Raw genomic sequence first — 47,269 nt, 5'->3', positions numbered from 1 at the left:
GGCTCTTTGTCAAGTGTTGGGGTGCGAGGTGCGTTGCACCCGCACCAATACTGGATAGAGAGCTGTTTTTATGTTTTGTTCTATAGTATCTATTTCAGAGCATGCAAAAAAAGCCAAGTGCCAGTCTGTTAAATTATGTTAGTTGCTATGCAAGATTCTAGTACGGAATCTTTTGAAATTGCGTATTCCATAAGATGTACGTTTTATTACTTTGATTTTGTTATTAAAACCTTCCGTAGGTCCATTGGTGATTCTATATTTAAACGCATTTAGTATTCCTTCGGACCAATGTCTATAAGTAGCAGCACACTTTTCAAATTCAGGAATGTCGCACTTTTCAGCCATCTTAATCCAATCCCAAAAGTCAAGTCTTTGCTTTTTGTACTGATTGCATTGGCAAATGTCATAAAAATCTTCTTTTAGTCGATGAGCTAAACGTAAGTCATCACTGTATTGAAGCATTAAGTCACATGCTTTTTTACTTTCATCCTTTAATGTATAATATCTAGCAAGAATCAACTTATGGCTACGTTTGTAGTATTTACGTAGAGATGGAATCATTGATGTCTGTAATCTCTTTCTTACATTCTCAATTGCCCAAGTAACCTGTCTGATAAAATGATATTTATCAATAATAACCTTAGCATTCGGAAAATATGTATGCGCGATATCTACATAAGGTTGCCACATATCACATACAAAATATTTTACACGATAACGTTCTGAACGATTTATTTTTCTGAAGTATTCTGAAAGGTGAGGCTGCGTACGATCAGGAAGAATATCAAGGATAGTTCGTTTCTTAGGATTTACAAGAATACATTGATATTTACCTGTTTCAGCGTTACCTTTGAATTCATCAATTGAAATAGAATCACCTAATTTGGGGCAATCATAGCCTATGGTATCAAGTATACGAATCACAGTATTGATTGATAAATTTGTGATTTCAGCAACTTTTTTGATAGAAACGGTATTTCTAAGTAAATCAACAGTTTTCATAGTGAGTCTTCTGGTTCTTTGCTGGTATCTGGACAAGAATGAATACGATTCAAAAAAGCGTTTCCCACAAGAACAAATATACCTGCGTTTTCTTAAAACAAGATAGCAATCCTTCAACTGAAAAGGTAAATCCTTTATTTTTTGCATACGGTAGTCGTGAATTCGTTTTGTCTCGTTTCCACAAGCGGGGCATGTGTGTAAAGTAGGTTTTGTTTCAATGTGAATTTCAATAAAATGATCTGCTTGGGTAATTTTTTTTACTTTAACATCTTTTAAATCTAGTAATTTATTGATATAATTAGATAGCATTTATATGCACCTCCGAGTGATTGTTGGCTAGACTGGCACTTGGAGGTCTTTTTTATTATAAAATAAAATATTGGAGTTTACGAGTCTAAATCGTATACCCCAACATTTATTATAGAGCCGTTGAGATATTCGAAAGGAGTTAAGGAATATATGTTACAGATTAAGAATTTAACAATGACACATAAAAAGGATTTAAGAACGATTTTAGCTGATTTTTCTTTGACCTTGAATGATGGAGATAAGGCGGCGATTATAGGGGAAGAGGGAAATGGAAAATCCACATTAATTAAGCTGATTTATAATCCAGATAGGATTCAGGACTATATTGAATATACTGCAGAGAGGATTAATCGAGAAAACCATGTAGGATATCTAGCACAAGAATTACCGACTGTGGATATGGAGAAGACAATATATGAGTATTGTTTAGAAGAAGAGACATTCTCTGAATTAACACCGAAAGAACTAACGGACATTGCACGCCAAGTTGGTTTTTTAATGGAGCGTTTCTACTCGGATCAAACAGTAGGTACGATGTCTGGCGGTGAGAAGGTTAAGTTACAATTAGCAAGATTATTAATGAAACAACCAGATTTATTATTACTAGATGAGCCGTCTAATGACTTAGATATTGATACATTAAAATGGCTAGAAACATTTATAATCAAATGCCAGAAGCCAGTATTGTATATATCCCATGATGAAACCTTATTAGAGAATACCGCTAATATGATTATTCATCTAGAACAAGTAAGAAGAAAGACTGTTCCAAAGCATGTAGTTATTAAGATGGGGTATGCCGAGTATTATGATACGAGAATTCGTGGGCTTGAGCATCAAGAACAAGTAGCAAGAAAGCAAAGAAGTGAGTATCAAAAACAAATGGATCGCTATATGCAGATTCAGCAAAAGGTAGAACATCAACAGAATACAATAACAAGACAGGATCCAGCTGGTGGACGATTATTAAAGAAGAAGATGCATTCCGTTAAGGCGATGGGAAGGCGATTTGAGAGAGAGAAAGAGGGATTTCTTGATATTCCAGATACAGAAGATGCGATGTTTATAAGGTTTACGAATAATGCAGCGATACCAAATGGTAAGGTAGTACTGGATTATTCATTAGATGAGTTATGTATAGAAGACCGCGTTTTATCAAAGGATATCCATCTTCGCATCGAAGGTCCGAGGAAGGTAGGTATTATCGGTAAGAATGGTTGCGGTAAGACAACTTTGATGAAACAAATAGTTACACAGATGTTAGCAAGGACAGATGTTAAAGTGGCATACATGCCTCAGAATTATACTGACCTACTTGATATGAATCAAACGCCGGTGGAGTTCCTAACAAGAACGGGAGATAGAGAAGAGAACGTAAGAATCTGTACCTATCTAGGAAGTATGAAGTATACAGCAGATGAGATGAATCATAAAATAGAAGATTTATCTGGCGGTCAGAAAGCTAAACTGATTCTTTTGAAGATGAGTATAGAGGGTTATAATGTATTAGTATTAGATGAGCCAACGCGTAATTTTTCACCACTATCGAATCCCGTTATTAGAAGAACGTTGTCAGATTATACTGGTGCTATTATCAGTATATCCCATGATAGAAAATATTTGAATGAGGTATGTGATACTATATATGAGTTGACGGAGAACGGGTTGAGGCTCTGCGAAGAGTAGGTATACAATATAAGAAGAAATCGGAGGAAAGTAAGATGATGCAATATAGATACGTTACAAAGTATAAAGATAATGATTCAATAAGAGCAGCACTAAATCAACTAACAAGAGAAACCTTTGGTTTTGATTTTGAATCATGGTATCAGAATGGGTATTGGAAAGAAGATATGTACATGCCACATTCCTTGATGGATGGGGATCGTATGGTTGCCAATGTATCAGCAAATCGTATGGAGTTCGTGATTGGTGGCGAGAGTAAACACTACATTCAGATTGGAACCGTAATGACTGCGAAGGAATACCTTGGTCAGGGCTTAGGAAGATATCTTATGGAAAAAGTGATCGATACTTATAGAGATGAGTGTGATGGAATCTATCTTTTTGGAAACGATAGTGTGCTTGACTATTATCCCAAATATGGATTTCAAGTTAGTAAGGAATACATCTACAAAAAGGAGTTGCCAGTAGATGAAGTGAAAGAAGAATCGCTAGAGCTCAATAAATTTGGGAAGTTTATTAAGATAGAGAATCCATCGAATGAGGATAGAATAAAATTCTTTGACTATGTTAAGCAGGCAGTTTCAAATGATGGTATGACAATGAGAAACGTTGGCTTGATGGGATTTTATTTGCATGATCTAGAGGACGTGTACTATAGTGAAAGTTTAGATACGTATGTAGTAGCCGATATAAAGAATCAGGCATTGTATCTTAGTTGTATTATAGCAAAGAAAAAGGTAGAGCTAAAGGATATTCTTGATTCTTTCTCAGAAGTGGCAGATGAGGTTGTACTTGATTTCACTCCTAGCAATATAGATGGTTTTGAAGTGGAAGAGTTCCAAGAAGAAGACTGTACATTATTCTATATAGGAGAAGATCTTAAGAGAATAGAAAGAGAGCACCTACATTTTCCTGTAATAAGCCATGCTTAGTGCACCAATATGCCTACAAGCCCTATAACTACGAGAGAAGTGAGTTTTGTTTTATACTACGATAGCTATTAAGTTGTCTAAAAGTGAATAGTTAAATATATACCACCAGCAAGTTGCTAATTTTAAATTCAATTTGCTGGTTTTTTGTGTAGAAAACAGGTTGCGAATACTGATTTGACAGATACTTAATATGTAGAATGTATGGAACGAACCAATATTACAGATACTACAGTAAGTAATGTATTCGTATCATATTCTTCGGAAAACTGCTAAAATTAGCAATTTATGAGCTAATGTGGTATACTAGCTTCTAAAGGATGGTGATTACATGGACAGTGACGGTCGAAGTCATAGGCGGAGTAGAATAGAATATTGCAGGATGATCGATCGACAATGTGCATGTTGATCGATTAGTTTGTATCCTATTTACTCCCTTGCATTGTACGAATGGAAAAGGAGGTATATAGAATGCATATCAAAAAAAGAAAGAAGGAAACCGTGTTACAAGAACTGATTGCGATTATTACTAGTAACGCATCAGATCAAGAAATTAGGGAAAAGTTAGATGATTATCATGAGAATGATATTGCAGAAGCGTTAGAGAATCTTGGTGAAGTAGAGAGAAAAAGGCTGTATCACATAATTGGAATTGAGAAGGTTTCAGAAATCTTCACCTTCCTAGATGATGTTGGTATGTATCTTGAAGAATTAGGTCCACAGAAAGCAGCAGGCATTATTGAAAACATGGATGCTGATGATGCGGTTGATGCTCTTGATGAAGTGGATTCTGTTATGAGAGATCAATTGATTCAATATATGACGAAAGAAGCAAAAGAAGATATTGAATTAATACGTTCTTATGATGAAAACGAGATTGGTAGTCAAATGACTACCAATTATATTGAAATTGGACGGGATTTATCAATTAGACAGGCAATGAAAACTCTAATTGAGCAAGCAGAAGAGAATGATAATATCTCTACTATCTACGTCAAAGACGATAGCGACAAATTCTATGGTGCAATTGATCTGAAAGATTTAATATGTGCAAGAGATTACGTTGAACTGGAGTCTTTAATTAGTACATCATATCCTTACGTTAGAGCACACGAGAAGATTGATGATTGTATTGAACGTTTGAAGGATTATGCGGAAGATTCGATTCCTGTACTTGATGACGCAGACACATTACTAGGTGTAATTACCTCACAAAATATCGTGGAAGTTGTAGACGATGAGATGGGGGAGGACTACGCCAAATTAGCAGGTTTAACTGCTGAGGAAGATTTGAATGAGACACTTCTTGAAAGTATGAAAAAGCGTTTACCTTGGTTAGTGGCTTTACTTGCACTTGGAATGTTTGTATCATCAGTGGTTGGAATGTTTGAAAGTGTAGTATCCCAAATTGCTCTGATTGTTTCGTTTCAGTCATTGATTCTTGATATGGCTGGTAATGTTGGAACACAGTCGTTGGCTGTTACAATTCGTGTACTAATGGATGAACGATTAACTATGAAAGATAAGGTAGAATTAGTCTGGAAAGAAATCAGAGTTGGTTTCACTAACGGTTTTATACTAGGCATTTTATCGTTTTTATGCGTCGGAGTATATATATATTTACTAAAGGGAAAAACACCAATCTATGCGTTCTCAATATCAGGTTGTGTTGCAGTTGCCCTCATTGTTGCAATGACGATATCAAGTTTTGTAGGAACTATAATACCAATGTTCTTCCACAAGATTAAGATTGATCCTGCTGTTGCTTCAGGTCCATTAATTACAACAGTGAATGACCTTGTTGCAGTAATTACTTATTATGGAGTTGCCTGGTTGTTATTGATTAATGTATTACAATTAACATAGAGAGTTAAAATACAACAATAAGATAAGATATTTTGTGTTACACTAACTATTAAGTAAAAACCTAAGAGATATTCTTTTGAAAGTTCTCTTAGGTTTTTATTGTTTGGAGCTCCCTATACTATTGTCTTCATTGGTTTGTTCGATGAATATTGTACTTGACTCTCCCGTAACTGGAGCTATTATGATAATATAATAGCTCCAGTTAATGTATGTTAAAGAGGGTCTACGTATCATTGTATGGGTAAATAGGTAGCCTTAAAATGGTGAAAAGTTTCGTAATTACCTAATAAAATTCGGGTGTCAAAAGCATCCCGTAAAACTTGCCTTCGTCAATTTGCACATATAGCACTAGACTAATGTTATGTCGAACGTAGTTGTTGAGCAACTGTATGAAGTCGTTGGTACTTTGGCTCTGTATTTTAGAGCCTTATGTACCACTACGAACTTCATCCAAGCGAGAGCGTGTTGCGAGTGAACTACGTTTGGCATAACTTATTCACACATAAATTTGTGCAAATTGACGAGATAAAAAAACAAACTGGATTTTGACACTGGAATCCTAACAAGTATTAAACAGAGAGAGGAGATCGTTGCCACTATGTATCGAATAGGTGAATTTTCTAAGATGAGTAAGGTTTCAATTAAAACGCTTCGCTATTATGATGAAATCGATTTGCTAAAGCCGGAATGGATAGACAATGAAACGAACTACCGCTTCTATACGACGAATCAACTGGTACAGATTCATCAGATTCAATCCTATCGTCAAATAGGATTGTCAATTGATGAGATTCGTCTTATCCTTATGGGAAAGAATGAAGAGCTAATACTATCGAAGCGACAAAAGGAAATAGAAGAAGCAATAGTACTTATGCAAGAACAGTTAACAAGAATTGAATTTATGAAGGAAGAAAAAGGTGAAGAAGCCTATATGAGTTATCATGCTGTTGTGAAAGAGATACCAGAGTATATTGTATACTCAGCAAAGTTGGAATTAAGAGACTATAAGGATTACTTCACGGTACTACCACCGTTAGGAGCTAAAGTAATGGAAATGAATCCAGAGATAAAGTGCGTAACTCCAGAGTATTGTTTTATCTCTAATATGGATATGGAGTATCGAGAAAAAGATATTCATATTGAGTTTTGTGAGGCGGTCGACCGATTTGGTGTAGCGCCAGAAGGGGTTGAGTTTAAGAAAATTGAATCAACAACCGTGGTGTCTGTAATGCATAGGGGACGTTACCAAGACTTTGGGCTTGCATATGCGTATGCATTTGACTGGATTGAGAAGAATGGATATATTGTTACAGATAATCCAAGAGAATCTTATATTGATGGAATCTGGAATAAAGAAGATGAGAAGGATTGGTTAACAGAGATTCAGATACCAGTAATTAAGAGACAGTAATAATGTATATGTGGAGCGCATAGGAGGACAAGAGTATATGGAAGAGATTAAAATTAAGGGATTAGCACAGAATAACCTAAAGAACCTATCATTCAAATTACCCAAAAGGAAGATTATCGTATTCACAGGAGTATCGGGTTCTGGAAAATCGAGTATTGTATTCGATACTATAGCGGCAGAGTCACAAAGGCAAATTAATGAAACATATAGTGCCTTCGTAAGAGGCCGTTTACCAAAGCATGAAAAGCCACTAGTTGAGTTAATAGAGAACTTAACTGCGTCTGTCATAGTTGATCAATCACAATTAGGAGGGAATATACGTTCAACCGTTGGTACCATATCCGATTTATATGCAACGTTGCGACTTTTGTTTTCGAGAATAGGAGAACCATATATTGGCACAGCATCATATTTTTCCTTTAATGACCCTAATGGAATGTGCAAGGAATGTGCAGGAATAGGCAAAGTTACGAAAGTAGATTTAATATCAATATTAGATAAGACAAAATCTTGGAATGAGGGACCTTTAGAGGATAAAATGTTTAAGCCGGGTTCTTGGTATTGGCAACAGTATACGGATTCTGGTTTGTTTGATGTTGACAAGAAGATAGAAGAGTATTCACAGGATGAATTTAATTTACTATGGTATGGTTCAAGGAGCGGTCCAGACGGTGAGAAAGAACATCCAAAAGTAGAGGGATTACAAAAACAGTATGAGAGACTGTATCTAAAAAGAGATATTAGTAGTATGAGCTCACATACACAGAAGAAATCGGAGGACCTATTAATAGAGAAGGAATGCCCTGTCTGCAAAGGCAAACGATTGAATCAAAGAGCTTTAGAGAGTAAGATTCTTGGTTACTCTATTGCAGATTTATGTGAGATGGAATTCACGGAACTACGAGAGGTTTTGTTACAGATCTCAGATCAAAGAGCAAAGACCATGGTGCATTCATTAGTTGCCTCTTTGAATCGTATGATTGATATTGGTTTGTCCTATCTGCATATGAACCGGGAGTCTTCTACTATGTCAGGTGGAGAAGCGCAACGTCTTAAGTTAGTTCGCTATATGGGAAGTTCTCTTAGTGACATGACGTATATCTTTGATGAGCCAAGTACTGGATTACATCCAAGAGATGTTCATCGTATGAATGAATTATTAATTAGCTTACGAGATAAGGGAAATACGGTATTAGTGGTAGAACATGATGAAGATGTTATCTCTATAGCAGATATGGTGGTAGATGTAGGTCCCTTAGCAGGGAAAAAAGGTGGAGAGATTGTATTCCAAGGAACGTATCCTGAACTATTGAAATCGGACACTTTAACAGGACGATATCTAACCAAGCGTGCCGATATTAAGACAAAGGTAAGAAAACCTAAGGGGCATATGCCGATTAGAAATGCAACGCTACACAACCTGAAAAATATTGATGTTGACATACCTCTTAACATACTTACTGTAGTAACTGGTGTTGCTGGGTCTGGTAAGAGTACCTTAATCAGTGAAGTATTTGCTAAGGAATATGAAGATCAAGTTGTTATTGTGAACCAGAGTCCGATTACGGCAAGTAGTCGATCCATGCCGGCAACGTACCTTGGATTCTTTGATGAGATACGAAAGTTGTTTGCCGGAGAAAATCAAGTAGATGCTGGAATATTCAGTTTTAATTCAAAAGGGGCGTGTCCAGTCTGTCAGGGAAAAGGTGTAATCGTGACAGAATTAGTATTCATGGATCCAGTGATTACGGAATGCGAGGCTTGTAGTGGTAGTCGTTATAGTGAAGAGGCACTTTCGTATCAATACCTTGGTAAGAATATTACAAAAGTCCTAGAGTTGACAGTAGATGAAGCCATTGAATTCTTTTCTACTGCTCAAATTTCATTGAATGCACAGAATCGCAAGCCAGCTTTTGATAAACATGAGAGCAAGATTGTTAAGATTTTGCGAGCCATGAAAGAAGTCGGACTTTCTTATATGACTTTGGGGCAACCACTTAGTACATTATCAGGTGGAGAATTGCAAAGAATTAAATTAGCCAAATACTTGGATAAGAAGGGGAATATTTATATTCTTGATGAGCCAACAACAGGTTTACACGTATCAGATGTAGATAAGTTGATGGGATTATTCAATAAGATGGTGGATAAGGGAAATACCATTATTATCATAGAACATAACGTAAATGTTATGAGACAAGCCGACTGGATTATTGATGTTGGTCCCGAAGGGGGCAAGAATGGAGGCCGAATTGTATTCGAAGGTACTCCGATGAAGATGTGTCAGGAAGGGCAAACAATTACTGCAAATTACATTAGTAAAGGTGACAATATCTTAGTATAAAATGTGAGAATATTGTTAGAAACCGTAAAACTCTTATGGTAATATGAAGTAGGATGACGGTATCGCCTTAAGAAGACTCCTATTGATGCTGTTGATCTAATTAATAAGATGATGTAGGGAGATATTAACTATGGAGAGTTTAACAAAGAATAAGCAAGATAGGAAAGTAATCGAACAGATGGTTTTAAGAGCTTTTCCTACTATAACATGTAGAGAAATCATTGAGTTAAAAGAAGGCTATTTTAATGTTGCTTATCTAATTATATTAGATAACGATGAGAAGGCAATCCTTAAGATAGCGCCTCATCCAGATTCAAAAATCATGTCATATGAAAAGAATATTATGTTTAGTGAAGTGGATTCCCTTCGATTAGTGAAGAAGGAGACAGATGTGCCTGTACCTGATATTATCTACTATGACAATAGTTATGAGTTTTGCTCCTTTGAGTACTATTTCATGAGTGTTATTGAAGGAGAAACACTTAACGTTATTAGAGATTCCCTCTCAGAAGAGGAAAAGAAAGCAATACAAAAAGAAGTTGGAAGATATAATCGTTCCATTAATCAGATTATGGGATCAAGATTTGGATATTATGGTCAGCTAGGATTACAAAGTACGAATTGGTTTGAAGCATTTCGTAACATGATACAATTAGCATACCATGACGCCAATGCAGCTAATATTCCAGTACCGATTAATGAAGAAGAATTACTATCGTTGCTTGATAGAGATAAATCGTATTTTGATGATGTAACCGTACCGACATTGGTGCATTGGGATATATGGGATGGCAATGTCTTTATCAAGGATAAGAAAATCTCGGGAATCATTGATTTCGAACGCTGTATCTGGGGAGATCCCCTTATGGAGGTTGGATTTCGTAGTTATGAAAGGAACGCGGATTTCTTTGAAGGATATGGAGTTTTAAGTTTGACAAAAGAAGAGGACCGTCGTGCAAGATGGTATGATGTCTACCAGTTCTTATTGATGGTCTTAGAAAGCGAGTATCGGAAGTACGAGACAGATGATTTGTATAATTGGTCAAAAGATATGATTGTACAATGTGTAAAAGCAATTTCTTAGAGGATTTTTGTTGATTACCTCAAACATGATTAGAAAAGAGAATAAGGTAGTTATAAGGTTCCACATGAATTACACTTATAGTATATGAGAGGAGAGTGTTAATTGTATGTGTGAACCTTTTTATTTTGCATAGCAAAGGCTATTGCAAATTTGATTAATAATAGAGAATAGCCTTTGCAGAATCCATATTAATATAATAAGGAGATGCAAAATGAGCTATCATTTAACAAAAGAAGTTACAATCAAACCAACACAAGGACAACAAATCATTCGAAACTGTTCAAAGTGTGGAGGAAAATCAACATATATCAATACGGAGAATTTTCGAGTGAATGCCAATGGCAATGCTATTGATATATGGCTAATCTATCAATGTGAGAAATGTAAGACGACCTATAATCTAAGCATACATGAACGCATTCGTCCTAAGTCATTACCCCTAGAGGAATATGAAAAATACCTTTCTAATAACCAAGAGTTAGCATGGCATGTTAGTTATGATGGGGCGGTATTGAAGAGAAATCATGTAGAGATTGATATGGAGAAAGAGTGCTACTCCATGGAAGTAATAGAAAGTTCTGAGGCGAACATAGTAGAGAAGAATAACGATTCCGATACGAATATAATAGGGATAGATAATGATACAGATACGAATAGGATTGAACAGAAGTATCAACAAATAATACAGATTCAGAATCCATATCATATACGTTTTCGTATGGATCGTATCCTTGCAGACTTACTAGGACGATCAAGAACAGAGATTAAAAGATGGTTTGATGATGGGAAGATTGTAAGTCAACCGGATTGCAAAGTGAATAAAGCGTGTATGCAGGGGAATATTAAAGTGCATATCTTGTAGAGACTGTGAGAAACAGTCTCTTTTTTCGTTATGGAAGAGGTGGAAAGGACTAGATTTTGTTACGTTCATTTGGAAATATAATATCCAAAAAAATGATCAATCAAGTAGTATCCGTTAGCGAATAGGTCACTAAAAAGTTACCAATACTGGAAAATATAGAAGCATATGTGTATAATATAACTTATCGGAAGGAAATTAAGCATGAGCGTAGCGAGTATTTGATTTCTCCCGATAGGTGAGCTCTAGAGCTCACCTAATCTTTAGTATAAGTAATCGAAAGGAACGATAGCATGAAGGAGAGTACAGCATTAGTATTGGAAGGTGGATCCTTGCGTTGCTTATTCACAGCAGGAGTTTTGGATACCTTTATAGCAAATGGAATTGAATTTCCTTGTGTAGGCGGTGTATCTGCTGGTTCGCTCAGTGGACTAAACTATGTCTCAAAGCAAATGGGAAGAACGGCTAAAGTTAATATGGACTATGTAAAAGATAAACGATTAATGGGAATTCGTAGCTTGATTCGTAACCGTTCTATCTTTAACTTTGATTTTCTATTTGATGATATAGGAAAAGAGTTAATACCGTTTGATGAAGAAACATTTTATAATTCACCACAGCGTTATGTTGCATTTGCTACAGATTGCAAGACTGGAAAATTGGTAAGCTTTGAAAAAGGAAAGACCAAAGATATGATGATGGCATGTCGTAGTTCCTGTAGTATGCCATTGCTTTCCCCAATTGTCCATGTGGAAGGGATGGAATGCCTTGATGGAGGAATAGCAAATCCGATTCCTGTTGATTGGGCCATGAATGAAGGGTATGAGAAGATTGTAGTTGTCCTAACTAGACAAGAAGGATATAGGAAACAGCCTGTATCAAGTGCAATGATGCGAGCATATGAAAGAAGCTATAGAGACTATCCACGTTTGCTTAGGAAATTGAAGCAGATACCAAAGCATTATAATGAGATACAAGAAGACATTGCTAGGTTAGAGAAAGAGGGAAGAATCTTTGTGATTCGACCAGAGGAGCCTGTACTAGTATCTCGTGTGGAAAAAGATGTTCAGAAACTGCGTGACTTGTATGAGATAGGCAAAACAATTGCAGATAAACGAATGGAGGATATGCTTGCATATCTGAATGAATAATATAACTACACACTAAGAAAGACAATCTTCATAGTTTAAATGTGGATTCGTGGATTACAGATCTACTCCTCAAACAAACCAGATGAAAGATTGTTTTTTTCATTTCATAATATTATATAACTGGTTAGAGTGTCATTTGGAGTAGGTAATTAATTATTTATAAGACTAACCATCTGCACACGTCAGTACGTTCATCCACAATAATAGAATTAAAAAGCATAATAGTAATATAAGAGGTAAGGAAAGTGATTGTTACCTTGGTGGCAACATGATAAAATAAAGATATTGCAAAATGTAGTATAACAATGGAGGAAATAGAATGTTTGGCAAATTATTAAATCACCAAGTTAAGAATCAAGAAATTATAGTAGAATTCGAGAAAAAGCAAAGCAAGATACATATTATTACGGATGAGATATGGAATATATTTGCTTCTTTTGATAGTGAAGAGGAACCATCAGCGGCCATTGAAGGGAATAAACAAAGGGATACCGAGTTTACAGTTGTTAAGAAGGACGAGTATCTTCAGATAGCAACTAAAAGTGTTATAGCTAAGATATATGATGATTTTAAAATAGATTTTTATAATGCAGAAGGAAAATTAGTCTGTGAAGATTATAGAGGAAAACGAGTAGTACGGAAAGGTGTAAGTGAAGAATTCATACAAATGGCTCTACTAGAAGGACATCAAGTTGAACAGAAGAAGGAACACTATAAGATTGAAGTCCTAAAGAAGATGCAGGGTGATGAAGCTTTTTACGGATTAGGTGATAAAACAGGTTTTCTTAATAAGCGTGGCTATGAATATGAGATGTGGAATTCAGATATTCCAGATCCACAAGTAGATTCTTTTAAGGCATTATATAAATCAATCCCTTTCTATATTGCACTAAGAAAGGAAAGTGTATATGGTTTGTTCTATGATAACACATATCGCAGTTATTTTGATATGGGTAAAGAAAGTGATGAGTATTATTTATTCGGTGCAGAGCAAGGAAATCTTAATTATTATTACGTAGCTGGTGATAGTATCAAAACAATAATTAAGAATTATACCTATCTGACAGGACGTACTCATGTGCCTCAAATCTGGACCTTAGGATATCAACAATCAAGATGGGGATACGAATCGGAGAATCAAGTAAGGGAAATTGCAACAAACCTACGTAAATATGATCTTCCATGTGATGTTATACATCTTGATATTGATTATATGGAACGGTTCAAGGTATTTACGTGGAACAAGGAACACTATGATGATCCAAAGAAATTAATTAAAGATCTTAAAGAGGATGGATTTAAGATTGTAACCATCATTGATCCAGGAGTTAAGGTAGAAGAAGGATATTCTGTATATGAAGAAGGCGTGAAGAATGGATATTTTGCTACTGATAAAGATGGTGATATCTACGTGAATTCTGTATGGCCAGGAAAATCCGTATTCCCTGATTTCGGGAATGAAGAGGCACGAACTTGGTGGGGGAATAATCATTCCTTTTTATTGGAACAAGGGGTTCGTGGTATCTGGAATGATATGAATGAACCTGCTAGTTTTGAAGGACAACTTCCAGATGATGTTGTATTCTCTGATGGAGTAAAGAAAGCAAACCATGCAAAAGTCCACAATATCTATGGACATATGATGGCAAAAGCAACCTACGAAGGTTTAAAACGATTAGATGGAAGAAGACCATATGTAATTACAAGAGCTTGTTATGCAGGAAGTCAGAAGTATTCTACAGCTTGGACAGGAGACAATCATAGTATCTGGGCGCATCTGAAGATGGCAGTTCCACAACTTTGTAATCTTTCGCTAAGTGGTATGGCTTTCGTTGGTACCGATATCGGTGGATTTGGATCAGATACTACCAAAGAATTATTATGTAGATGGGTACAAGTTGGTTGCTTCTCACCATTATTCCGTAACCATGCAGCGAAGGGAACAAGATTTCAAGAACCTTGGCAATTCGATGAAGAAACCCTTAATATTAATCGTAAATACATTAATTTACGTTACCAGTTACTTCCTTACTTCTACGATTTGTTTTATCAGACAGAAAGAGAAGGATTACCAGTTATTCGTCCATTAATTATGCAGTATGAGAAAGATGAAGTTGCTAAGAACATGAATGAGGAATTCTTAGTTGGAGAAAATCTATTGGTTGCTCCTGTGCTAGACCAAGGACAAACTTGCAAAATGGTGTATCTTCCAGAAGGTACTTGGTACGATTACTGGACTAAGGAGTTAGTAGAGGGCGGAAGATATATCTTACGTGATGCTCCATTAGATGTTTGTCCGATTTATGTGAAAGCAGGTACAATTCTTCCTAATTATACGAAACAAAGCTATGTTGGAGAGAAAGAGCAAGATACATTAATTCTTGATGTTTATCCTGGAGAAGGAAGCTATACACATTATCAAGACAATGGTGAAGATTTTGCTTACCAAGCTGGAGAATTTAATGAATTCCATATCAAAGTGAATAAGGATAATACTTGTACCATCAATCTTGTACAGGAAGGTTATGATAAGGTCTATAAGATGATTCGTGTGAATTGTTTAGATCATGTAGTAGAGTTCCAAGTAAATGATATGGAAAGTGTTAATGGTGGACGAGTTATAAAGGTTACGTTATAAGAATAGTCTCACTGTGATGGGGGAAGGAGATTCGTTAACAAGTATGAAAGAAACAATCTTAATAATTGAAGATGACATAGATTTATCTAATGTAATGAAAGATTTCATTGCCAATGATGGCTATGATGTTAGACAAGCATTTACAGGGACAGAAGGTCTGAGAATGCTTGAAGATTGTGAACCTGCTCTTGTTGTACTAGATATTATGTTACCTGGAATTGACGGAATTGCTGTATGCAAGAAGATTAGGGAGGAGAAACTCCTCCCAATCATTATTATCTCAGCTAAGAACTCTGACTATGATAAGGTATTAGCACTTGGGGTAGGTGCGGATGATTATATGACAAAACCATTTTCTCAAATCGAGTTAGTTGCTAGAATAAAGTCTCACCTAAGAAGAGTAACACAGTTTCTTCCTGTTCAAGGGAGGAATAAGAGAAAAGAAAAATGTTTTGGTAACCTAAAGATATATAGTGATTCCTATGAAGTTACGATAGCTGGGAAGGCAATTGAGTTTTCGCCAAAAGAATTTCAGGTGCTTGATTTCTTATCTGATTATCCTTCGAGGGTGTTTACCAAGGACCAGATTATCAGTCAAGTCTGGGGGTATTCAGATTTTATAGATGATAATACAATTGCAGTTTATATTGGTAGAATAAGAGAAAAGTTAGTAAAAGAAGAGGCGTGTTATATAAAAACCGTGTGGGGAGTCGGTTACAAATGGGAAGGTTAACGATCAAACAGAAAATTATTGCATATTCTGGCACAATTATAGTAGGAGTGATCATACTTTGTGGGCTAATTATCTATCTGGTTAATAAAAACCAGGACGTATTGATTCATAATCGGGCGCGTGTATTGATGAGTAACAGTATCTATGAAGCGAATCAAGGAGATTATAGATCCTTGGAGGAATATTCCTACCTTGTCATTAACCTTAGTGGAGATGTGATTCATTCAAATCAAAAAAAGGATTTGGAGCAAAGTCCCATTGATATGAAGACAATAACAGGAAATTCCTATGGGAGCCAGAAGAATGAGAATTATGTCTATAGTGCACCCGTACTTGAGAATGAGTTACAGACAGGGACAATTTTTGTTCAGATTCCGTATGAGAAACTTATTGAGAAGCCATATTACCTCATAGGAATTATGCTGGCGGTAGGCATGATTTTATTAATTACAATATTGCACTTTATTCGGTTCTTAAATCAAGATATCTTGGTACCGATTCATCAAGTACACCTTTCTACGAAGAAGATTCGTCAAGGTAATTTACTAGAAAGAGTACAGTATGACTATGATGGTGAAATCGGTACGTTATGTCACGACTTTGAGGGTCTAAGAGATGAACTAGCCTATTCTATTCAAAACGAAAAGCGTTTGAAGGAGAAGGAAAAGTTATTATTAGCTTATATATCTCATGACCTCCGAACTCCCATTGCTACGATATCTGGTTATGTGGAAGGAATTCATACCGGTCTTGTAAAAGGAGAACGAGTGCAAGAATATACATCTATTATTCTAAAGAAAGTTATCATGTTGAATGGTTTGATTGATGATATACTAGAGCATTCGAAAGCACAATTATATGAATTCGATATACAGAAGGTAGAATGTTATTCAAAAGAGTTCTTCACTAGTATCGTAGAGGAATCAAGGGAAGATGTGAGGAAGAAAGGGCTAGAATTTAAATGCACGGAGATTCCTAATGTTCTTCTTAGTATTGATCAGAAACGAATTCGTCAAGTCTTACAAAATCTAGTTGGAAACGCAATGAAATTCACGAATAAAGGAACCATCACCATACTATTTCGTTACGAAGATGGTAAGCTAATCATAGCTGTTCACGATACAGGAATAGGAATACCTGCTACAGATCAAGCAATGATTTTTGAAGCATTCTATCGTGGTGAAAAGGCAAGAACCCTCAATGTTTCTGGCTCAGGCCTAGGGCTTAGTATTGCCAAATATATCGTGTCACAACACGGTGGTAGAATCTTCTGCGACAGTATTCTGAATGAAGGTACAACCCTAGAGTTTTATATTCCAGTTGCATAGATGTTGAAACACGCCGGGTGTTGCATAATTTATATCTTCGCATTTTTTTAAACGGAATGTTTTCACACACCAGTAAAAAAACAAACTTCACGAATCATCTATCAAGAGGTAGACAATTTGTTGAAGTTTGTTTTTTGATGTTGCTTTTCAATGCATTTGGAATATTGTTACAGTAGATAGTTTATATAAATCCCCTCAGATGTATATCCTACCAACCTTGCTCCTTTAAGAAATCGTATACAATGGATTTGCGCTCTTTTTCCTTATCAGCCGTATACGTCCCAAGGTTTAATTCTGCATATATATGGCCATCTGCCATATATAAGAGACGAGTTGCACGAGTTGCCGCCTTTAGGTCATGGGTAACCATAACAATGGATTGGCCTTGTTCATTTAGTTGCGTCAGACTGTCGAGAACTTGCTTGCCAGTAGATGAGTTAAGTGATCCGGTCGGTTCGTCACCGAATATAATCTTAGAACCACCAATTAAGGCACGACCGATGGCAACACGCTGTTGCTGACCACCAGACAGTTCACTTGGATACTTATCTTTTTCCTCTAATAGCCCAAATTGATCTAATAAGGATAGTGCTTTCTTGTTGATTTTCTCTTTCGTGTCTGTTCCATATCCAATATATGTGATGTTTTCAAGTGTAGTTAAATCATGAAGTAAATTCATACTCTGAAAGATGAAAGATACCTCCATTTTACGAAACTTGCTTAATTCCTTTTCTGACATATTCATAATATCTTTACCAAGGATATTAACAATACCACTTGTTGGGCGATCCATAGAGCTTATGGAATAAAGTAATGTAGATTTCCCACTTCCGCTACTACCCATAATAACAGTGAAATCACCTTCATAGATATTTAGGTCAATATTTTTAAGAACATTCAATCCCGTTTTTCCTAAGATATAGGTTTTACATAATTGTTTTGTTTCTATTATTATATTTTTCATATTCATATTCATATTCCTTTCATACTTTGTGTATCAAAGACTAAAAGCAAAACTCTTAAAATGTAAACTTACTTCTTGCCTAATTCACTATGACTAAAAAACGGTAGTGTAGCACTTAGGTGTGTAACGTGTTTTGTGTCATAGTGCATTAGGCAAGAAGTTGTGATAAATAAAGTTTGAGTTTTGCAGTAACAATTAAACCTCTATTCCTCCATTAGCTTCTTAGGTGAGATGTGACGAATCATCAAACTAAGGAGAATTGATATAATAGTAATCACTATAAGTCCGATTCCCACAAACATGCCTGTTGGTATAAGTTTAGTTTGGTAAGCATCCACGGTAAGAATGGATTGAAAGATACGAGCATTAAACAATTGATTTAATAGAAGTGCGAATAAGACTCCTACTATACTTAAAATTAAGATACGAAATACATTTCTTCTAATAATATAAGAATTAGTAAATCCAAAGGCTTTCATAATACCAAAATTCTTCTGCTGCTCATTATTGTTCATGATTATTAGATTAATAATATTTAGCAATGTGAAGCTACAGAAGATACCGATGATAATCATAGTAACTGGCGTCATAATTGACATTATGGATTGTTTTATATTATCTACGATGTCCTTCATAGTACCATAACGATAATCAGGAAAGGTATTTTTAAAATCGTCTTCGAACACTTTGGAATCAGCAGGGTTCTTTAAGTTAATTCCAATGGAGGTATTATAATTTTCTGCAGGGAATTCCGCTAAAGCATCCGTAACGAAAGCAAGACAATGTGGCATCATGGAATGAAATATACCAGTGATTAAGTAAGTATCGGTGGAATTATCGATGGTAAGTGATATGTTGTCTCCAATTGTATAATTACTATCTTTTAATGTGGTAGAATCAAGGGCAACTTCATTCTTATTCTCTGGTGCGCGTCCTTTTGCGTATTTGATTCCAGTAAGTTCGTAATCATACGTGTTCAGGGCTAGGATATTAGCATATTTAACATTAATACTTGGATCCTCGCATGAGACTTGCAGATCAGCATACGTAGCTCCGGTACCAGTGATATAGCTATCTACATAGGGACTATTCTTAACATAATTCAGCAAATCTTCTGGGATTGCCGAGTTATCTTTACTTAAGAAACAATTACTTTTTGGTTGTGCAACCCATGCAGTGGCATTATCCTCCATATGATCGAATGCATTGCACATATTTATTAGCATCGTTCCAATATAGAAAGAAAATGTAACGACGATAATAACGAGTAAGGAGCGATTGCGGTATTTGAAGATATCGTTAATTGCCATACTGAATGAGGAATGTGCATTCTTGATTATGGATTTCTTAAGTTTAGCTCTGGTTGACGTTATTCCAACATGGAAGGCATCTACCGGAGATATTTTACCAATTCTTCTTAAGGCAAGATAAATGCTGGCTAGTAGCAAAAGCGTGGTAAAGACAATAACGAATATAACGCGAGATATAGAGGCGGTGCTTAGATGATAAGAACCCATATATTCCATAACAATATTACCGATGAAGATGGATACCGGAAGACCTAGGAGTGCACCAATAATAATGGAGAGTATTCCTACTGCCGAATACGCTTTCATATAAAACCCCATTATCTCAGTAGTAGAGAATCCAACGGATTTGTAAGTTCCAATTGCTCCATATTCATTCAAGATAGTATTACGTATGAAGAAAAGTACGATAATGATAGTAATAAGAAACATGAATAGGGAGGTTAATGTTCCTAATTTGGAAACTAAGGAAGTCATTAAAGTTGCTTTAATTTTCAGATCATTCAATGTAGATTTTATCATGGCATAATGATCTTCCGTATAATGATCTTCAACCCATTGACTTAGCGTATCTATGTCTTGGTCAGATATTATACTTATGAATTCCATAGGCTGCCTACTCTCAAATATGCTATTATCCGATTTATTGAAGTAGATGAATGCTCCAGTGCTCATGGATACAGGCTTGGTGTTATCATTCACAAGGGCAGATACCGTGAGTTTGTGAGAAGTCCCCTTTATTGTAAATGTGTCCCCTACTTTAATGTCATGATTATCGGCTACTATTTTTTGAACCCATACTTCACCCGGAGCAGGAGAATTTGCAGTCGTGTTACTTGAGACAACCTCCATACGATAAGGCATACTATTGGTATCTTCTAGTTCTAGTGCAAAGAGTGGGGTGATGTAATCACTCACCAAAGTTTCTTTGTGATACATCGGTAGAGAATTAATAACGTAACCATTGTAGGTTGTTAAAGTAGCGGTAGAATCCTGTTCCTTTAATAGAGGACGAATATAATCGCTCGTTCCACCTGTTGCATAGAGAAATAAATCAGAATTATATTCTCTGGAAAATTGTTCTTTAGTATATTGTTCTACTTCAATGCTAAAGCTTAGGCAAGCGGACAATAACATGGCAGCAAAAGCAAGAATAAGACCAAGAACAATAAATTGAATCTTCTTTTTCTTTAATTTCTTAATCCACATAACAAGTATTCCTTTCGTTTGATTTACTTATATAAGATTTGAGGGCCAAAAGGTCGATTGATGATACACAAGTACTGGAAATCGTTGAATAAATATTATCTAGCATTCATCTTCAACATGGATTATGACCTTTTGTTTCTCAAGTCTTATATACTTACTTATATTTTAAAAAGAAATCCTATAACGCTTATGACAAAATTCTAAATAAATTCTTACAGTTAACTTATGTATGATAATTCCTATTTTATAGAGAGATGATAGTATTATATTGGCTAATTATGTATAATGAAAGTATAACACATTACGAAGGGGAGGTCTCCATGAGATACAAGTGTTTAATCGTAGATGATGAGGTTGAGTTAGCACAGAGTACAGCGGAGTATTTTAATTTGTTTGATATTTTAACTACATATGTAACGAATTATGAGGATTGTATAACATTTTTTAAGGATCATAGTGCAGATGTTATCTTACTCGATATTAATCTTGCAGATGCATCTGGTTTCAATCTCTGTAAGAGGTTGCGTGAGACGATTGATGTACCGATTCTGTTTGTTAGTGCAAGGACCAGTGATGATGATATTCTAATTGCCTTGAATATAGGCGGGGATGATTATATAACAAAACCATATACACTAAGCGTATTATTAGCAAAAGTAAAGGCCATTATAAAACGATATTCTTCAGCGCTTGATCAAAAAGAAGTAGAAGAAACGTGTTATACGAATGGAACGCTCACTATTAATTATCAGTTAGGGAAAGTGTATCTTGATGGTAGGGAAGTTCCTTTTAAGGCAATGGAATATCGTTTGTTATGCTATCTAATTCGCAATAGAGGTAGAATTATTAGTAAAGAAGAATTATTTCGTGAGGTTTGGGGAGATGCCATAACGGGTGATGGAACATTGAATGTACATATACGATATCTTAGGGAAAAGATTGAGGAAAATCCCAATGAACCAAGTCATATAAAGACTGTTTGGGGAAGAGGCTATATATATGAAGAGTAAGAGACTCATTCTACTTATATTTGCAATCTATGTAATCTTTAGTGGAATCTTATTATTACAAAACAATAAAGTAGTGGATAACCACTTTAAAGTAATTGATGTGAATGATTTGGTTCGCACTATTGAGGAGAGTTGGGATAAAGCAGGGATTGGTGATGCGGAGAGTAGACACATTACTGAATTAGCTGTTACCTATAACATGGGAGTAGCAGTATTAGATTTATCAGGTATGTGTTTATATAAAACGAAGGGGATGAAACAAAGTTCTATAAAAGAGGCCATTGAACATGGTGATACGATAATGGATTTGTGCAACGATGGAAGTATAGAAGGCAAGATAATATTATCTAATCTAAATATGGAAAGTCAGATGCAGCAGACATATATTAGTAGAATGATTATATACAGTACAACTTTGGTTGGTATATGCCTAATTCTATATATGCTGTACCTTGACCGTAAAGTGATTGCACCGTTTCAGAAATTAAATCGGTTCGCAAGGAATGTGGCAGCAGGAAACCTAGACACCCCGTTAGAGATGGATCGTGAGAATATATTCGGAGCTTTCACAGAGAGCTTTGATATTATGCGAGAACAACTATATCAAGCAAGAGAAAAAGAAAGAGAAGCGAATGAGAGTAAGAAAGAATTAGTTGCCTCTCTTAGCCATGATATTAAGACACCATTAGCATCTATACGTGCGATGTCGGAGCTGTTGGAGATCACACTTCATGAATCAAAACAACTTGAGAAAGTACAAGCAATACAAAAGAAAGCGATCCAAATTGAACAACTAACAAACAATCTTTTTCATTCTACCTTAGAGGAATTACAGACACTTAAAGTTAATGTAAAAGAAGAGGAGAGCTTAATACTAGATGATATTATTAGTACGACAGATTATCGACACTTAGTAGCGAATAAGCATATATGTGAGTGTATTATCTGTTGTGACAGATTAAGGCTTGAACAGGTTTTTGATAATGTTATTGCGAATTCATATAAGTACGCCAATACTAAGATTGATATAGTAAGCAGAGTCACAGAGTATACCTTAGAGATCAGGGTTAGAGATTATGGACAGGGAGTATCAACTGATGATGTACCACTACTCACCAGGAAGTTTTACCGAGGGAAGAATGCAGAAGGTAAGATGGGAGCAGGAATTGGATTATATATGTCTCATTATTTTATGGAACAGATGGGAGGGAGTCTAATTGCCAATAATTATGAAGTGGGATTTGAGGTTGTAATTGAGATTCCTCTTACAATGATAAGGTAGATGGAGTGAAGCGTTTATTTAGAATGGTTATATAGAACTATAATATAGACGGTATAAGGATAACTTAAAACACGATATCCTTTGACGAGCATGGTCAAGGGAAAGTGTACAGTAAGTTGTCCTTATTTTCTTGAGTAGTCTCTCTGTGGGTTCAGATTGGTATTATCAAACCAATTAAGAAATAATTAAGGTATACATAAAGACTGTTAAGTATTGCATCTGCTAAGATAAGGGAGTAGAAACAGAAAACTTGCAGCTAATTAGCAGGAAGAGAGGATTATAAATAATGAATAAGGTGATTGAAACTAAGAAATTATGTAAGACATTTTCTAATGGGGGCATACAACAACATATCTTGAAGAACGTAGATGTCCAGATCTACGAAGGAGATTTCACTGTAATCATGGGGGCGTCTGGTGCAGGTAAATCTACCTTGCTCTATGCATTGTCTGGAATGGATAAACCAACGCTTGGAGAGATTCATTTTTGTGGAGAAGAGATTAGTAAATACACAGATGATAAGTTAGCAGTGTTCCGAAGAAAAAACTGTGGCTTTATCTTTCAGCAAATCTACATGATGGATAAGATGAGCTTATTAGACAATGTGTTAGCTAGTGGGTTATTGGCTACTAAGAATAAGAAAGAAGTTACCAAAAGAGCGGTTGAGTTATTCCACAAAGTTAATATTGATGAAATAACGTATCGAAAATTTGCCTCCCAGATTTCAGGTGGAGAAGCACAAAGAGCTGGAATTGTTCGAGGATTAATTAATAAACCAAGTGTATTGTTTGCAGATGAACCAACAGGAGCATTGAACTCTTCAAATTCTACAGCGGTATTAGATGTATTCACTGACTTTAATAAAGAAGGACAGAGTATTGTTATGGTAACACATGACCTTCGCTGCGCTTTACGTGGAAATCGAATTATCTATCTTAAGGACGGTCAAGTTGCTGGAGAATGCTTGCTAGATCCATATAAACCTAAAGATGCAGCCCGCCGTACGAAGTTAGATGACTTCTTAAAAGAGATGGGTTACTAAGAGGGGGATAGTGTGAAAGAGGAAACTTTCACACGCAAATATGCGCCTGCAGCCCAAAGTTTGCAGGTTATGGAAAGGTATGGTTATCAATATGAATAAATTTAGAATTATTACTGCTGCCAAGTTTCGAAAGAACAAGGGACAGTATATTACATTTGCAATTATCTTATTTATAGCAGCGGCAATGTTAAATCTAGGTTTGGTTATTCAGATGAATTTTAAACAATCCTTTACAGACAAATGGATTGAATATAATACAGCGGATGTTACTACTATAATGATGGAACAGGATTATTCAGAGGACTACTATAATAAAATTAAGAATATTAAGGGAATAGATTCTATTGAGAAACGTGACTGTATCTTAATGGAAGGCTCGTATAGATTAAATGGATCTGAATTTAGTATGCCTAATGTATTCTATAATTTTGATGATACAATTAACATATCAAAATTAGGAATCATTGAACAAAAAGACATTACTAGCGACATGCCTGCTTATGTTTCATACTATCTTAAACATTCCGGTTATAAAATAGGTGATGCGTATGTATTTAACTCAAATAATACGGAGTATAGGTTTACCATAGTTGGATTTGTTGAAGATATGATATTTGGAACACAGAGTCTTTATAAACTTGGGATATATCTTCCAAATGAGTCATTTAAACAGTTAAAAGATTCGATAGATTCCTCAAATTATGCAGTTTCCATAGGAACAACACTTACCGATCGTAGTCAGAGTAAAGAAGTAGCATCTAGAATAACCGATATGTTAACAGGCAAGATGACTGCGACATACTCTTGTAGTTATTTTGATTATTGTAAACAGGTTCGTACAATGACAGCAAGTGTAGGTGGAATGATTTTTATCGCTTTCTCATGTATTATTGTTATTGTAAGTATATTGATTAGTCAATTCCGTATTAATAATGACATCGAGGAAGAGATGCAGAATATGGGGGTTATGAAGGCTCTTGGATATAAAGGAAACCAGATCATATTCTCTACGATATTTGCTTATGTTGTAATCGCAGGTTTGGCGTCTATGATAGGTGTCGGCTTGTCTTATGTAGCATTACCAGTTTTACAACAAGGATTTGATGCGCAAACAGGATTTGAATGGATTCAAAGTTTTGATTTTATCGCAGCGCTAATTACGGTTGTAATAATTACATTCCTAATTATCCTTGCATCCTATCTTACCGCTAGAAAGATACGTAAATTACAGGCAATTGTGGCTCTTCGCGGAGGTGTGAAGACACATAATTTTAGAAGAAATTATTTTCCTATGGATCATTCGAGGGGAAACGTTAATTATCTATTGGCGATTAAGGATTTATTCGCCAATGGTAAGAAGAATTTCTTATTATTAGTAGTAATTATGGCGACTGCATTCACAGCTATATTCGCTGGAACAATGTACTATAATATTGCAATTAAACCACAAGCTTTTATTGAAGCAATATGTGAAACAGTGCCTTCTGTAAGTTTCTTTGTGGCTGATTCCGAGGATACTTCACTCTTTGATGAAATTAGTAAGGATAAGAATGTGAAATCAGTACTTTACTATGATTCTGCCAAAGTGATCATTAATCAAGAAGAGATTAGAGCATTCATAACAGATGATTATTCCAAGATGGATTATTCCATTTGCTATGAAGGTAGAGAACCGGCTCATAATAATGAGATTGCTATTGGGAATTTTATCGCTGACTCAGGTAAATACAAGATAGGCGACAGTATTTCAGTCGGGTACGGATCGAATAAGGAAGACTTTATAATTACAGGCTTCATGCAGTCTGTTAATGAGCAAGGAAACTGTATCGAGTTAACAACGGATGGTATTATGAGGTTGAATGATCAGTTTAAAAAGACCGAATTAAACGTCTATCTTAATGATGAATCGGATACAGAAGGATATATTAAAGATATGCAGTCAAAATATCCGAATCAGATTCTTTCATTTGTTGACGTAGTAGAAACGACGGAAGGTGCGATGCAAGTTTTTGTAAATATTGCATCAATTATGGCAATTATTATTATCATTATCACAATTCTATTAATTGCTCTTATCTTATTCATTCTTATTAAGACAGTTATTCATAACAATAAAATGAATCTTGGAATATTAAAGGCTGTCGGCTATACAACAAGACAATTACGGTTACAAACCTCGTGGAGTTTGATGCCAGTTGTGGGTATTGGAGTTATAATAGGGGCAATCTTAAGTTATATAACAATGAACAACGTTATTGTTATATTATTCCGTGTTTTAGGAGTGATGAAGCTTGGTTTTCTTATACCAATACCAATGGTTATTATTACAGCAATAGTAATGATGGTTATTTCGTTCTTAATCGCGTTTGGTTTATGTGGTAGAATACGTAAGATATCTGCTTATGAGCTGATAAGTGAATAGAATAAGTGAATAAAGGGAAAAATCCTATTTTTACTAGCTGTTTAATAAGTTTAATGGAAGAATTTTCTTGACATTTAAAAATGCGCCTAATATAATTTAATATAAGTATATTTTAATTTATATAAGAACTATATGTGCTTAAGGGGTCCCAAATTTATAAGATATAACTTCTTCGAGGGGGAAGTTTAACAGCCAAAAGGGGGATAATTGTGGCGCAGAAAAAAGGATTAATCTTGAATGAATTTGATGGTCATTCGATTGTAGATGCACTTAGTAATGCATTTGAGATTAAAAAAGAAGATACAGACCAGCCATATCAATTTTTAGAAGCATCTGGCTCTTTAGTAATAAAGCAGAGTTTAGCAGAAGAAAAAGAAGAGACTAAGGCTGTAGAAGAAGAAACGTTATCGATGTTAGAAAAGTTACTTCGATAATAGTTAATACTATATCATGATGAGATAAGTATGGTATAGGAATCTTGCACAGGAGAGGGAGAGGTTTATGTTTAACTTATTAAAGAATTATTCGTATTATGATGATTATTCTTATTATTATCGAGATATGCTTTATAATACAGATTCGGCAGCAGTGGGTTTAGCTTTTATCGTAGCATTAGTAGTATCTATTATTATTTATTTTACGTTTTTATCAAAACGGAACGAAGGCCGATTCACTGGATTTACAGGCTGGCTTTACGAAGTATTGAGTTTTGGTAAACTTATAATTGAAGCTTTACTGAAGATTTGTTATATGTTTATTACGATATTTATATCGATTATTTCAATAGTACATATGAAGTATTCCTTTATTGAGGGATTACTACTGTTAATCGTACTTAATTTATTAATCCGTGTTGGTTATGAGTGTTTATTAATGATTGTTATGATTTGCAAGAATATCAAGGAAATTAACAGTAAGTTAAAAGGCCAAAATAACGATAACAATCTTATGAATAGTGGAAGAAGCAGCTATAATATGCCACCTCAACAACCATATGGACAATCCACTTACGGTCAACAGCAATCCTATGCACAACCAACAATGAATCATCAACCAATGGGAATGCAACAATCGGCAGGAATGCAACAACCAGCAGGAATGCAACAACCAGCAAGTATGCAACAATCGATGGGAAATCAGTATCAAGGATCAAATAGCTCAACGGGACCAATTAGTCAGTCTGTGGATCAAAATCAAGCAAGACCGCAAGATACTAGTATGCAAGAAGAGCTACCAAAAGTTCAGAATGTGAAACAATGTTTAAAGTGTGGATGTGTTGTTGAACATAATGATGTATTCTGTCCAAACTGTGGAACAAAAGTAGTAGAATAGAAAAAGTGCTATTGTAAAATAGTTCTTTAGAAGTAAAAGACAATCTTAGTAATTTTTATGTGGCTTCACGGATATTTTATATCTGTGTTTTTCACTAAAAATTATGAAAGATTGTCTTTTTTATGTTGCATTTAATGCAGTTATAATCTGGTCAATTGAAGAATTAATTTTGATATACAGTAACTTCTTTTAATCAGTCACCTTTGCTACATAATGGATTACTTCTTTCCTCAAAGAAAGCATTATTGTCTGGATTAACTGACGAACGAATGAAATCTTTCATTCTGGAATCTACTTGATTATTCCCAGTATTGTTTTTGGAAGTAGAATTAGTTGTTTTATTACTGGTAGTCTTATTACTGGTAGTCTTTTTTTTCTGATCCATATCACACGTTTCCTTTCTTGGTTGACTATTTACAACAATATGCATATAGATTAAATCGGAACGTTCAATCTTGTATCATTCTTAGTTTTCTCTTTCTAATCAAAAATATTCACACATATAATAAATCTCGTTGAATTCCTTTATTAAATTGCACAAATATTGTTTGTAGTTGACAAGACAGCTAACTTGACAAAAAGATAATAATGTGCAACAATACGTGTTAAAGAAATAAAAAGTATCAATAGAAGTAAGGTTGAAAGTATTTAAATATTATGAAGGGAGCCATGCGTTACTTTCTTTCAACCTATTTATATTAGCAGTATTACAAACAAGCTAGTTATATGCATGGAAGTAAGTATGGAAGAGTTAGTAAAACAGTTAATAGAATTAAAAAAAGAGAGAGATGCAGTTATATTGGCACATTATTATGTTAGTGATGAGGTCCAAGCTGTTGCAGATTATATAGGTGATTCCTACTATCTTAGTAAGATCGCTACTACAGTAAAAGAAAAAACGATTTGTTTTTGTGGCGTGCAATTCATGGGGGAAAGTGCCAAATTATTAAATCCTGAGAAGACTGTTGTTATACCTGATAAGAATGCAGATTGTCCAATGGCACATATGGTTGATATAGACCGAATTAAGAAAGTAAGAGAAGAATATGAAGATGTAGCGGTAGTTTGCTATATTAATTCCACAGCAGAATTAAAACAATATGCGGATGTATGTGTAACATCAGCCAATGCAATGAAGATAGTTCGTTCCTTGCCAAATAAAAATATTTTTTTCATTCCCGATGAACATCTTGGAAGATATATAGCTAGTAAATTACCAGAGAAGAATTTTATCTTTAATGATGGTTTCTGTCATGTACATACAAGTATTACTGCAGAGAATGTGAAAAAGGCGAAAGAAGCAAGACCAAATGCGAAAGTCCTTGTGCATCCAGAATGTAAATTAGAAGTACTTGAATTAGCGGATTATATCGGCAGTACATCAGGGATTATTGATTATGCTACAAATAGCGAGGAGAAAGAGTTCCTTATCTGTACAGAGATGGGAGTGTTCTATGAGTTGAACAAGAAGAATCCAGACAAACGATTCTATTCTGTTGGGCATAGACAATTCTGTCCTAACATGAAATTAATTACATTAGATAAGGTAGTTCGTTGCCTAAGGGAAATGTCACCTGTGATTGAACTTGATGCCGAAAAAGCGGATAAAGCAAAAGCTCCACTTGACAGGATGCTCGAGTTATCGTAAAAGGTAATCGCAATCAATTAAGCAGAGTCAAAAGGTCTTAACAACGTTGAAGATGAATAGTAGAGAATAATTATTTATCCAATGACTAACGTGCGGAAGGAGTATGATTGTAATATGTTGCAGAATAAATATCAAGTAATAGTTGTTGGAACTGGTGCGGCAGGGCTGTATGCTGCGCTTTCTTTGCCAGAAGATACACAGATTTTGATGATAACAAAAGATGCTATACAAAATAGTGATTCATACTTGGCACAAGGTGGAATATCAGTATTAAAAGATGAGGCAGATTATGCATCTTATTTTGAAGATACTATGCGTGCGGGGCACTATGAGAATAATAAAGAATCCGTTCATGTGATGATCGAATCATCAAGAGCAATTATTAACAAGTTATTAGGTTATGGTGTAGAATTCGATTGTTATGAAGATGGTAGTTTTGCATATACAAGAGAAGGAGCACATTCGACGTATCGAATCCTTCGGCATGATGATATGACTGGGAAGGAGATTACTAGCAAGTTAATTATACAAGTTAAGAAACGCCGCAATATAGAAGTAATGGAGTACACTACAATGATTGATTTGATTACGAATAGTAAAATTCCATCGGTTTGCGAAGGAATTGTAATTGAGGAATCTAGCGGTGAGATTAAGAATGTGTATGCCGATGCTGTAATATTGGCCACAGGGGGGATTGGTGGATTGTTCCAGAACTCCACGAATTACTCACATATTACAGGAGACAGCTTTGCTATTGCTCTTCGCCATAATGTAGAATTACAGGATATACACTATATACAGATTCATCCAACTGCATTGTATACGAAGAAAAAGGGACGCAAATTCTTGATATCGGAATCCTTACGTGGGGAAGGTGGAGTTCTACTGAATAGTAAAGGTGAGCGTTTCGTTAACGAATTATTACCTCGAGATGTAGTAACGGCTGCGATTAAAGAGGAAATGGAAAAAGAGGGGACTGACCACGTTTATCTGAACATTTCTCATCTACCAGCAGATATCATTATTAAGAGATTTCCAAATATCTATCAGAGATGTATAGAGGAAGGATATGATTTAACGAAAGAGTCAATTCCGGTTGCACCAGCGCAACATTATCTTATGGGAGGTATTAAGGTTGATACAGAAGGTGCAACCACATTAATGAATCTATATGCGGTTGGGGAAACAGCTTGTAATGGTGTTCATGGGGCAAATCGTTTGGCAAGTAACTCTTTATTAGAGAGCCTTGTGTTTGCAGAGAGAGCAGCGGGGAAGATCATTAAGGAACAGCAAAGGGAGTACTGTAGACAGATGCAGTTTGTGCATGAACTTACAGCTACTCAAGCCGTGCAATTACCGACGGAAAAAAATACAGGGACTCAATCAAAAGAAATAAAGAATATGGTAGAGACTCAGGTGTTAGATGATTATAAACGATATGAATTATTCAGACAACTAATCTGGAAAGAAATTAAACGAGAGGATGAGACGTTCTATGTTAGATGGTGTAACAATGCAAGTTAATATAGATGAATATTTAAAGAATGCCTTGAAAGAAGATATAACAAGTGAAGATGTAACAACGAATTCCGTTATGAGGACATATAAAAAGGGGAGTGCTCAGTTAATCTGCAAAGAAGATGGAGTAATATGTGGCCTTTCGGTATTCGCTAGAGTGTTTGAATTGCTTGATAGTAGAGTAATCTTTGAAACCACGTATCATGATGGAGATGTGATGAAGAAAGGTGATTTAATTGGAACGGTAACAGGTGATATACGTGCACTGCTATCGGGAGAAAGAACAGCTCTTAATTATCTTCAAAGAATGAGTGGTATTGCTACTTATACCAATGAATATGCTAAGGAATTAAAAGGATATAAAACAACACTTTTGGATACCAGGAAGACAACACCAGGTATGCGTCCTTTTGAAAAATATGCAGTTCGTATAGGGGGAGGATCAAATCATAGATATAATTTATCCGATGGAGTTTTATTAAAGGATAATCACATAGGAGCTGCAGGTAGCGTTACAAAGGCAGTGGCTATGGCGAAAGAATATGCACCTTTTGTTCGTAAGATAGAAGTAGAGGTAGAGAATCTAGACATGGTTGCAGAAGCAATTGCAGCAGGAGCGGATATTATTATGCTTGATAATATGGATAATGAAACCATGAGAAAAGCGGTTGAGATGATAGGTGATAAAGCAAAGACTGAATGTTCTGGTAATGTCACAAAGGAACGATTACGTGAAATCGCGAAAATTGGAGTTGATTTTGTATCGTCAGGTGCATTAACTCATTCAGCACCAATTATAGATTTTTCTCTTAAGAATCTAAAACCAGTGGAGTAGGTTAATCAATAAAAAGAGGTTGTTGCAAAAATAGTTTGAATATCTATATCATATCTTTGCGGTATGGTAAAACAAGCTATCTGCAACAGCCCCTTTTTTACTTAGATAACTCTACGTGTATCTTTAATCTGATTTCTTTTATGATTGTCGAATAACATTCTAGCATAATGTTCCAGATCTCTATGTTTTTTCTTAACCAATTCATTACCAATTTCAAGGAGGCGGTCAATTGCCTTTTGGGAAGTATCATCCATTGAAGGTACATTCTCATTCACGTTAGCCACCACTCGTAAATACTGGTTTGAGACACCTAGAGTAGAGTATAACTTATTCAATTGATAATCAACAGTTTGTTCACTTGCATCCATTAAGACATCTAGAAGTGGAAAAGCCCAATTAATAGCACCCCAATGTTTTACTTTATTATAATCATAAGATTTTGCAGAATAAACATTACCGATGGAAAGAACCATAGTATCATTAATGTTCTTAGTACGTTCTAGTTTTAGAGCTTCAATAAGGGCACATAAAGAAGGATTGTTAGCGAATACTCCACCATCGACTAAGCAGTCTTCACAAGAATTATATGCTTTGATGCAGCTTGGTGGGAAGAAAGTTGGAGCAGCGGTTGAAGCAAGTACGGCATCTGCTAGGTTAAAATTACGATCTTCTGATTTAAGACTTGATAAGGAGTTGAAGAAGAGAGAATCTCTTGTTGTCATATTGTATGATGTTAGTAGGCAGGGCTTAAGTAGCTCGGCAGTTTTCACGGAGCCAAAATATGAATTAAGTTCAGCTACTAATGCTTTGTTCTTATATTTTGGGCCAATTAAGCCACCAAGAGTACGTAATTTATGTAAGGGATTAGTCTGGAACATTGTCTTACCTTTGGTGAGGTACAGGTTTAATGCATCAGAAGCTGTATATTTAGGACGATTACAATCGTTTGGACATAACAATAATGCTGCTAGAATTGAGCCTGTACTTGTACCAGCAATAAGATCAAAGTAATCAACTAAATATACGGTATTTGCACCAGTGTATTTCTTGAGGATATCTTCTAATTCGATTAAAACCAGTGCGGATACAATACCTTTCATTCCTCCACCGTCGATAGATAAAATAGTTGTACTCATATATACACCTGCCTTTTTCTATAATACTATAATATATGAAAAAACAGCTATTTATATGAGTACAGTTAGAATATGGTTATAATTCTGGATTATTTAGCCAATATGACTATACATCAAGATTTGCTTTTTGACCTTTTTGTCCGCGTTTACGTGTACGAACTTTCTTAGCACTTAATGTCTTATTATTAAAAGTGAAGGATTCTAAATTAGAATCTTGAGCGGTTGCATAAACTACGTAGTCCCCGTTATCAAGAGCAATTGCTTTGACACCACGGCTAGATTTCTTAAGTTCGGAAACCTCTTCAAGTAGGAATCCTAGTGAAGTACCTTTTTCAGTTAACAAGATTACCTTCATGGATTGCGATAATATATCGTGTGCAGTTAAAACGGTTATCGAGACTAATAGATCATCAGCATCTAATTTCGTAGAAGCAATCGTAGAGCGGATCGTTTCAAATTCAGCTCCTGAGACTTGCTTTATGAAACCGTTCTTCGTTGTAAATAATAGTTGTGACTCAAATAATTCTTCAAAAGAAGTGTATAGTAAAATGTCTTCCTTATCTACCTTACACAACGTCTGGATAAGAGCACCTTTATCTTTCGTTTTACCTTTTGGAATAGCACTTGCCTTGATTTGATACATGTTACCTTGTGCTGTGAATAAGCATAGTTTATCGGTATTCTTCATCTGAATAATATGAGCATATTCTTTTAGGGTTTCTTCAGAAGCACGGGTATAACTAGCAGAATCTAGTGATTTGGTATAGCCGAATTTATCAATTAATACATAGATATCTTCTTCTTTGAATTCTTCCACATATCCCGTGTTCTCCGTGTTTTCAAGCATGGTGCGTCTAGGTAGGGTAAACGTCTTCTTATACGCCTTTAATCTAGCTTTGATTACTGTAAAGAGAGCATTCTTATCCGAGAGCACTCTTTGATATTCTGCAATATTAGCAAGAAGAGTATCATTTTCTTCATGTAATTTAAGAATCTCTAGTCCAATTAATTTGCTAAGAGGCATAGCAAGAATTGCATCTGCTTGACGTTCCGTGAAGGATAATGTCTTAGCTTCTTTTTCACTAGCTTTTGTTTTAAACGTAATATCCGTGGTGTCACCTGTTATCAAACAACCTTTTGCTTGCTTGATGGAACTACTTCCTCGTAAAATCTCAATAATTAAATCGATAACATCAGTAGCTTTGATTAAACCATCCACAATTTCCAGTCTGTTTTGTGACTTTTCAAGCAGATGTTGATACTCTTTTGTGTATAACTCTTCTTGGAAGGCTACGAATTCTCCAATTAAAGTTGGAAGATTGAAGATGATTGGTTGTTGTTCTTTAACCGCTAGTAGATTAACACCATAAGTATCCTCAAGCGCTGATTTTTTATATAAACCATTCAATAAGTTTTGGATATTACGGTCTTTCTTTACTTCGATAACAATACGAATACCTTCTTTTGAAGATTCATCACGTACGTCATAGATTTCTTCAAAGACTTTGTCCTTCATTAGCCCTGCTAGGGTTTCTACTAATTTGGTTTTATTACCTGCAACCGTATAGGGTATTTCAGTAATCACAATATTCTTGCGACCATTATCACCATCTTCAATCTCTGTTTTGGCACGTAATTTAATTTTACCTTCCCCTGTCGCATAGATGCTTTCCATTTCACTTTGATTAATGATTGTACCACCTGTCGGGAAATCTGGAGCAGGTATGTATTTCATTAGCTTCTCAGTGGTGATATCTGGATTGTCAATATATGCAATTACGCCATCAATAACTTCAGTTGTGTTATGAGGGGGTATATTAGTAGCCATACCTACTGCAATACCGGTTGTTCCGTTAATTAATAGATTTGGTAACATAGCTGGTAGAACACTAGGCTCCTTCTCACTGTTATCAAAGTTTGGTACAAAAGGAACGAGACCTTTATCTAAGTTGTTTAATAATGTCATAGCTCCGTTTGATAGCCTAGCTTCTGTATAACGCATTGCTGCAGCACCGTCACCGTCGATTGAACCAAAGTTTCCATGGCCATCAACTAATGGCATTGAGAGGGAATAATCCTCTGACATATGAACAAGGGCATCGTAGATGGAGCTATCCCCATGAGGGTGATATTTACCCATGGTATCACCGACGATACGGGCACTTTTACGATGTGGTTTATCTGGCGTTAATCCTAATTCATTCATTGCATATAGGATACGGCGTTGTACTGGCTTTAGACCATCGCGGACATCTGGTAAGGCACGAGAGATAATTACGCTCATGGCATAATCACGGTACGAGTTTTTCATCTCCTCGGCAAAGTCCAATTGAATAATAGTATCAGATTTATTTGACATTATGAATTCCTTTCTTTATTAGATATCAATAGACATTTACGGAACTCAATGCATACTTTCACAGCTTCTTTACTAACGAACTATTACACGAAACACGCTGCACACCTAAGTACTTCTATGTGTGTACTGCGAGTTTATACAGTAGTTGCGGAAACGCCATCGATTCGGCATCCTGCCTCAGCTCAGGCTGGCTCGGCTTCCGTGCCTCGCCTTCCTAAGTTATAAGTACACACTAAGAAATACTTTAGGTGCTACGCTATCGTTTCTTAGTTATAGTACGTCAGTAAAGAAGCAACTAAACATTTCGAGAGTTTCGTAATTGACTAGTCAGATGTAATTGGGGAGGTATGATTAAATATCAACCTTAGCATACTTGGCTTCTTCCATTATAAAAGCTCGACGAGGAGGTACGTTATTACTCATTAGAATTGTTGTGATTTCGTCCGCTTCAACGGTATCGGAGATTTCTACACGAGCTAGGATACGAGTCTCTGGATTCAATGTGGTTTCCCATAATTGATCGGCATCCATTTCACCAAGTCCTTTGTAACGTTGTAGGTTAAGAATCTTGATTCCAGGTTTCTTACGGAATTTTTCTAATTCGAAATCATTAAATATATATTCAGATTGTTTTTTCTTCTTTGTTTTCACAGCAGTATTTTCGTATTCTACTTTATATAGTGGTGGTAATCCGCGATATACTTTTCCTTCAAGTATTAATTCTGGCATGAATCGATAGAAGAAGGTAAGCAATAAGGTACTAATATGGGAACCATCTACGTCGGCATCGGTTAAGATAATAATCTTGTCATAACGTAATTTTTTAATATCAAAATCATCACCGATTCCGCACCCGAAGGATGCAATCATAGATTTGATTTCGTTATTCACTAAAATCTTCTCAAGAGCAGCTTTTTCTACGTTAAGGATTTTACCACGAAGTGGAAGGACTGCTTGCGTACGACGATTTCTAGCAGTTTTAACGGTACCACCAGCAGAATCACCTTCGACAATATATACTTCACATTCTTCGGGTTTCCTTGAAGAACAAGAAGCTAATTTACTTCTCGTGTCCACATCAGCTAATTGTTTTAATACTGCATTCCTTGCTTTATCACCAGCACGTCTTGCTTGATAGGATTTTAAAGAGTTTTCTAGTATAGAGCGTAGTACTTCAACGTTCTTGTCAAAATACCGTTGAACTTCTAGTGTAAATACTTCCTCAACAGCACTCTTGGCATCTGTATTACCTAATTTGGTTTTTGTCTGTCCTTCAAATTGAGGATCAGGATGTTTGATTGAGATGATGGCAACAAGGCCATTACGTATATCCTTTCCATCAAAATTATCATCCTTATCTTTAAGGATATTAAGTTCTCTTGCATATTGGTTCATAATACGAGTCAAAGCTGTTTTAAAACCAGTTACTAGGGTACCACCATCAACGACATTAATTCGATTACAATATGCATTAATCTGCTCTGTATAACTATTGGTATATTGGAAAGCCAATTCTACTTCAATATCGCCGCTGGTACCTTCTGCGTAAATAACATCATCATGTATAAGTGTTGCTTCACGGTTAAGGTATTTAACAAAGCTTTGAATTCCGTATTCTTCATGATAGATCTTTTCGGTACCATCATATTCATTGCGGAACATAATCTTTAAATTTTTGTTTAAGAACGCAATTTCTTTTAATTTCTTCTTGATTGTCTCCGCCTTGAATTCAACTGTTTCAAAGATCGAAGCATCAGGATAGAAGGTAACGCTTGTACCAGTATCTGATTTATTGCATTTTCCTACTACTGGTATATTGCCATCAACTAATTCTATAACAGGATGTCCGCCATTCTCATATATATCACGATAGATTTGCCCGCCACTGCGAACTTCTATAATCATACGGCTTGACAAAGCGTTTACAACAGATGCACCAACACCGTGAAGACCTCCAGATACCTTATACGCAGAAGAACCGAATTTACCGCCAGCATGAAGAATCGTATATACAACACGTACGGTTGGTATTTTCTTTGTTGGATGAATGTCTACTGGGACACCACGACCGTAATCGCGTATTGTAATACCTCCATCTTTTCGAAGGATAATATCAATTTGTGAACAAAATCCTGCAAGATGTTCATCAATTCCGTTATCAAGTATTTCCCATATTAAGTGATGTAAGCCCCTTGTGCCAGTGCTTCCGATGTACATACCAGGTCTTTTTCGTACTGCCTCAAGGCCTTCCAGAATAACAATCTGGCTTCCATTATATTGTTCCATGTAATTTAAGTGCTCCTTTCGAAGTTAGGTTGATGCATTATTGTATTTTGCCTCAAACCAAGTAATTTATAATAAGTACTCAAACTTCGTATAAAACTTTAACTACTCCTCGAAATCTTCAGGTGCGAAGTTTAAGTAAAATATATATTTGCAAGAAAAAAGATAGATACCCTAAAAGATTGTTGCATATTTGCAATCAAATTATCCTAGTGGTATCCAATCGTTCCGATTATACCATAAATTATGGATTATAGCTACCAACTATCAAAGAAAAGAGTTGTGAATAGGTACAATGTAATATTCACAACTCTAGAATAGTAATTTGATATTTAGTTTTCGTAATGTTTAATAACTAAAATACTATAATTGGAATCCCTCTAATAACTCCCTAAGTGTATCGGATTGTGATAGGAATTCTTGACTAGCAGCCGAGCTTTCTTCTGATGCAGCGGAATTTGACTCTACAATTACCGAAATCTCTTGAATCGATGCTAGTACATTATTAAGTTGATCAGCTTGTGTGGTACATGCTGTTGTTATATCCTCTACTAATTCAGAGGTTTTACTAGAACTTGTTACGATATCGCTTAGTAGTTTTGCAGTATCATCTGCAAGAGCAGAACCATGTTTTATAGCATCTAGTGATTGATGAATAAGTTTTGTTGTATTACCAACTGCTTTTGAACAATCGTTAGCCAGTTTGCCAATTTGATCCGCTACGACAGCAAAGCCTTTACCCTGTTCTCCAGCACGCGCAGCTTCAATGGAAGCATTCAAGGATAGAAGATTTGTCTGGCTGGCGATATCATCAATTACTTCAATAATCTTCGATATTTGGTTTGATTGATTCGTGATTTGGTTCATAGCATCTAGTAATGCTTGCATATAGGTATTTCCTTTGTCTACAATATCCAAGGAATCGCTAGATATCTTACTTACATCCCTAGCTTTTTTGGCATTGTTTTGTACAACTGTTGTGATATCATTAACTTGTTCAACAAGTGTTGAGATGGAATTGTTTTGATCTTGTGCGCCTTCAGCAATTGACTGTGAGCTATGAGAAATTTGTTCTGCACCTGAAGCAACTTGGTTTGCAGAATCTTTGATATTTACTATCAATTCATTAAGATATTGGGTAATTTCTATTAATGAATTCTTAATTGGTACAAAATCACCCATATAGTCAATGTCTACCGTTACTGTCATATCACGATCTTCTAGTTGGCCTAAAACGGTAGTAATGTTTTGTATGTATCCTGTTAGGGTATTGATTGTCTTCGTAGTGGCAGTAGATAACTCGCTTAATTCAAGGATAGAAGAAGGTTTGACCGAAACTTGTAGATTACCCTTGGCAAGTTTGTTCATTGCTTCTTTGACCTCAGTAATTGGTGAAACAATCACGGTAGTAGTGGCTTTTGCATGTTTTTTAGATAATATATAGCTTATAATAATCATTGCAATAACTACGGCTATCATAACTAGGGAGTAGATGATACATCTCGTAATTTCGTTGTTGGCATATGAATCAGAATCGGTTGCTATAGTATCTAATAATACGTTTATTTCTTCTACTAGAGGTAGATAACTCTTGACAAGTACATCGTTTGCATTCGTCATACGACGGTTTGCAACAAAATCATAGATTTCTACTCGATATGGATTAGCCTCTTCCATTTTATTTTGTAATTCTGTCAGTAAATTAGTATCAGAAGAATGCTCTTTCGCTACAATACTGTACAGGTTTTGTAATTCTGAATTGAGTTCTTCAACAATACTGTCCGTATTATCTGTATCGCTCTTCATTCGGGAGGCGGTCATCTGTACAATTTTGTGATATACATTGCTCTCTAGTTGCTTCATTAGATATTGTGTTTTAGAAACGCTTTTTTCTAAAGTGTAGGGACCATTTTTGAAGTTAATGATTTCCCCAGCTAGGATAGCAGTACTTAGAATCGATAAGATACAAATCGTACAGGAGATAATTCTTGTTAAGCGAAAGGAATTGTTAATAACTTGGCTTAAGGGTAAATTAGTTTTGGGGTTACTTCGTTTTTTTGATTTGGTTTTACTTTTGTTTTCTTTCATGTAATCACTCCTCGTGTATTGATTGTTAACTATTTTATGGAACTAAGCCCAATATTTACAAACCTACGACGATTTATTATATAATGAGAATAGAAAACAATCTATTGCTATATTATACAATTATTAATGTATATACATGGTCGTAGTTGTATGAAAATTAAAGAAAAAATAATAAAATAATAGTAAGGTATCGCTTTATATTTATTTTATCAAAGATGTCAATGTTAATACCTTTATGCGTATAAAAGTATAATGAAAAGTTTAAATTAACTCTAGATGCAGTAAATACAGGGGGTAAATAGAATGTGAGAGGGAAAGGGATAGATGGGAAAGTTTAATATATTAGGTAAAACAGAGCTAATGAGACTTTTTATTAAGTAAATTAAAAAATGTTGTTATAAAATAAAAACATAGGATTGTATATTAACAGAACTAGTTGAATATTTATATCATTTATATATAAAACTTTGTGCAAAGCTAATGAAAAAGTATTGATAAACTTGGTAAATATTTGATTTGTTAGGAGGATTATTTTTTTATTGAAGGAGAATATAATATTCATGTAATAGTTCGTTAGCCTATTTATTAATTGACATTGATAATTAAAAGACATATAATTTAGGAATAATTATTGTTATTGAAAAAGAAGGAGAGGTTGTAATGGAAGTTGTTAAATTAAGAGATGATATCTATTATGTTGGAGCAGTAGATTGGAATGTTAGATCTTTCCATGGATACACAACAAATAGAGGAGCAACATATAACGCATATTTAATTATTGATGAAAAAATTACACTTATAGATACGGTTAAAGCACCTTTTGCAGGAGAATTATTAGAACGTATATCAGAAATCATTGACCCTTCTAAGATTGATTATGTTGTATCAAATCATGTTGAGATGGATCATTCAGGTGCAATTCCTGCAGTTATGGAGGTTGCTAAGAATGCAACGATCATTACATCGGCACCTAGTGGTTTAAAAGGACTTCAAGCACATTATGGGGATCAATATAAGTACCAAACAGTGAAAGCAGGAGACTCTATATCTCTAGGAAAGAGAAGCTTAACATTTGTTGCAACACCTATGTTACACTGGCCAGACAATATGGTTACATATTGTAGTGAAGAGAAGATTCTGTTCTCTAATGATGCCTTTGGTCAACATTATGCTTCTTCAAAACATTTCGATGACGAAGTGGATATGTGCATCGTAATGCAAGAATTAGAAAAATACTATGCGAACATATTAATGCCTTATGGTAGACAAGCAAATCAAGCTCTTGATATAGTGGAAGAACTACCACTTGAGATGATTGCACCTAGTCATGGAGTAATCATTAGAAGTCATATCAAGGAAATACTTGATCAATATAGGTATTACTGCAATGGGGAAAACGAAAGGAAAGCTCTTGTAATATATGATTCTATGTGGCATTCAACGGAGAAAATGGCAATGGCCATTCTTGAAGGCTTTAAGAGAGCAGGAGTTGAATGTATCCTATATGATTTAAAAGAAAATCATATTTCAGATATTGCAACGCAAGTATTAAAAGCAGAATATCTTGTAGTAGGATCACCTACATTGAATGCAAATATGTTACCTACAGTTGGTGCTTTCATTACTTACATGAAAGGGTTAGCGCCAAAAGGAAAGAAAGGTTTTGTTTTCGGTTCCTACGGCTGGGGACCTCAAAGTATAGCTTTACTTCAAAAAGAGTTCGATGCTTTGAAGATTGAAACAATTAAAGAGCCAATTAAGATTAATTATATCCCAACAAAAGAACAACTAAGAGAAATTGAAGATCAAGTTGCTGAATTAGCACTTTAATTCATGACAATAGAAAGCTCATAGGGGATATAGTATTAATTGAGAAATTTTCTCAAAAGAGCATATTAGTAGGAATGTCAATCAAATTAAGATTGACATTCTTTTTTATAAGATGTATAGTGTTCCTATAAAGTAATACTAGAAGAAACGGAGCAGTTTACATGGAAGTTATTGAACAGCTTGTTATGTTTGGTCTGACAAGACAAGAAGCAACCTTATATATGACGCTACTCACAGAAGGTGAGCTAACAGGATATGAAGCCGCCAAGAAAACAACTATTTCAAGATCGAATACGTATAATGGCCTTGCAGGGTTAGTTGAGAAGGGTGCTGCATATATTATTGAGGGTACAGTAACCAAATATACACCAGTAAGTGTAGAAGAATTCTGTAATAATAAATTACGAAATCTTGAAGCTTCGAAACATAAGCTAATGGAGTCATTACCCATTGAGAAAGTGGAGAACAGTGGATATATAACAATACAAGGCGAGAAGAACGTGATGGATAAACTGAAAACTATGCTAATAGAGGCGAAAGAAAGAGTTTACCTATCTGTATCAAGTTCTTTGCTTTCGTGTTTAGAGGATGAACTTTCACTATTACAAAAACGTCATATTAAGCTAGTACTAATTACTGACCAGAAGGTTCCGTTTGAGGAGGCAATCCTATATATAACAGACAAGAAAGATCAGAGAATACGTTTAATCATTGATTCCAAGAAAGTCTTAACGGGAGAGATTACAACTTCGTCGGATACCACATGTCTATATTCAATGAATGACAATCTTGTATCCGTCTTTAAGGAAATGTTACAGAATGAAATTATTTTACTTTCGAGATAGTAGGCAGCCTGAAAGCAAAGATATGTTATCGACATGGATAAAAGTTATCGAATTGTCCAAATAATAATCCAAAGAAAAAGGAGAATATATTATGAAAAAAACATTTGTTACGAATGAACAGTTACAAGAGATTGTAAAAGAATATCCTACTCCATTTCATTTATATGATGAAAAAGGAATTCGTGAGAATGCTAGAAGATTAAAAGAGGCATTTGCATGGAATAAAGGATTTAAGGAATACTTTGCTGTTAAAGCAACACCAAATCCATTCTTATTAAAGATTCTACAAGAAGAAGGTTGTGGAACAGATTGTTCTTCCATGACAGAGCTTATGTTATCGGAAGCACTTGGTTTTGATGGAAGTGAGATTATGTTCTCGTCTAACGCAACCCCAGCAGATGAATTCGTGAAGGCCAGAGAAGTCAATGCCATTATTAATCTTGATGACATAACACATATAGATTTCTTAGAAAAAGCAGCAGGAATTCCTGAGACAATTTGTTGTCGCTTTAATCCAGGTGGAGTATTTAAAATCAGTACTAGCATAATGGATAATCCGGGAGATGCTAAATACGGATTTACGAAAGAGCAAATGTTTGAAGGATACAAGAAGTTAAAAGATCTTGGCGTTAAGAACTTTGGTATTCACTCTTTCTTAGCAAGTAATACAGTAACGAATGAATATTATCCAACTCTTGCTAAAATCTTATTCGAGTTAGCGGTTGAATTAAAAGAAGAAACAGGTGCCGACATCAAATTCATTAACTTATCAGGTGGTGTTGGTATCCCTTACAAACCAGATCAAGAAGGAAATGATATTAAAGCTATTGGCGAAGGTGTTCGCAAAGTATATGAAGAAATCCTTGTTCCAGCTGGAATGGGTGACATTGCTATCTATACAGAATTAGGAAGATTTATGTTAGGACCTTATGGTTGTTTAGTGACAACAGCAATCCATGAAAAACACACACATAAAGAATATATTGGATTAGATGCTAGTGCAGTAAACCTAATGAGACCAGCGATGTATGGAGCATATCACCATATCACAGTTATGGGTAAGGAGAATCAACCTTGCGATCATATGTATGATGTAACTGGATCATTATGTGAGAACAATGATAAATTCGCTATCGATCGTATGCTACCAAAAGTGGATATCGGCGACTTGCTAGTAATTCACGATACAGGAGCACATGGATTCGCTATGGGTTATAACTACAATGGTAAATTGAAATCAGCGGAAGTACTGTTAAAAGAAGATGGATCAACACAGTTAATTCGTCGTGCAGAAAAGCCAGAAGATTATTTTGCAACATTTGACTTCTGTGATATCTTAAAGGATATGAAATATTAATACTGTCGAAAATATTAGATGTAGTAGCTACAAAAGGCTACCACAAAAATAATGCATTTATATAGCAGAAAAGACAATCTTCATGAATCTTATGTGGATTCGCGGATATTACACATTCGTGTCCACTAACATTTGGAAGATTGTTTTTTTATTGTGTTTTCTTGGGGGTAAAACGATTAATAATTGCTACGATTATCTATCTAGTTTTATAGCAATGGGTGTGTGAAAGTATTGAATTACATTCGCTGTTTCTTTGCAGATGGGACAAAATTACTATAGACGTAAATTATACAAATAATAAAAAAGTTTAAGTTTAGCTATAATGATAATTGAAAAAAATCCGATATCTAATTTAGAACAATAACAAGCTATGAAATATAAAATGATATATAAAAACATAGCTGGGGAGTTATTTGCAATAATAGTAAGGTGGTGAAGTTATGAGAATAGATGCTTATAATAAAGTAAGTCAAATGTATCAAACAAACAAAGTTCGTGCCGTTGAAAGTGCGAAGAAAGTGGGGAAATCCGATCAATTAGAGATTTCTCAAACAGGAAAAGATTATCAGACTGTAAAGCAAGCGGTTGCTAGTGCTTCTGAAGTAAGAATGGATAAAGTAGAAGAAATCAAAAAAAGATTAGCTTCTGGTACGTATGATGTAAGTATGAACGAAGTTGCAGATAAGTTACTAGATAATTATTTTAATACAGTAGTTTAGGCATAACTAAAGTGAAGTAGTGGTAAAGAAGTAGGCAAAGCTTACTTTGTAAGCAGAGAGTGGATCGTGAAAATCCACATGAGTTTAAGAGAGAAGAGAGGTTTAGCGTGGCTAGTTTAATAGAAGAATTGATTACAACTTTGCAACAAGAGAATGATGTTTATAGAGAAATGATACCAATTGCGAAAGAAAAATCAAATATTATAGCAAACAATGACCTCTTAGCATTGCAAGAAATTACGGATCAAGAGCAAGCATTTGTAGAGAAGGTCATGATGCTTGATAAGAAAAGAGAAGAAATAATCGCGAATGTTGGAGTTGTTCTGTGCAAGGATGCAAGAACATTAAAGATACAAGAAATCATTAAACTATTAGAGACACAACCAAAAGAACAAGAGAGACTATCTACTGTTCATACCAATCTAAAGAAGACCATTGATGAATTAATGGAATTCAATAATCATAACAAATCGTTGATCGAACAATCCCTTGAAATAATAGAGTTTAATATGAACTTTATTCAAAGTACACGGATGTCACCAGGGAATAACTATACAAAATCAGCTGGGCAGGCCAGTAATGCATTACCTGAAACAGGTATGTTTGACGCAAAACAATAGATGAAGGATGGTGATATACCGTGGGAAATATTATGACAAGTTTATGGACTGCTGTATCGGGTTTCACAGTTAGTCAGAATGCAATTAATACCACAGCACACAATTTGGCCAATATTGATACAGATGGATCTACAAGGCAACAAGTAATTATCCAAGATTTCCACTATAACAAGATTGGCCAATCTACATATAGTTCCATGCAGACTGGACTTGGTGCTGCAACACAAGTTGTTCGTCAAGTAAGAGATGAATTCTATGACAAACAATATCGTACAGAATCAGGTCGATTAAGTTTTTATGATGCACAAAAGCAAGCGATACTTGAAATTGAAGATATTATGGGCGAATTGGAGAACTCTCCATTCCAAGAATCGATACAAAAACTTTGGAATAACATACAAGAGTTAGTAAAATCTCCAGATGATAAAACTGCTCGTGCGTCGCTAGCAAAGAATGCGGAAGCATTTGTCCAAAGAGCAGAAACGATTTATAAACAATTAGAACAATACCAAGTAAATATGAATCAACAAATCAATGATAAGGTAACGCAGATCAATGGTTTGGGTGAAAAGATAGCACAGTTAAATGAACAGATTACGAAAGTTGAATCAGGTGGCGTAGAGAGAGCTAACGACTTACGTGATAAGAGAAATCTATATATTGATCAATTAAGTAAATTAATTGATGTTAAAGCAACAGAAGAATTCGATGGTTCTGTTACGATTATGGCAGAGAACGTTCAATTTGTAACGGGTACATCTTCCTACAGCATGTCTACGGTGCGTGTTGCAGATGGTTCAGATATGGTAAAACCAGTTTGGGATCATATTAAGACAGATGTATTCGATATGACAAGAGAACCAAGCTATGAAGCAGGAACAAATCTTGGGTCGCTAAAAGGTCTTATCTGGGCAAGAGGAAATAGTTCTGCAAATTATACGAATATTCCTCAAAAAGGCGACTTTGCAACGGATGCAGACTACCAAGCAGCCATTGATAAATATAATCTTGAAATTGAGAGTTCCGTTATTCGTACTACACAAGCTCAATTTGATACATTGATTCATGGTATCGTAACAGCTGTGAATGATATTCTATCTCCTAATGTGGAAGCAACATTAGCAGATGGTACTAAGATTCAGATTCTTTCACCAAATGCACCAATGGGTATGGATGGAGATAAGACACAAGGAACAGAATTATTCTCCCGTAAGAGTACAAGCAGATATGATAAGGATACCGTAATATATATGAAGAATACAGGAACCGCTGAAAATCCTGTGTACGAAGAGTGTGCTGAAACAGATGCTGATGCTTTTCGAGCATATAGATATAATGAAGAAGATCCAAGTGATAAATATACATTATATTCTTTGGGAGAAATTGAAATTAACAAAGATATATTAGCGGATTATTCAAAAATACCACTTAGTCAAAGTGGTGGTACAGGTGATTTCGCATATAACGGAGTGGCGAAAGCCTTAGCTGATATCTGGAATCAACCATTTTCAACATTGAATCCGAATGTATTAAAGGTGAATACATTCAATGAATACTATACAGCAATCTGGGGAGACCTAGCTACCAAAGGTGAAAAGTACATTGCTAGTGCTGAGAATCAACAGATCATGGTTGATAATATATCCACTGCAAGACAGAATGTAATGGGTATATCTTCCGATGAAGAACTAGCTAATATGATTAAATACCAACATGCTTATAATGCAGCTGCAAGATATTTTAATGTTGTAGATTCCATGCTCGAGCATCTGGTTACTAGATTGTAGAGGAGGACAAATTAATATGGCATCAACTTTTTTTGGTTTAAATATAGGTTTATCTGGCCTCTATGCATACCAGGCATCGATAAATACAACTGCACATAATATCTCTAACGCAGAAACAACAGGTTATTCAAGACAAAAAGTAGTAACATCTGCAGGTGAGGCAATGCGTGTATATAGTTCCTATGGTATGGCTGGGACAGGCGTTAATATTGCTGATATTATTCAACAAAGAAATGCCTATTATGATGTGAAATATCGTAACAGTGCAGCCCTTTATGGTGAATATAGTACGAAGAATGATTACATGTTACAGGTTCAAAATTATTTTAATGAAGT

At 35.3% G+C, this 47,269-nt stretch carries 35 protein-coding genes (1 of these 35 only partly in view); 27 read left to right on the top strand and 8 right to left on the bottom strand.

Annotated elements, in window-relative coordinates; translation table 11 throughout:
* Nucleotides 1–138: 138 nt before the first annotated feature.
* Nucleotides 139–1,311: an ISL3 family transposase gene (locus BUB90_RS16710; protein ID WP_073289584.1), complete on the bottom strand. Its 1,173-nt coding sequence runs from the start codon at nt 1,309–1,311 to the stop codon at nt 139–141.
* A gap of 150 nt (nt 1,312–1,461) precedes the next feature.
* On the opposite strand from BUB90_RS16710, the gene BUB90_RS16705 reads away from it, so the two are divergent.
* From BUB90_RS16705 to BUB90_RS16655, 11 genes are all read left to right on the top strand, one after another.
* Nucleotides 1,462–2,997 (top strand): ABC-F family ATP-binding cassette domain-containing protein, encoded by a 1,536-nt coding sequence (locus BUB90_RS16705; RefSeq protein ID WP_073289583.1) that lies wholly within the window; start codon nt 1,462–1,464, stop codon nt 2,995–2,997.
* A 35-nt stretch (nt 2,998–3,032) separates the two neighbouring features.
* The gene (locus BUB90_RS16700; protein ID WP_084139330.1) at nt 3,033–3,929 is read left to right on the top strand and encodes a GNAT family N-acetyltransferase; all 897 of its coding nucleotides are present in this window, start codon (nt 3,033–3,035) and stop codon (nt 3,927–3,929) included.
* A gap of 468 nt (nt 3,930–4,397) precedes the next feature.
* On the top strand, nt 4,398–5,792 hold the full coding sequence (gene mgtE, locus BUB90_RS16695; RefSeq protein ID WP_073289582.1) for a magnesium transporter: 1,395 nt from the start codon (nt 4,398–4,400) through the stop codon (nt 5,790–5,792).
* Nucleotides 5,793–6,390: 598 nt separating this feature from the next.
* Nucleotides 6,391–7,203 carry a MerR family transcriptional regulator gene (locus BUB90_RS16690; RefSeq protein ID WP_073289581.1) on the top strand — a complete coding sequence of 271 codons (813 nt, stop codon included), beginning with the start codon at nt 6,391–6,393 and terminating at the stop codon, nt 7,201–7,203.
* A 37-nt stretch (nt 7,204–7,240) separates the two neighbouring features.
* Nucleotides 7,241–9,547: an ATP-binding cassette domain-containing protein gene (locus BUB90_RS16685; RefSeq protein WP_073289580.1), complete on the top strand. Its 2,307-nt coding sequence runs from the start codon at nt 7,241–7,243 to the stop codon at nt 9,545–9,547.
* A 130-nt stretch (nt 9,548–9,677) separates the two neighbouring features.
* Nucleotides 9,678–10,631, top strand: a complete 954-nt coding sequence (locus BUB90_RS16680) for a phosphotransferase family protein (protein WP_073289579.1) — start codon at nt 9,678–9,680, stop codon at nt 10,629–10,631.
* A 211-nt stretch (nt 10,632–10,842) separates the two neighbouring features.
* Nucleotides 10,843–11,493: a DUF1062 domain-containing protein gene (locus BUB90_RS16675; protein ID WP_073289578.1), complete on the top strand. Its 651-nt coding sequence runs from the start codon at nt 10,843–10,845 to the stop codon at nt 11,491–11,493.
* Nucleotides 11,494–11,783: 290 nt separating this feature from the next.
* Complete coding sequence (locus BUB90_RS16670) at nt 11,784–12,641, top strand: patatin-like phospholipase family protein (RefSeq protein WP_073289577.1); 858 nt, start codon at nt 11,784–11,786, stop codon at nt 12,639–12,641.
* Nucleotides 12,642–12,960: 319 nt separating this feature from the next.
* Nucleotides 12,961–15,279, top strand: a complete 2,319-nt coding sequence (locus BUB90_RS16665) for a glycoside hydrolase family 31 protein (RefSeq protein ID WP_073289576.1) — start codon at nt 12,961–12,963, stop codon at nt 15,277–15,279.
* A gap of 43 nt (nt 15,280–15,322) precedes the next feature.
* Complete coding sequence (locus tag BUB90_RS16660) at nt 15,323–16,012, top strand: response regulator transcription factor (protein ID WP_073289575.1); 690 nt, start codon at nt 15,323–15,325, stop codon at nt 16,010–16,012.
* Complete coding sequence (locus tag BUB90_RS16655; RefSeq protein ID WP_073289574.1) at nt 16,000–17,340, top strand: sensor histidine kinase; 1,341 nt, start codon at nt 16,000–16,002, stop codon at nt 17,338–17,340. The genes BUB90_RS16660 and BUB90_RS16655 overlap by 13 nt, the downstream gene beginning before the upstream one ends.
* A gap of 208 nt (nt 17,341–17,548) precedes the next feature.
* Here the strand turns inward: BUB90_RS16655 and BUB90_RS16650 are convergent, their stop codons facing one another.
* On the bottom strand, nt 17,549–18,310 hold the full coding sequence (locus BUB90_RS16650; protein WP_073289573.1) for an ABC transporter ATP-binding protein: 762 nt from the start codon (nt 18,308–18,310) through the stop codon (nt 17,549–17,551).
* A 197-nt stretch (nt 18,311–18,507) separates the two neighbouring features.
* Complete coding sequence (locus BUB90_RS16645; protein WP_073289572.1) at nt 18,508–20,820, bottom strand: ABC transporter permease; 2,313 nt, start codon at nt 20,818–20,820, stop codon at nt 18,508–18,510.
* Nucleotides 20,821–21,140: 320 nt separating this feature from the next.
* Here BUB90_RS16645 and BUB90_RS16640 point away from each other — a divergent pair, with 320 nt between their 5' ends.
* The 6 genes from BUB90_RS16640 to BUB90_RS16615 all read left to right on the top strand — a co-directional run bounded on the left by BUB90_RS16640 (nt 21,141) and on the right by BUB90_RS16615 (nt 27,908).
* A complete protein-coding gene (locus BUB90_RS16640) occupies nt 21,141–21,830 on the top strand; it encodes a response regulator transcription factor (protein ID WP_073289571.1) in 690 nt (229 codons plus the stop codon).
* On the top strand, nt 21,820–23,112 hold the full coding sequence (locus tag BUB90_RS16635; protein WP_073289570.1) for a HAMP domain-containing sensor histidine kinase: 1,293 nt from the start codon (nt 21,820–21,822) through the stop codon (nt 23,110–23,112). Before BUB90_RS16640 ends, BUB90_RS16635 begins: the two co-directional genes overlap by 11 nt.
* A gap of 286 nt (nt 23,113–23,398) precedes the next feature.
* Complete coding sequence (locus BUB90_RS16630; RefSeq protein ID WP_073289569.1) at nt 23,399–24,154, top strand: ABC transporter ATP-binding protein; 756 nt, start codon at nt 23,399–23,401, stop codon at nt 24,152–24,154.
* 91 nt (nt 24,155–24,245) lie between these two features.
* Nucleotides 24,246–26,576, top strand: coding sequence for an ABC transporter permease (locus tag BUB90_RS16625; protein WP_170865522.1), 2,331 nt, complete (start codon nt 24,246–24,248; stop codon nt 26,574–26,576).
* A 209-nt stretch (nt 26,577–26,785) separates the two neighbouring features.
* Nucleotides 26,786–27,010 (top strand): hypothetical protein, encoded by a 225-nt coding sequence (locus BUB90_RS16620; protein WP_073289567.1) that lies wholly within the window; start codon nt 26,786–26,788, stop codon nt 27,008–27,010.
* Nucleotides 27,011–27,077: 67 nt separating this feature from the next.
* Nucleotides 27,078–27,908, top strand: a complete 831-nt coding sequence (locus BUB90_RS16615; RefSeq protein ID WP_073289566.1) for a zinc ribbon domain-containing protein — start codon at nt 27,078–27,080, stop codon at nt 27,906–27,908.
* A 193-nt stretch (nt 27,909–28,101) separates the two neighbouring features.
* Here BUB90_RS16615 and BUB90_RS16610 read toward each other — a convergent pair whose 3' ends face one another.
* Entirely contained in the window at nt 28,102–28,293 is a 192-nt protein-coding gene (locus BUB90_RS16610; RefSeq protein ID WP_073289565.1) for a hypothetical protein, read from the bottom strand.
* Nucleotides 28,294–28,650: 357 nt separating this feature from the next.
* On the opposite strand from BUB90_RS16610, the gene nadA reads away from it, so the two are divergent.
* The 3 genes from nadA (at nt 28,651) to nadC (ending at nt 31,909) form a co-directional block, all read left to right on the top strand.
* Entirely contained in the window at nt 28,651–29,556 is a 906-nt protein-coding gene (gene nadA, locus BUB90_RS16605; RefSeq protein ID WP_073289564.1) for a quinolinate synthase NadA, read from the top strand.
* Between the two features lie 114 nt (nt 29,557–29,670).
* On the top strand, nt 29,671–31,080 hold the full coding sequence (locus tag BUB90_RS16600) for an L-aspartate oxidase (RefSeq protein WP_084139327.1): 1,410 nt from the start codon (nt 29,671–29,673) through the stop codon (nt 31,078–31,080).
* Nucleotides 31,052–31,909: a carboxylating nicotinate-nucleotide diphosphorylase gene (nadC, locus tag BUB90_RS16595; protein WP_073289563.1), complete on the top strand. Its 858-nt coding sequence runs from the start codon at nt 31,052–31,054 to the stop codon at nt 31,907–31,909. The genes BUB90_RS16600 and nadC overlap by 29 nt, the downstream gene beginning before the upstream one ends.
* A 101-nt stretch (nt 31,910–32,010) precedes the next feature.
* Here the strand turns inward: nadC and BUB90_RS16590 are convergent, their stop codons facing one another.
* From BUB90_RS16590 to BUB90_RS16575, 4 genes are all read right to left on the bottom strand, one after another.
* Nucleotides 32,011–33,045, bottom strand: coding sequence for a patatin-like phospholipase family protein (locus tag BUB90_RS16590; RefSeq protein WP_073289562.1), 1,035 nt, complete (start codon nt 33,043–33,045; stop codon nt 32,011–32,013).
* Between the two features lie 106 nt (nt 33,046–33,151).
* Nucleotides 33,152–35,404, bottom strand: a complete 2,253-nt coding sequence (locus tag BUB90_RS16585) for a DNA gyrase/topoisomerase IV subunit A (RefSeq protein ID WP_073289561.1) — start codon at nt 35,402–35,404, stop codon at nt 33,152–33,154.
* Between the two features lie 351 nt (nt 35,405–35,755).
* On the bottom strand, nt 35,756–37,690 hold the full coding sequence (locus BUB90_RS16580) for a DNA gyrase/topoisomerase IV subunit B (RefSeq protein WP_073289560.1): 1,935 nt from the start codon (nt 37,688–37,690) through the stop codon (nt 35,756–35,758).
* Nucleotides 37,691–38,050: 360 nt separating this feature from the next.
* Entirely contained in the window at nt 38,051–39,775 is a 1,725-nt protein-coding gene (locus BUB90_RS16575; protein ID WP_073289559.1) for a methyl-accepting chemotaxis protein, read from the bottom strand.
* A gap of 660 nt (nt 39,776–40,435) precedes the next feature.
* Here BUB90_RS16575 and BUB90_RS16570 point away from each other — a divergent pair.
* From BUB90_RS16570 to flgK (BUB90_RS16540), 7 genes are all read left to right on the top strand, one after another.
* A complete protein-coding gene (locus BUB90_RS16570) occupies nt 40,436–41,605 on the top strand; it encodes an FprA family A-type flavoprotein (RefSeq protein ID WP_073289558.1) in 1,170 nt (389 codons plus the stop codon).
* A 161-nt stretch (nt 41,606–41,766) separates the two neighbouring features.
* The gene (locus BUB90_RS16565) at nt 41,767–42,450 is read left to right on the top strand and encodes a TrmB family transcriptional regulator (protein ID WP_073289557.1); all 684 of its coding nucleotides are present in this window, start codon (nt 41,767–41,769) and stop codon (nt 42,448–42,450) included.
* 88 nt (nt 42,451–42,538) lie between these two features.
* Nucleotides 42,539–43,807: a diaminopimelate decarboxylase gene (locus BUB90_RS16560; protein ID WP_073289556.1), complete on the top strand. Its 1,269-nt coding sequence runs from the start codon at nt 42,539–42,541 to the stop codon at nt 43,805–43,807.
* Nucleotides 43,808–44,247: 440 nt separating this feature from the next.
* The gene (gene flgM, locus BUB90_RS16555; RefSeq protein ID WP_073289555.1) at nt 44,248–44,526 is read left to right on the top strand and encodes a flagellar biosynthesis anti-sigma factor FlgM; all 279 of its coding nucleotides are present in this window, start codon (nt 44,248–44,250) and stop codon (nt 44,524–44,526) included.
* A gap of 107 nt (nt 44,527–44,633) precedes the next feature.
* Complete coding sequence (locus tag BUB90_RS16550) at nt 44,634–45,146, top strand: flagellar protein FlgN (RefSeq protein WP_073289554.1); 513 nt, start codon at nt 44,634–44,636, stop codon at nt 45,144–45,146.
* Nucleotides 45,147–45,178: 32 nt separating this feature from the next.
* Entirely contained in the window at nt 45,179–46,933 is a 1,755-nt protein-coding gene (gene flgK, locus BUB90_RS16545; RefSeq protein WP_139241790.1) for a flagellar hook-associated protein FlgK, read from the top strand.
* Nucleotides 46,934–46,949: 16 nt separating this feature from the next.
* A protein-coding gene (gene flgK / locus BUB90_RS16540; RefSeq protein WP_073289552.1) for a flagellar hook-associated protein FlgK crosses the window boundary here: on the top strand, nt 46,950–47,269 show its 5' end (the start). It continues 1,522 nt past the right edge of the window; the window shows 320 of its 1,842 coding nt (coding positions 1–320); its start codon is at nt 46,950–46,952; its stop codon lies off the right edge, out of view.

It is taken from the genome of Anaerosporobacter mobilis DSM 15930, assembly GCF_900142955.1.
Classification (GTDB): Bacteria; Bacillota; Clostridia; order Lachnospirales; family Lachnospiraceae; genus Anaerosporobacter; species Anaerosporobacter mobilis.
The sequence above is the reverse complement of the archived record's forward strand: the minus strand, read 5'-3'. Positions and strand labels throughout refer to the sequence as shown.

Excerpts from the sequence above, each read along its gene's own strand:
- BUB90_RS16710 (WP_073289584.1), bottom strand. The coding sequence starts at position 1,311 with ATGCTATCTAATTATATCAATAAATTACTAGATTTAAAAGATGTTAAA.
- BUB90_RS16705 (WP_073289583.1), top strand. The coding sequence starts at position 1,462 with ATGTTACAGATTAAGAATTTAACAATGACACATAAAAAGGATTTAAGA.
- BUB90_RS16700 (WP_084139330.1), top strand. The coding sequence starts at position 3,033 with ATGATGCAATATAGATACGTTACAAAGTATAAAGATAATGATTCAATA.
- mgtE (WP_073289582.1), top strand. The coding sequence starts at position 4,398 with ATGCATATCAAAAAAAGAAAGAAGGAAACCGTGTTACAAGAACTGATT.
- BUB90_RS16690 (WP_073289581.1), top strand. The coding sequence starts at position 6,391 with ATGTATCGAATAGGTGAATTTTCTAAGATGAGTAAGGTTTCAATTAAA.
- BUB90_RS16685 (WP_073289580.1), top strand. The coding sequence starts at position 7,241 with ATGGAAGAGATTAAAATTAAGGGATTAGCACAGAATAACCTAAAGAAC.
- BUB90_RS16680 (WP_073289579.1), top strand. The coding sequence starts at position 9,678 with ATGGAGAGTTTAACAAAGAATAAGCAAGATAGGAAAGTAATCGAACAG.
- BUB90_RS16675 (WP_073289578.1), top strand. The coding sequence starts at position 10,843 with ATGAGCTATCATTTAACAAAAGAAGTTACAATCAAACCAACACAAGGA.
- BUB90_RS16670 (WP_073289577.1), top strand. The coding sequence starts at position 11,784 with ATGAAGGAGAGTACAGCATTAGTATTGGAAGGTGGATCCTTGCGTTGC.
- BUB90_RS16665 (WP_073289576.1), top strand. The coding sequence starts at position 12,961 with ATGTTTGGCAAATTATTAAATCACCAAGTTAAGAATCAAGAAATTATA.
- BUB90_RS16660 (WP_073289575.1), top strand. The coding sequence starts at position 15,323 with ATGAAAGAAACAATCTTAATAATTGAAGATGACATAGATTTATCTAAT.
- BUB90_RS16655 (WP_073289574.1), top strand. The coding sequence starts at position 16,000 with ATGGGAAGGTTAACGATCAAACAGAAAATTATTGCATATTCTGGCACA.
- BUB90_RS16650 (WP_073289573.1), bottom strand. The coding sequence starts at position 18,310 with ATGAATATGAAAAATATAATAATAGAAACAAAACAATTATGTAAAACC.
- BUB90_RS16645 (WP_073289572.1), bottom strand. The coding sequence starts at position 20,820 with ATGTGGATTAAGAAATTAAAGAAAAAGAAGATTCAATTTATTGTTCTT.
- BUB90_RS16640 (WP_073289571.1), top strand. The coding sequence starts at position 21,141 with ATGAGATACAAGTGTTTAATCGTAGATGATGAGGTTGAGTTAGCACAG.
- BUB90_RS16635 (WP_073289570.1), top strand. The coding sequence starts at position 21,820 with ATGAAGAGTAAGAGACTCATTCTACTTATATTTGCAATCTATGTAATC.
- BUB90_RS16630 (WP_073289569.1), top strand. The coding sequence starts at position 23,399 with ATGAATAAGGTGATTGAAACTAAGAAATTATGTAAGACATTTTCTAAT.
- BUB90_RS16625 (WP_170865522.1), top strand. The coding sequence starts at position 24,246 with ATGAATAAATTTAGAATTATTACTGCTGCCAAGTTTCGAAAGAACAAG.
- BUB90_RS16615 (WP_073289566.1), top strand. The coding sequence starts at position 27,078 with ATGTTTAACTTATTAAAGAATTATTCGTATTATGATGATTATTCTTAT.
- BUB90_RS16610 (WP_073289565.1), bottom strand. The coding sequence starts at position 28,293 with ATGGATCAGAAAAAAAAGACTACCAGTAATAAGACTACCAGTAATAAA.
- nadA (WP_073289564.1), top strand. The coding sequence starts at position 28,651 with ATGGAAGAGTTAGTAAAACAGTTAATAGAATTAAAAAAAGAGAGAGAT.
- BUB90_RS16600 (WP_084139327.1), top strand. The coding sequence starts at position 29,671 with ATGTTGCAGAATAAATATCAAGTAATAGTTGTTGGAACTGGTGCGGCA.
- nadC (WP_073289563.1), top strand. The coding sequence starts at position 31,052 with ATGTTAGATGGTGTAACAATGCAAGTTAATATAGATGAATATTTAAAG.
- BUB90_RS16590 (WP_073289562.1), bottom strand. The coding sequence starts at position 33,045 with ATGAGTACAACTATTTTATCTATCGACGGTGGAGGAATGAAAGGTATT.
- BUB90_RS16585 (WP_073289561.1), bottom strand. The coding sequence starts at position 35,404 with ATGTCAAATAAATCTGATACTATTATTCAATTGGACTTTGCCGAGGAG.
- BUB90_RS16580 (WP_073289560.1), bottom strand. The coding sequence starts at position 37,690 with ATGGAACAATATAATGGAAGCCAGATTGTTATTCTGGAAGGCCTTGAG.
- BUB90_RS16575 (WP_073289559.1), bottom strand. The coding sequence starts at position 39,775 with ATGAAAGAAAACAAAAGTAAAACCAAATCAAAAAAACGAAGTAACCCC.
- BUB90_RS16570 (WP_073289558.1), top strand. The coding sequence starts at position 40,436 with ATGGAAGTTGTTAAATTAAGAGATGATATCTATTATGTTGGAGCAGTA.
- BUB90_RS16565 (WP_073289557.1), top strand. The coding sequence starts at position 41,767 with ATGGAAGTTATTGAACAGCTTGTTATGTTTGGTCTGACAAGACAAGAA.
- flgM (WP_073289555.1), top strand. The coding sequence starts at position 44,248 with ATGAGAATAGATGCTTATAATAAAGTAAGTCAAATGTATCAAACAAAC.
- flgK (WP_139241790.1), top strand. The coding sequence starts at position 45,179 with ATGACAAGTTTATGGACTGCTGTATCGGGTTTCACAGTTAGTCAGAAT.